The sequence below is a fragment of the Prosthecobacter fluviatilis genome, from assembly GCF_042655725.1.
GTDB classification, from domain to species: Bacteria; Verrucomicrobiota; Verrucomicrobiia; order Verrucomicrobiales; family Verrucomicrobiaceae; genus Prosthecobacter; species Prosthecobacter fluviatilis.
The window spans coordinates 55,350-113,020 of sequence record NZ_JBHSMQ010000014.1; the positions used below are offsets into that span (position 1 = coordinate 55,350).

A 57,671-nucleotide genomic window follows, 5' to 3' on the forward strand; every position below is an offset into this window, starting at 1 on the left:
GGCCCTCCAACGTTGGATGCCTTGCTGGGATTCGCCATGCTTGTTGTGCTGGCTCTGATCGTTGGGCATCCGGTGCAACGCCGACTCTACCGCACCCAAGCGCTTCGCTTGCGCAGCTACCTGGTGCTCAGTGCGGCAGTCTTGTTTGCGATCACAGGCCTCACCGTGAGGATCTTTTGAGCTTCACCAAGCAGCAGATCACACCAGCGGCACCAGCTTGCTCAGCACCAGCGTCACCAGCAGGCCGATGATGGAGTCGGCGGTGAGCTGGAGGCTCCAGGTGCGGAGGGTTTCCTTTTCGGTCATGCCGCTGAGGCGGTTCACCACCCAGAAGCCGCTGTCGTTCATCCAGGAGCAGCACATGGCACCAAAGCCGATGGAGGTGAAGAGATACACCGGGTGGCAGCCCAGAGGCGTGTTGGCCAGCATCGGTGCCATGATGGATGAGGCCGTCAGCATCGCCACCGTGGCGGAGCCCTGCGCCACACGCACCACGGCCGCCACCAGCCAGCCGAGGAAGATCAGATTGAGGCTGTAGCCTTGGGCGAGCGACTGCACCGCATCACCCACACCCGCGCTGCGGAGCGCCAGACCAAAGGCGCCGCCTGCACTGGTGATGAGGATGATCATCCCTGCCGTCTCCAGCGGCGGGCCCACGAGTTCCTCCACCTTTTTCAGGCTCAGGCCACGCTGCTTGGCCAGCACCCAGAGAGCGATGGCCGCGCCGATGAACAGCGCGATGTTCTTGTGCCCGATGAAGTCCACCCAGGCGCGCACGGCGTTGAAGCCGCCCTCACCACCGAGGGCATTCACCATCGCCACACCCCAGCCGGCGCCTGCAGCAGCACCTTTATGCGCCAGCTCAAACACCGTCGTCAGGCTGATCAGAATGATCGGCAGCAGCACCGGCGTCATGCTCCAGAAGAAGCTTGGCAGCTCGCTCTCCGGCTTGGTGCTGGCACCCTTCATGTCTTCCAGGGAGACACCGCCCGTGGCACGCAGCGGCACATCGGTGCGGCGGTTCAGCCACTGGCTCACGAAAAAGCCAAACACGCAGGTGATCGCGCCGATGAGCATGCCGCCGATGATGGACTCTCCCACATTCAGGTGCAGGTCATCCACCACCGCCACCGGGCCCGGATGCGGCACCGTCATGGAGTGCGTCACCGTGCCGCCGCAGCACACGGCCATGATGTAGAGCGTGTAGTCCTTGCCCGTGCGCATGCGCAGCGCCATGGCCAGCGGCACCATGAGCATGAACATGGTGTCAAAGAAGATCGGCGCACTCAGGATGAAGGTGCTCCACAGCAGCGCCCAGCCCGCGCGCTTCTCCCCAAAGAAAGCCAGAAAGCGGCGCACCACCTTGTCAGCACCGCCGCTCTCCATCAGGCACATGCCAATGATGGCCGCCAGCGCGATGGACACCGCGATGTCCCGTGCGGTGTCTCCCAGCCCTTTGGAGACCATCTCCACGACTCCGACCATGGAGGACATCGCCTTCACCTTGCCATCCTTCTGCACGATGTCCCATGAGTCCTTGTTGGCCAGCAGCCCCGCCAGCAGCGCTGCCAGGATCAGCGCCACAAAGGCATGCATGCGCAGCTTGCTGATGCCGATGATGATGAAAGCAACGCTGACAGCGAGAACGACGAAGGGCCAGTAGCTGGCCGAGGTGGCGGCAAGAAGAAACATGGCCGCGATGCTGGCGGGAGGGAGTGAACACGTCAAGACATTCGACAGTGGACTTCCCGGCTGGCTCCGCTTCTTTCAGCCGCTCATGAAATCCGCCTCGCTTCGCCTGTTCTTCGTACTGCTCGTCATCATGGCGGGAGCATTCGGCGTTTCGCGGCTGGATTTCGACGTCGATCCCCTCAGCCTGCTGCCGCAGGAGCTGCCAGGGCTGCAGGGCACACGCCTGCTGAGGGAGCAAAAGCGCAACCTGCTCCTCATCGCCGTGCAGGCAGAGGATCCGGCGCTCGTTGAAGTCACTGCAGATGCTCTGGCAGAGCATCTGGCTGCCAGGCCAGAGCTGTGCGCCAGCGTGCGCAGCAAATCCCTGCTGCAGTCAGATCCTGCAATCATCGCGGAGGTCGTCGCCTATCTCTGGCTCAATGCGCCGCAGCAGCAGGTGTCCAGACTCATTGCCTCACTCGATCCCGCATCGGTCCCCGCTCTGCTCGCCAAATCCAGAGAGGCCGCAGGTGCTTCGCTGGATTTGCAAAACGCCACGCTCACCGGCTACGATCCGCTCGGCCTCGCACGTGGAGCCCTGGCTCTCCTGAGCGACGGTGGCGACATGAGCAGCCTCATGAGCGATGAATTCAGCAGCGCCGACGGCACACTGCGCCTGCTGTTTGTCACGCCACCCGGAAAGGCGCTCGCAGACTATCGTGCTGCCAACACCTGGCTCACACAGATCAAAGCCGAGGTGCGGGAAAAATGGCTGCCAGAGCAGGGCGAGCTCACAGGTGTCAAAATAGGCTTTACCGGAGATCCGGCGTTTCAGGCGGAAATCGCCACCGGCATGGAAGGTGACATGCGGCAGTCCATCGGCGCCGTCACGTTCATCGTCGGCTTCCTCTTCTGGCTGCTGCACCGCAGTGTGAAGCCGCTGCTCTGGCTGCTGCTCGCCATTCTGTGCGCCAATCTGCTCACACTTGGTACGGCAGGCGTGATCTACGGCTCGCTCAATGTGATGTCGATGGGCTTCGCCGCGATCCTGACGGGCTTGATCGAAGACTTCGGCGTCTTCGGCCTGCATGTGGCACGCGAGCACCCAGGAGAGCGCTTTGGCAGCATCTGCCGCCGCGCGCTGCCCAGTGTAGCCTGGTCCGCAGTCAGCATCGCCGGCATCTTTGCCATGCTGGGTCTCAGCCAGCTTCCCGGAGTCGCCCAGCTCGGCGTGCTCTCCGCGCTCGGGGTGCTGATCGGCGCAGCGGTCATGATCTTTGGCTTTCTGCCGCTGGGCATGACCACAGGCAAACTCGAGGAACACCATGGCACGCTTCGTCTGGCCATGCGCATGCAGGGGGTGATGGTGTGGCTTGTCATGATTGCCCTCATGGCCGCCACCGCCGTGATTGGCTGGAAGGGCCTGCCGAAGATGGACTTTGGCTCCGCCGTGTTGCGCCCTGAAAAAAGCGAGGCCTTCGACGTCTTCGACAGCGTCGAGCAAAGCATGCTGAAAAGCAGCACCGAACCAGGGCGCAACGTCCCCCTCGTCTTCGCGGCACACAGCACCGCCGCCTTGCGCCAGAGCATCATCGCTGCCCGGAAGATGTTGAACAGCCCTGAAGTCGAAGCCCGGCTGCTGCCGCTTGCACTCGTGCCTGATGCAGAAGCGCAAAAGGCAAACCTCGCCGCTTTGCAGACCCTTTCCGCACATGAAGATGCGCTCAGGCAGGCAGTCGATGCCGCCGGCTTCACAGACGTCGCCTACGCCCTGACTCAAAAGGTACTCAAGCAATGGCAGGACTGGGCGGCTGCCAAGACAGCATTGCCTCTGTGGCCCAAGCCCGTCGTGCTCGAAAACCTCGGCGGCATTGTCTCCCAGCATGACAAACACGGGTTCATGGCCATCGGCTCCGCCCGCCTGGCCCAGGGGCACAGCATGGAAAACGCCCCCGTGCTGCACGAGCTGGAAAAAACTCCCGGGGCCCATGCTGCCGGCTGGGCCTTTCTCCGCACCTCGCTGGAGCCATTGCTGAAGAATGAGATCCTGCGTGTCTGCGTCCCCACCGTTGTCATCGCTGGCATCCTGTTTTTGCTGGTGTTCCATGGCTGGCGTGAGCGCGTCTTTGCCTTCCTCACCATGGCAGCCAGCGGTTGGATTCTCCTCGGCGGCATGTCAGCGTGGGGTCTCACCTGGAATCTTATGAGCGTCGCTGCCGTCCCTCTCTGCCTCGGTCTGGGCCTGGATTTCACCATCCATGTGATGCACTCCCTGCGCGAGCCAGGCATGACCCGTGAGCGCGTCGCCTCCCTCGGCCGCTCACTTGCCTACTGCGGTCTTAGCACCGGCCTGGGTTTCGGTGCCCTGGCTGCGGGCAGCAATCGTGGCCTCATCACCCTGGGTATGACAGCCATGATCGGCGTGCTTACCGTGCTGATCGCCGCCGCATTCGCCCTTCCCAGGGTCTGGTTTTGGCGGCGCAAATGACAGCCCAGCCCCAGCAGCGCGAGCCCTCTCTCAACTTCCCCCCCATTTTTTCGCTGGCATATCCGTCCCGAACGTCTAATATCCTCCCCTCCTAGCGAGAGATGGTGACCGTAGTTCAACGGTAGAGCCCCAGATTGTGATTCTGGTTGTTGCGGGTTCGAATCCCGTCGGTCACCCCACTTTTTTCATGGAGTGGCACCGTACTTCCGGTTAGAAAAGAAGCATACATGGAACCGCTGGAACACGTCATTGGCCATACCTTTCGCGATCCCGCATTGCTGCAGCAAGCCCTCACTCACGGCAGCGTCGGCTACGAAAACCAACGCGCTCAATCCGACAATCAACGCCTGGAATTTCTCGGAGATGCCGTTCTGCAGCTTGCCCTCTCCCATATGCTTTTTCAGCGCCTCCCACAGGCCGATGAAGGTGTGATGACCCAGGCACGCGCCCAGCTTGTCTCCACCAAGGCGCTGGCACGCATCGCACGGCGCATCGGACTGGGCACCTATCTGCACCTGGGGCGTGGCGAAGAAGCCAACGGCGGCCGCAACCGTGAGTCCACACTGGCAGACGCCCTCGAAGCCGTCGCAGGCGCCATTCACCTTGATGCCGGAACCGATGCCGCTCATCAATTTGCCGCACGGCTGTTTGCCGAGGAGCTTGAAGCCCTGAACCGCGGCCCCCTGGACTCCAATCCCAAAGGACAGCTTCAGGAGCTCATCCAGTCCGTGGGAGTGGAGCCACCGCTCTACGAAATCGTCGGAGCCGAAGGGCCGGATCACGCCAAAAACTTCATCGCCGTCGTTTCCTGGCAGGGTACACAGCTCGGGCGTGGCACAGGCCGCAGCAAAAAAGACGCCGAGGTGGAGGCGGCACAGGCCGCGCTCGGCAATCCCGCCCTCCGTGAACTGCTGCGAACAAGTCGTGAACAACCACACGAACAAAACCGCAGGTCATGAGAGCAACCCTGAACACCCGGGGTTGTTCCACTCCGCTCACAATTCCTGCCGGATCCTTTCACACGCCGAGTCCCCGTGGAACCCTTGTAAATCCAAGGCGGAACCCACTTGTTGAAGTTGTTCGCAGTACTTACGGATATGAGGATTCAAACAACCTCGTTCACCCCAATCATAAGAGCTGGGAACAAGTTCGTTTGAGATGAATTGGATCGTCTCTCAGCCAGAAATTTTTCGCGTCTCAGACCTCCCATGCGCATCAGCCTGAAGCCGTTTCTCTCTGGCACAGTCTTGGGGGCGCTCCTTCTTCTTTCATTTGGAGGAGGCTCTTTGCGCATCAACCGCTCCTTGCTTGTGAAGCGGCCCACAACGGATCTCCACGTCGTTCTTGTGCCTGTGCCAGTGGATTCGCTGGTTCCTGCGGATCACTGGATCAGGCATTATGATGCTTATGTGTCACGCATCCCCTGGCGCAATGAGGATTCAAATTATCTGACCCTGCATTTCATCCCCCGGGGCAAGCCTCCCCACATCGAACTAAGCAGAAATGATTCTCTGGAATTTGAAGGCGCGCTTAGCCAACGAACTGCAAAGCCATTCTGCCCCACGCAGGCAGACATGGATTCAGCCCTGCCCTTCGTCCTTTATCTTGATTACATCAGCAGCGATCTCACGGGAACAGGAGTCGATCATGCCAGGATTCGTCTGCCGCATTGAGAGTTGCGGATCATGGCCCGCTCACTCCGCTACTTCAGCGGCCAGAACACCGGCACCGTAGCCAGGATGACGATCAGCATCACCAGTGTCAAACCCCCGCCCACTTTGATGAAATCTGAGAAGCGGTATTTCCCCGGGCCATAGACGAGAATGCAGCTGGGCTCAAACGGCGTGAGCATGGATGCGGAGGCGCTGAGCATGATCCCAATGGCAAAGCTGCGTGGATTGGCCCCCATGGTGGCGGCCGCCTGCAATGCCACGGGGAGCACCACCAGTGCGGCAGCAGCATTCGACATCGGCTGGGTGAGCAGGATCGTCAGCAGGCAGAAGCCGGCGAAAACCGCAAAGACCCCCATGGGCTGCAGCCAGCCGGTGATGAAGTTTGCGATCATGCTCGATGCACCGGATGTCTGCATCGCTTCCCCGAAGGCCATCATGCCACCGATCAGGATGAGCAGACGCCAGTCAATGTTGGAATAGGCGTTCTCCAGCTTGATGCAGCGCATGAAGACGGCCAGCATGGCCACCATCACAAAGGCGATTGCGTCAGGCACCCAGCCCACACTGCTGGCGATCACGGCCATCACAAAAGCGCCCAGCAGCACAAAGCCGCGACGCCTTGTCTCAGCGCTGAACTGATACTGCGTGATGACAATCATGTCATTGCCCTCCTCAAAGGCGCGGAAGCGGTCGCTTGGCCCCTGGAGCAGCAGCACGTCTCCGGCACGCAGCTTTTCAGCCGCCATGTGGTGCATCAGCGAACGGTCGCCGCGCATCAAAGCCAGCACTGAAAGCCCCGTGCGCTGACGAAAGTTGTTTTCACGCAGGGAGCGCCCCACAAAGGCGGAGCGCGGCGTGAGCACGACTTCCGCAACCTGCGCATCGCTCATATCGATGCCGGAGCTGCGAAGCGTGACATCTTCAAGAATGTCGATGCCTTCGATTTTCTTCACCCGGATCAGGTTTTCCACCTTGCCGGCCACGAGCACCACATCGCCCTCCTGAAAGCGCACCTTTGGCGTGGCATCAAAGGTCTGGTCAGACCGGCGGATCTTCATGACCTGGAACTCCATGGCGGAAAAATCCGAGTCAAAGGCTGCCTGCCCCACAAGGGGTGAGTTAGGCAGCACCATGACCTCGGCGAAGTAGTCACGCATGGCATCACCTGCCAAAGCCGAAGCCTTGTCACGTTCAGGTACCAGGCGTGAGCCGATGAAAACCATGTATAGGATGCCAGTCAGCATCAGCACGAGACCGATGCCGGTGAATTCAAACATGCGCAGCGGCTCCAAACCCAGCTTGGAGATCGCCCCGCTCACGGCGACGTTGGTGGAGGTGCCGATCAGCGTGCAGGTGCCTCCCATCAGCGAGGCGAAGGCCAGAGGCATCAGCAGGCGGGAGGGCGGGATGCGCAGCTTGCGCGCGAGGCCCATCACCGGGCCCACAAACACCGCTGTCACAGTCGTGTTGTTCATGAAGGCGGAGACGCCGCCTACCACGGCCATCATGAAGCCCATCAGCCGCTTGGGATGTGTGCCAAAGGTCTGGGCCAGAAAACCGCCCATCATGTCCAGCACTCCCGTCTCCCGCAGCGCGGCACCAATGACAAAAATCGCCGCCAGCAGAATGATGACGCGGTCGCCAAATCCCGCAAAGGCCCGGTCAGCCTTGAGAATGCCGCACATCACCAGCACGCAGAGCAGTGACAGCGTGACGAGATCCACCGAGATTTTCTCCGTGGCAAAGGCGATGACGGCGACGATGAGCAGTCCGATGACGATCCAAGCTTCCATTTCAGCACACCTTTGCAGCAGGGACATTCGCTGCTCAAGGAACAAGCCGGTCAAAGGATGCCTAAAGCCTGCGTTTATGGAGACGCCACTTTCTGGAGAAGTGAAAAAACAGGCATTTTCACCTCCGGTGCTTTCCACTCTTGCCATCCAGCGTCTGTCTCCATACTCTCGCGCCCGATTATGAGCCAAAAAACACCTGTGAACTGGGAAAAGCTGGAGGAGAAGCCGGAATTCCGCACTTTGATGGCGCGGAAAAAGGCCTTCATCATTCCCGCCACGATCTTCTTCCTCATCTACTACCTCGCGCTTCCCGTGCTGGTGGGCTACTGCCCGGACCTCATGAAGCAGAAGGTCTGGGGAGAGGTGAACATCGCCTACGTCTTTGCGCTCTCCCAGTTCTTCATGGCCTGGATCATGGCCTTCATCTACGTGCGCGTCGCGGCCAAGTGGGACAAGGCGGCCGCTGAGGTGATCGACGGACACCATTGAGAAAGATGAAGGATAAAAACTAAAAAATAAAACACCACCGGGGCTTTCTATGACGGACCTGCCAGTTCGCACCAAGACTTTCGCCTCACGAATCATCAACATGCACCTCGCGCTGCCGAAGAACGACCTGACAAAGGTATTTGGTCCCCAGGTACTGCGCTCTGCCACTTCTGTTGCAGCCCAGACTCGGGAAGGCAAGAGGCCAAAGTCGCCCAAGGACTTCATCAGCAAAATCGAAGGAGCCATCCAAGAACTCGAAGAAACCACGCTTTGGCTTGAACTTATCCAGGATCACAAGCTGCTTAAACCCGCCAGACTGAAAGATCTTTTTCAGGAGGCATCCGAACTCAATGCAATCATGACCACCGTTGTCATTCAGGCGAAGCGAAAGCTTTGATTCATCTTTCATCTTTAATTTTTTATCTTTTCTATATGACCATCGCGCAGATCATGTTCTTGGCCTTCGTCGGCCTGACACTCCTCATCACTTTTTACGCCGCTAAAAAGAACACCGGCGCCAGCGCCTACTTCGCAGCAGGCCGCAGCATCACTGGCTGGCAGAACGGCCTCGCTGTGGCTGGCGACTACATGAGCGCCGCCTCCTTCCTTGGAATCTCGGGCATGATCTGCTTTGCCGGCTATGACGGTTTCATGTACTCCGTGGGCTTCCTGGTGGCCTACATCACGGTGCTGCTCATCGTGGCCGAGCCGCTGCGCAACGCGGGCAAGTACACCATGGCCGACCTCCTGGCCTACCGCCTCAAGCCGCGCCCGGTGCGCGCGCTGGCCTCCCTCAGCACGCTGACGGTTTCCACCATCTACATGATCGCGCAGATGGTGGGCGCAGGCGGCATCATCGAGCGTCTGATCAATATCGAGTTCGCACCGGCCGTGATCGGCGTGGGCATTCTCATGCTGGTGTATGTGGTCTTCGGCGGCATGCTGGCCACCACCTGGGTGCAGATCATCAAGGCCCTGCTGCTCATTGCAGGCGCCATGCTGCTGAGCTACCTCGTGCTCAAGCATCACAGCTTCAGCTTCGCCAAGTTCTTTGAGGCCGTCTCTCATGCCGACTACGGCGGCAGTGACACCCCGAAAAATCTGATGGAGCCCGGTCTGAAATACGGCGTGGCCAAGGCCGGCCCATGGGGCCCGCTGGACCTCATCTCCCTCTGCCTCGGCCTCGTGCTGGGTACCGCAGGCCTGCCGCACATCCTGGTGCGCTTTTACACCGTGCCGGACGCCAAGACCGCACGCTCCAGCGTGGTGTGGGCCATGGCCATCATCGGCCTCTTCTACATCATGACGACCTTCTTCGGCTTTGGCGCCGCCACCATCCTCAAGAAGGAGCTCATCACCATCGCCGGCAAACCGGACACCAACATGGTCGCCCCCATCCTGGCCAAGTTCCTCGGTGGCGAGCTGTTTTTCGCCTTCATCAGCGCCGTGGCCTTTGCCACCATCCTTGCCGTTGTCGCCGGTCTGACCATGAGCGCCAGCGCCAGCTTTGCGCATGACTTCTACTCCAACGTGATCCATCACGGCAAGGAGAACCGCCCGGGCGCGGAAGTGAAAGTGGCACGCATCACCGCCTTCTGCGTGGGTGCCGTCAGCATCAGCATCGCCATCTTTCTGGGCCCCAGCGTGAACACCGCTTTCCTCGTCGGTCTCGCCTTCGCAGTGGCCGCCAGCGCCAACCTGCCCGTCATCATCTTCAGCGTGTTCTGGAAGCGCTTCAACACCGCTGGAGCCGTGGCCGGTCTCAGTGTCGGCCTGCTCTCCTCCATCCTCCTCATCCTGCTGAGCCCGAACGGCATCTTCGGCAAGGCTGGCGCCATCTTCCCGCTGGAAAACCCCGGCATCGTCAGCATCCCCGTCGGCTTCCTCGCCGCCTGGCTCGGCACCATCCTCACTCCGCGCGATCTCGAGGCTGAGGCCAAGTATGCCGAACTCACCGTCCGCGCCCACACCGGCCTCGGTGCCGAGAAGGCCACGGCGCACTGATCAGCATCAGGACCACTGGAGCTGCGTTGAGCCGTCTTCGCTCAGCGTCACCGTGATGGTGCCGCTTTGACGCTGCGGATGTTCGAGACGCCACTTGGCCAGTGGCGTCACCACCATTCTTTCCAGTGCCCGCTGCAGCGGGCGCGCGCCGAAGCGGTGGTCGTAACCGTCTTGCACAAGCCTGGCCAGCAGCGCGTCGCTCCACGCCAGCTGCAGTCCTGCGGCAGAGAGGCCCTCACGGGTGGAAAGTTCCTGCAGCTCCTTCAGTGCAATCTCCCGCACATGCTCTTTCGCCAGCGGGTCAAAGGTCACCACGGCATCCAGGCGGTTGAAAAACTCGGGCCGGAAAAATTTCTTCACGGCGCTTTCAAAGCCAGGTGTGGCATTTTCGGAGCCAAAACCCATGGCTCCTTTGGAGCTGGCGCCAAGGTTGGAGGTCATCACGATGATCGCGCTGCGAAAGTCCGTCACCCGGCCAAAGCGATCTGTGAGGCGGCCCTCATCCAGCAGGCCCAGCAGCACGTCATAGGCTTCTGCGGCGGCCTTTTCCACTTCATCAAAAAGCAGCACGCTGAAGGGCTGGCGGCGCAGTTTCTGAATCCATGAGGCAGCATCTCCCTCCGGGGAGTGCAGCAGGCGGTTGGCGGCGCCCCAGCCGCTGTACTCGCTCATGTCCAGACGGACCAGCCGCTCCTTTTCCGCACCTGCGCCAAAGCAAAACTCCGCCATCGCCCGCGCGAGCGCCGTCTTGCCCACTCCGGTGGGACCGCAGAAAAGCAGCACGCCCTGAGGTCGCGCAGGATCTGTCATGCCCGCCTTGATGCTGGTGATGACACGCGCCGCAGCGTCCACTGCAGCGGACTGGCCGATGATCTGCCGCGCCAGAGCCGCCTGCACGTCTTCCAGAGGCAGCGGCACTTCATCGCGCAGCAGCAGCTCCGGCAGGCCGGTTTGCTGGATGAAGAGCGCCATCACATCGTCTGCCGAAACACTGCGCTCTTCCAAGGGCTGGCGTGCCGCCTGTTCGGCCAGTTTGCGAATGAATGCCGCAGCGGGGCCTGGAAATGCTGCATAGGGCTGGAAGCGCCGGAAGAGGCGGTGCACCAGGCCCACGCAGCCCGCTTCAAATTCCAGCCTTCCGGAGCTTGCGCAGGCATGCGCCACGCGCTCCAGCACCGAGCGGGCCCCGCCGTCGTCAAAGGGCGGTACATGAACGATCTGAAACACGTCCAGCAAACCTGGCATGAGGCGGCGGCAGGCATCCACCTCCGCCGGCGTGGCCTCGGCCACCATGTGCAGCTCACGGCGCTGCAGATATGGCAGAAGGAATGCGCCCACGCTGTCATTGGCCTCGGCGCCACCCACACGCAGCAGCTCCAGCAGATTCTCCACGCAGAAAATGCCTTCGATCTCGCTCAGCCGCCGGATGAAATCTTCGCAGCGTTCCTCCCACTGGCCGAGATACTTCATGCCCGCGATCATGCGTGCGCCGCTTCCGCGCCAGCAGCGCCAGGTGCGCATGGATTTGTCGTCTTCTTCATCCGTGCTCAGCCGCGCCATGCGCCGTGCTGCATCGTGCAGGATGGTGCTCTTGCCGCAGCCGGGTTCGCCCACGAGCAGCACATGGGCGCGCTCGTGCTGCAGCTTGTTCATCAGTGCCATCACCAGCCCCTCCCGGCCATAGGCCGCAGACTGGTGGCCGCGCTCATGCAGCAGCGCATCCGCCACGGTGAAAAGCACCTTCATGTCCTCGCGTTCGCGCATGGGTGTCTGGCGGGCGGAGCTTTGCAGGTCGCGCACGCTCACCTTGTCCAGCCACACTCCGCGCGGCGGCAGTTTCAGGGTCAGCGCCGCGGGTGTTGTGCCGGTGAGGTGGTCTTTCACGTAGTGCCGCACCAGGTCCTTGAGCTGCGCCTCATTATGAAAATGAAAGCGCAGGTCCAGCACCGGCACCTCGCATACTGCCAGGCCGTTCTCCGCCTTTCCTGTCACGCATGGCACGCGCAGAGTGATGGTCTCAGGGCTCGGGATCAGGCGATGCTCCGTCTCGTCCTTGTATTGCGCCCGCACATCCACCTTCACCTCCCGCAGCTGTGGCTCCACCAGCTCCGGGCCGATGCTCCATGACTCATGCTCCGCACGCCAGTCCAGGGCATCACCCAGCTGTCGCAGCACTTCCTGCGGAGTGCCGGCATAGGCGGTGGCGCTGCGGTAATCCCCGACAAGCACGCCCGTGACTCCGCCGCCGGCATCACGCCAGAGCAGGACAGGATAAACATGTGTGGCCATGGGCGGGGGTTCAGGTTTGGGGTTGCAGCAGTCCCAGCAGCTCCGCAGGCAGCGGCAGTGCGGGCAGATGAAACGCACGGAAGGCCTCTGCATCGGCATCCTCCGCCAGCAGCAGGCCGGTGCGGTGGCAGAGCAGGCGGCGGTCGCGCATCAGGGTCATCACCAGCGGCACCTCCTGCGCCGCTGCCTCCTCCGGTGCATTTGGCTCCATGCCCACCGTCAGGATGTGCAGCGTGCCTTCAGCGTCATTCAGCAGCCAGGTTCCGGTGAGCGGCTGCAGCAGGTGTGCGACGTTGAGCCCGGCGGCTTCAAGGCCGATTTGAAAAGGTTCGTGCGATTCGCTGCTGTCGGGCAGCAGCTTCACGGCTGTGCCCCAGTGGCTGCTCAGCAGCGTCTGCACCTGTTTCCGAAACTCCAGCGCCATGAGCAGCGACTGCACGCCCTGCCCGCGAATCACCCAGGACACGGCTTCATCCTGATAGGGCTCTGAGGCCATCAGCTCCAGCAGCGAAAGCTCGCGCAATGCTGCAAATAGCGGCGTCTCGATGATGTCATGCTCTCCGGCCTCGATTTCTGCGAGCTGGCTCTCATGCAGCTCCGCGTCTCTCTCGCGGTCAAAGCGCGGGTTGCCGCTGAAATACTGGCGCACCAGAATCTTGACCGGCCTTGCCCGTGAGACGGACATCGCGCGGCTCTGCCTGGAGGGTTTGGCATTCATGGAAGCCTCTGCGGCGCTGAGCAGGCGCTCCACTTTCTTCACCTGCTCGCGGCAGTGGTAATAGCGTTCCTGCGCGGCGGTGAGGGCGCTGAGTTCCACCGTGCCCTTGGGCGCATGCAGCTCGATCTGGTCGCTCAGACGGTCCAGAGCGTCATGGGCGGCATCCAGCACGGTGTTTTTGTCCACATCCTCGCGGGACAGACGCTCGGGCCAGTACACCTGGCGCGGCACCGGCTGCAGTGTCTGCGTGTGCAGGGAGAACCGGCCGCCTGCACAGCGCAGCTCCATGCGCAGCGGCATGCCGGGCATGCGCGCCGCCAGCTCTGCCGCCAGCGGCTGCGCGACCTCGCGCTCGATGACGCGCTTCAAAGCACGCGCGCCCAGCTGCGGGTGGTGCCCCAGCTCCGCCAGCCTCTCTGCGGCTGCGCTTGTGAAGCTGAACAAACACTGCCGCTGGCGCAGGCCGTCGCGCTTAAGCACCTCGGCAAGCAGGCGGCTGGTGATGGCGGAGAGATGCTCGCGCGTCAGCTCGCGGAAAGGCAGCACACGGTCCAGGCGGTTGAAGAATTCCGGCCTGAAGAACCGCTCTGCGGCCTTGATGTAGGATGCCTCCAGCTCCGTCTCCTGGGCGTCGCCGCTGAAGCCGATGCGTGAGCCCGCCTCCTTTACACCAAGGTTTGAAGTGAGCAGGATCACGCTGCTCGTGAAGTCCGCCACGCGGCCCAGCGCATCGCTCAGCCGGCCTTCGTCCAGGACGCCGAGCAGCATGTCGAAGACCTCCGGTGCCGCTTTTTCAATCTCATCCAGCAGCACGACAGAAAAGGGCTGGCGGCGTATCGCGCCTGTCAGCAGGCCGTCCGGCTTGGCGGGAGTGCCCGTGAGACGCAGCACCGCGCTGGCGTCCACCATTTCGTTCATGTCAAAGCGCAGCAGCCGGTCCTCATGGCCAAACAGATGCTGCGCCAAGGCTTTCGCGCATTGGGTCTTGCCCACGCCGGTGGGGCCCAGCAGGAGAAAAGCCGCCAGCGGTCGCCGCGGGTCATTCAGCCGCGCTTTCAGCTGCAGCAGCACATCGGCAAACGCATGCAGCACCGGGTCCTGTCCGGACACCTGCTTTTGCAGCGCCTGCACAATGCTGTCGCGGTCCAGCGCCTGGCTGTTGTCGAGCATGGAAAGCTGCAGGCCGCTGCGTTCGCGGAATTCCTCCAGCACCGCACTGCGGTCGCAGGGCTTGCCGGCGTGCTTCACCGCCAGCCTGTGCATGAAGCTCGCGGCCTTGCCCGGAAAAGCCGCGTCTCCGGCAAAGCGGCGGTGCAGTTCATAGCTCGTCGGCACCACATCCAGCGCAAAGGAGCAGTCATGCTCGCGCTCCAGCTCGCGCGCCACGCTCACCAGAATGCGCAGCGTGTCCGCCTCTGCCGGTTCCGGCACAGGCAGCACATGAAACAGGTCGGCCAGGGCGCGGTCCCGCTCCTGCAGCACGCGCCAGGATTCCGGCGTGATCTCAGCCAGCACGCGCATGGAGCGCTTTTCCAGCCGCAGCTTGAGAAGCTGCGCCACGTTCATGTCGCTGTTTGCGCTTTTGCCGGCGGTGAAGAGGCTGGGCAGGTCCTCAAGACAAAGCACGGCGTCGCTGCGCTCCACATGGTCGCAGATGGCCTGCACACGCTTCTGCCACTGGCCCACGTGGCTCATGCCGCTGATCAGGCGCATGGGAGATACCCGCCAGACATTGCGCCGGCGTGTCCACTCTTTGTCCGCCATCATGCGCCAGACAAACTCCTGCACCACGGCTGTCTTGCCCACCTGGCGCGGACCCACCAGCAGGATCGCGCGTTTGTCCGGCAGGCGCAGCCAGCGCGCCAGATCGGCCACCACCGCATCGCGCCCGACCGCCCTCGGCAGATCATCCGGATAGAGCGTGTTCAGCAGGCGGCCTGTTTTGCGCAGTTCGGCTTCGCCATCCAGCCTGGCATCATCGCCGCCAAAGATGGAGCTCCGTTCAGACGTCTTTTTCTTCAGCGCATTCAGCACAGGCTTCACCTTCACCTCGATCAGGGTCAGGCGCGCTTTGCCCGGGGTGGGCAGCGCATGGTCATCCAGATCCACGGCGTCGCCGTTCTTTTCCAGCTCACGAAAATGATGCGTCAGCACTTCGGCGGCGCGTTCGTTCAGGCGCTGGTCCTTGAGCACTTCAAAGTGCAGCCCCGGCAGCTTGGGGGTGAACCACAGCCTGCGGCCCAGCCCCTCATACCCCACCATGAAAAAGCGCCGGTGGTGGGAGCCGCTTTTCAGCTCGATTCGCAGGTCCAGCGTAGTGCTCTCATACTCCGGCAGCAGGCACCAGCGAGCCAGTTCGTCGTGGCGGGTTTCACGGGACATCTCCAGCAGCCTGGCATGCAGGTCCGTCTGCAGCTGCGTCAGCGCGCGCTGCAGTTTTTCGGATTTCCTCACCGGCTCATCTTGCTGCAGCGGGCGTACCACAAACAAAGGGGCCTCGCCGCTGCCGCGCGGGTGCTCCTCCACATAAATGGGCAGTGTGATGGTCATGCCATGTCCTCCACGGCTTGCGTCAGGCGTGCTTCGATGAGGCGGCGCATGGCCGCTTCCGGCTCAGGCCGTGGCCAGGCCGACTCACCCATCATGCTGTCGGTGATCTTCTGCTCATCCACATTGAAAAGGCGCTGCGGTTTGACGCCTTTGTCTGTGATGAACCCGGCGCGGTGAATCCCTGTCGGCGTCACGTAGTCGGAGAGGCTGGTGGCAGCGGCCTCGACAAGGCAGAGCCGCCGCACTCCTTTGCTCACGAGCTCGTGCAGACCTGTCTCCTGCTTGAAGCGCGGGTGAAACAGATCCCCGCGCAGGTGCATGATCGCTCCTACCCAACCGCCGGGCGGCTTTGCCATCGGTTCTTCAGTTTTTTTCGCCGGCTCGCGCCGGGTCTGGGCATCCGGCGCATCACGTCCGGCAGGAGGCAGCACAAACTCAAACCCTGCCAGCCTGCCACCCAGCGCGGTGGCATGATCCAGATAGATGCTGATGAGCTGCTGCATCCAGTCGCGGTGCTCGCTGTAGATGGCGACCACGATCTCGTCCGGCTGAGGGAAGCTGAAGCGGAAAAAATCCCGCTGCAGCCGCAGCCTGTCGTGCTGGATTTCAGACTGGCTCTGCTGCAGCGTGGTGGCGTCAAAACCACCCGCCAGGTGAAAAGTGCCAAGCGTCTCGGTTTCCAGGGCGTCCATGCGCTGCACCAGCGTCTCCAGCTCTGCGAGCGCGCGACGCAGATGCCCCAGCCGTACGAGGCGTGTCTGCTCCTCCGGGCTGAGCCAGCCGCGTTTGGCTCCGCGACGTTCGAGCAGGGCCAGCAGCGGCACTTCATTCTCCAGCGCCGACACCGTGCTGCTGCGCGCCAGTTTGGACAGACGCCGGCGGGCAGCCAGCACGTCATCCGCCAGCTCCACTGCACGCCGGGTGGCTGCGGCATCTTCGGCTGCCTGACGCTGCCGGACCTCGATGACCAGCCGGCCCCTGTTCAGATTGACGGTGGCCACCAGCGGCTGGCGGTGGCGCACTTCGTTCAGCACCTCCGCCAGCGGCACCATCAGCGTGCGCTCCAGCACACGCTTCAGCGGCCTGGCGCCGTATTTGGGGTCATGCCCCAGGGCCGCCAGATGCTCCTCCACACCGGGGCCCAGACGCAGATCGACATCGCGCAGGCGTATGCCATCGCGCTGCCGCAGGAGGTCCAGATGCCGGCGCGTGACACGCAGCATGAGGTCCCGGCTCAGCGCGCGGAAGCGCAGGATGCCTCCGAGGCGGTTGTAAATCTCCGGTCGCAGAAACTGCCGTGCAGCTTCGTCGAAGTGAGCGCCGCCATCATCACCCTGCCCATCGGAGGCAAAGCCCATGGAGCCACGCTGAAACTCACGCGCGCCCAGATTGGAGGTCATGATGATGACCGTGTTGCAAAAGTCCGCCGTGCGGCCTGCGGCGTCCGTGAGACGCCCGTCTCCAAGCATCTGCAGCAGCAGGTCAAAGAACGCCGGGTCCGCCTTCTCAAATTCATCCAGCAGCAGCACGCTGAAAGGCTGCTCGCGAATGCGCGCGGTCAGCAGGCCTTCTGTCTGGCCCATGCCGCCGATCAGGCGCTGCACCGAGACCGCATCGCTGAATTCGCTGAGGTCAAACCGCGCCAGGCGGCTGGCGCTGCCAAACAGGAACTCCGCCAGCGACTTCGCCAGCTCCGTCTTGCCGGTGCCGGTGGGGCCCACAAACAGGAAGGAGCCCAGCGGCTGTCTGGGGCGGTTCAGCCGCGCCTTGATCGTGGCCAGCAGATCCAGCACCGCCTCCACCGCCTCTGGCTGCCCGATGACGCGCTGCGTGAACCATGTGCGTGTGGTGTCCAGGTCCAGGGGCAGCTCATCCCTGAGCAGCACCTCCGGCAGACCCGTCTCCCGCATGAAGGCGGCGGTCACCTGCTCCGGCGTCAGCCGCGTTTTCTGGTCTGAGGGCTGCTCTGTGACCAGCGTGGTCAGAAAGCGGATGGGACGCCCCGGATTGGCGGAATAGGTGGCGTAGCGCCGGTGCAGGCGGTGCAGCCAGTCCAGCGCGGCTGCGGACTGCGCGTGGTCGCTGTCCTTTCGTGCCAGATGGTGGAAGACGCTTCCCAAAATCCTGCGCGTCACCTCCGGTGCAGGTTCGGACACACGGACGTGAATGAAGGCGCCTGCGAGGTGCGGATCCCGCCGCTCGATCACCGCCAGCTGCTCCGGTGTGCATTCGGCGACGGCCAGCAGCTCACCGCGCGCGATCCACGGCCGCAGAAAGCTGGCGATGCTCTGCGCATTGGCGCTGTGCTGCCCCACTTCCATCAGTTCCAGAAGACTGCCAAGGTGCAGCACGGCCTTGGTGGCTGCAGCTTCACGGCACAGCTCCCGGCAGCGCTCCTGCCACTGCCCAAAGCCAGACTGGCCCGCGATGAGCTGGGCCCCGCTGGTGCTCCACACATTTCTCTCGCTGGTGCGTGCCAGCTCCCTCACCGCAGCCGTTTTTCCCACACCGGCAGGACCGATCAGCAGCACGCTGGCCGGCTGCCGCGCATCCAGGGACTCGCGCAGCAGGTGCAGCGTGGCCTCCAGTTCAAACCCGGGCGCGGTGTGGTGCCGTGTGAACTTCAGCGCCACCTCTTTGAGCATCGACTTGGTCTGCTTCTCGCCTTCTTTTTCCATCTCCAGCTGTCGTGGAGTGGGGATGGCCGCCGTGACGCTCAGGGCATCCACATGCAGGGTTTTCACACACTGCGAGACCACCAGCCTCTGCAGGGTGACCTTCTTCACCCGGTCCACCAGCGTCAGCCGCACATGCGCTTCCACACGCGCAGGGATCTGCTCCGGCTTGGCGGCCATGACCTGCACGCCCAGCACAGGCACAAAGGCCAGGTGCAGATCCTCCGCTTCGGTCCACGAGATGTAGTCAAAGCGCAGCTCCACCGGCTCTTTCCAGTCGGCGCGCTTTTTGGCCGGCTCAAGCCTGAGCGTGAGCTGCTCCACCCGTGCGTCTTTGCCCGTCATGCGGCGGTGCAGCGAGGCCGCAGGCACCGCTTCGGCATCTGCCAGCAGCGTGGCGATCTTGGTGCGCAATCCCACGGCGGCACGTCCGGGCCTGTCTCCCAGGCTCGACACCTCGGGAAAGCCATGGCACTCCAGCAGCTCCAGGTCATCGCCTAGGCCGAGTGTGACAGCATGGACATGGAATGTCTGTTCAGACATCGTCAATCGTCATAAGAAGCCGCCTATGCTCCAGAGCACATAGCACATGGCAAGTCCCATCACGTGCAGCACGGGCAAGGCTGCACAAAATGTCCCGGCGCGATCTCCTTGAGCGTGAGGTCCATGCTCACGCTCTGCTGCCAGTTCGGGTGCTTCATGCGGTGGCCAAAGGCACAGCCGGCGGGCGGATTGATCGGAGAGGGCACGTCGCCGCGCAGGAGCTGGCGCGTGCGGCGCTGCGCGGGATCCGCCACCGGGATGGCATCCAGCAGCGCCTTGGTGTAGGCATGGCGTGGGTTCTGATAAAGCTCAGCGGCAGGAGCCAGCTCCACGATCTTGCCCAGATACATCACTGCCACGCGGTCGCTCATGTGCTTCACGATGCTCAGATCGTGGGCGATGAAGAGGTAGGCCAGGCCAAAGTCGCGCTGCAGCTCCAGCAGCAGGTTGAGCACCTGCGCCTGCACCGAGACATCCAGCGCGGAGACGGGTTCGTCACAGACAATGAGCTTGGGCTTCAAAGCCAGTGCGCGGGCGATGCCAATGCGCTGACGCTGGCCGCCGCTGAATTCGAAGGGGTAGCGATGCGCCGCATCTGCCGGCAGGCCCACACGCTGGAGCAGCTCAGCAACCCACTCGCCGCGCTCCGCGCGGGTGCCCATCTTTTGAATCACGAAAGGCTCCTCCAAAATCTGGCCGATCGTGTGGCGTGGATTAAGAGACTCCGCAGGGTCCTGGAAGACCATCTGCATCTCGCGGCGCACAGAACGCAATGCGTTCTGCGAGAGTGTGGAGATGTCCGTGCCATTGAAATTCACGCCGCCGGAGGTCGGCTTCAGCAGGCGCACCACAGAGCGCGCCACAGTGCTCTTGCCGCAGCCGCTTTCGCCCACAAGGCCAAGTGTCTCGCCCGGATTCAGCTCGAAGCTCACGCCATCCACGGCCTTGCATGTTGCCTTCGTCGTGTAAAACACGCCACCGCGCACCGGGAAGTGCATCTTGAGGTTTTGTACGGAGAGAAGGCTCATGACGCAGAGAGTTGGGAGGCAAAGCAGGCGCAGGCTTCCACGCCGTGGCCGCCGCCGCATTCCTTCCAGGGCTGGCGGGCGGAGGTGACGTCGCTGCTGTGCTTGTTGGGGCAGCGCGAGGCAAAGCGGCAGCCAACGGGCATCTCGCTCAGGCTGGGCACCATGCCAGGGATCACCGGCAGCGCGGTTTTCGGCGGGTGATCCAGCTTGGGCAGGCAGCGGATGAGGCCCTGCGTGTAGGGGTGCAGCGGACGCGCAAAGATGTCCTGCACCGCTCCGCGCTCCACGATGCGTCCGGCGTACATCACGGCCACATCGTCGCAGGTCTCGGCGATCACGCCGAGGTCGTGGGTGATAAGGATGACCGCCATGCCTGTTTCCTTCTGCAAGCGTTTGAGGAGGTCCAGAATCTGAGCCTGCACGGTCACATCCAGCGCTGTGGTGGGCTCGTCGGCGATGAGCACCTTCGGGTGGCAGGAGAGGGCCATGGCGATCATCACACGCTGGCGCATGCCACCGCTGAGCTGGTGCGGGTATTCGTTCACGCGCTGCTCCGGCGCGGGGATGCCCACCCACTCCATCAGCTCCACGGCGCGTTTCAACGCCTTGTCCGGCGTGGTGGGCTCGTGCAGCTGGATCGCCTCGATGATTTGTTTGCCCACACGCTCCACGGGGTTCAGCGCGGTCATTGGCTCCTGGAAGATCATGGCGATGTCGTTGCCACGGATCTTGCGCATATCCTCGATCGGCAGCGTGGCCAGGTCCCTCCCCTCCAGCAGCACCTGACCATTCAGGATGCGCCCCGCCGGTTGGGGCAGCAGGCGCATCAGGCTCATGGAGGTCACGCTTTTGCCACAGCCGCTTTCGCCCACAAGGCCAAGCGTCTTGCCAGCTTCCAGGCTGAAGCTGACGTCATCCACGGCGGTGAGCAGGCCGTTGTCGGTCTGGAAGCCGACGCGCAGATTGCGTACGTCTAGGATCGGGGCCGGCATCACTTCGCTCCTCCTGCTTTGAGGTTTTGGTCAAAGACCAGGTCGGTTTCCGGGAAGGACTTGCCGCTGCGCATGGCGGCCTCGGTTTCGCGTTTCACATCTTCGTCGATCCAGTGCACGTGGTTGGACATCGGCAGCTCGCTCACGGCCACGTTGAAGGTCTTCTCCGGCCACTTCACCCAGCGCCAGTAGGCGCAGCGGTAGTAGTTCTGCTCGTAGGCCGGGATCCAGGGCGCTTCGTCGTAGATGATCTGGTCCGCGCCCCAGGAAGCCTTGCGGATCTCCTCGATCGTCGTCGCGTGGCGTTCATCCTCGCAGAACTTGTCCATGCGCGGATCGGCAAAGCAGGAGAGGTTGTTGGTGTTGGGCTTGGGCGTCTTGCCATCCTCCATCAGCGCGTCCTTCGAGTGCCAGGCCTGGTAATGGTCGGGGATCGGCGGAGTCACGCTGAAGGCCACAGAGGCTATTTGATGCTTTTTCTGCGTGGCTTTCTGGAAGTAGGCCGTGCTTTCCAGGCCTTCCAGCTTGTACTCCACGCCAGCCTTCAGCGCCTCTTCCTTCAGGCGCTGCATCACACGCTGAACGATCTCCACCTTGCGGTGCAGGATGGTCAGCGAAAGGCGCTCCCCCTTGTCGTTCATCAGCACGCCGTCGTTGCCCAGCTTGGTGTATCCGGCCTTGGCGAAATGCTCGCGTGCCTTTTCCACATCAAAGGGGCGGGCGGTGATGGGCGGGTCGCCGATGAGCGGGAATCCTTTGCTGAAGCAGGTCAGGCGCTGGAAGTCGCCGCGCAGGTCAAAGTCGATGACCTTCTGGTAGTTCGTGGCGTAGCTCAGGCCCAGACGCACATCCTTGTTGTTCAGCGGCGGCATGGCGCAGTTCAGCCACAGCCCTGCGTGGGAGCCCGGCCAGACATTGTAAAATTTCGTCTTCTGGATGTAGCCCTTGTGCACCTCGGGGATCTCCATCCGCTCATACCAGTATTCCGGGATGCCCATCATGAGCTCCTCCACGTCGATCTCGCCCTGCCGGAAGAGCTCCATCACCTTCTCCTGCAGCCTCACCACGCGGTACACGATGTGATCGATATTGAACCGGTAACGCGAGAATTTTTTGTCCCGCGCCCACCAGTCTTTCACGCGGGTCAGGGTGATGTCTCTGCCGAAATGAATGTCCTCCTCGCGGATGACATAGGGTCCCGAGGTGGGCCGGCAGCGCCACTGGTAGCGCTGCTCAAAGTCCGGCCCAAACTCCGAGTAGAACCGCCGGGACATCGGCGAAGTGTTCACGTAGTAGGCCGCCAGCGGCTTGGGCTCCGTGAGCGAGATGGAAAGCGTGCGAGCATCGTAGCGGGTGATGTTGGCGTAGTTCTCCGAGTACCATTGGTTGCCGAAGGGATTCTTCGGGTACTCGCTCAGCTGCATGTAGAACTGGTTGAAGAAGTCGTCCGCCTCGATCGGCGTGCCGTCGGAGAAGGTCGCGTCCGGGTCGATCCGGAAGTACACCGTCCGGTTGTCCGGTGCCACAGCCCATTCCTTGGCGATGGCGGGGATCACGCGACCGGTCTCCGGGTGCAGGCTGATCAGCCCCATCTCCACATCGTCGTACTGATAGCCGCGGAAGGAGCTGTTGCTGTTCTCTCCCAGCACGCGCAGCGTGGGCGGAAAGGAGAGGATGTACAGGCGCATGGTGCCACCTTTTTTGGCATGCGAGTCGCCGATCTCCGGCTCGTCCATGCCGTTCTCCCATTTCAGATCTGCCGGCACGTCCTCCGGCTTGGCAAAGGTGAAGTACTCCGGTTTTTTCAGGCGCTCGCGCACGCTGGCCAGCTGGGTCTCCAGTTCGGCCTTTTTGGCGGTGTCGGTTTCCTTGGCAATCAGGCCTGGCAGGTCCTTCTCCTGGCCTTGGAGATCGGCGAGCACCTTCTTGTTGTAAAAGCTCCAGAAGGCCTCGCGCTCCTTGGTGCCGTCATAGGGCGGGAAGTCTGCGGCATGCAGCGCGCCGCCGAGCAGCAGCGCGGCGGAGAGGGCCAGCAGAGAACGTGGTGCGGCAGGCATCATTGATAGGTGGTGAACTTCTTCGGGTCAAAAGCCTCGCGCAGCGCCTCGCCTACAAAGGTGACGAGCAGGAGGATGAAGACCATGGCGGTGAACATCGAGAGCGAGATCCACACGGCGGAGAGATGGCTGGTGCCGTCGTCAAACAGCCAGCCCCATTGCGGATAAGTCTCAGGCAGGCCAAAGCCCAGGAAGGCCAGCGCGGTGAGGGAGGAGATGATGGCGGCCACGCTGAAGGGGATCTTCGTCACGATGGTGGCCAGCATGTTGGGCAGCAGGTAGCGCGTGAGGATGCGCCAGGTGCTCGCCCCTTGCAGGCGCGCGGCGGAGACGTAGTCGCGTTCTTTTTCCTTGTAGGCCAGGGCGCGCAGGGAATAGGTCAGGCTCGTCCAGGAGAAAAAGCAGATCACCCCCAGCAGCACCAGCAGGTTCATGTTCGCCACGCCGATGATGCTGATGAGGATCATCACGATGTAGAGGAAGGGCAGCTCATCCAGGATCTCAATGCAGCGCTGCATGGCGATGTCGAACACCCCGCCCAGATAGCCCATGAGCAGGCCGATGAGGGTACCCACTCCATAGGTGAAGAGAATGTAGAGCAGGATCGCCTTCAGGTTCAGCTGCCAGCCGCCGTAGATCTGCGCCAGCACGTCCCAGCCGCGGCTGTCCGTACCCAGGTAGTGTCCCGCCTTCCACAGCGGCGGAATGGCCGGATAAACGATCATCTGGTAGGACGTGGTCGCTGCTTTCTCAAACTCCTCCTGCGGCATCTCACCGGTCCACCTTTCGCGTTCCTTGGCTCCCGCCTTGTGGAAGGCGGAGACGGCCAGCGCGCCAGTGCGTGTGTAGCCGAGGGATTCACCATCCGGCACGCCGTGGCGGAAACGGCTGTCCATGTGCTTCTGCGCCGGCGTGTCGGTGTAGAATGTTTGGGCGCGTCCGGAGTAGGGCTCGGCATCGCCGGGTTTGTACCATTTCCCATCCCGCTGCTCCAGGGCGATGGACTGCAGCGAGTCGGTGTCCAGCACGGGATCCCACGGCACCAGCGGCATCAGCACAAAGCCACGCTTCTCCTTTGCGAGGCGTTCCTTCAGCTCGCGGTAGTTGGCCTCCTGCTCTCCGCTCATGCCAAAGTCCTGCGACTGATAGCGCTTTTGCACAAAGGCGGGGAAATACGTTTTGCCATCGCAGCGCACCATCAGCGCGCGCCTGCCCACCAGCGCCTGATCCAGCAGCGCCAGCGCGATGAGCACCAGCAGAATGCGGAAGGACCACCAGCCGCGGCCGATGCTGCGGAAACGGCGGAAGCGCTGCAACGTCACCGGCGTCCAGCGGATCTCACGCGGTAAAAACCGCAGGCCGAGAATGCCTCCTGCGATGAGCAGCACAGAACTGGCCCAGCCAAACTTTGGGCCGACGCCAAAGAACCAGGAAACGGTGGGAAGCAGCAGCCCGCACAGCTCGCCGAGAATGGCGAGCGCACCGACGATGATGGCAGCGATGGAGAGTTTGCGGTTCATCACTCAAAACGAATGCGGGGGTCCAGCCGCGCGGTGATCATGTCGGAGAGCACGTTGCCCAGCATGAGCAGCAGCCCGCTGACCGTGACGGTGGCCATGACGATGGGGTAATCTTTCTCCAGCAGGGCGTTGAAGCCCATGAGGCCGAAGCCGTCGATGTCAAAGATGCGCTCCACCAGGAAGCTGCCCGCCACCAGCACCGTGAGTGCCTGGCCCATCGTGGCACCCACGGGGATGAAGGAGTTGCGCAGCGCATGGCCGATCACGGCACGCTTGTACTCCACGCCCTTGGCCACGGCGGTGCGCACATAGTCGCTGGCCAGCTGGTCCAGCAGGTTGTTTTTCACCAGCATCGTCAGGCCGGCAAAGCTGCCCACCATGTAGCAGCACAGCGGCAGAAAGGCGTGGTGGAAGAGGTCATAAACTTTGCCGAAGAACCCCAGCTCCGAAAAATTGGAGCTCACAAAGCCCTCCAGCGGAAACCAGCGCAGGCGCGCGGCAAAGATCACCATCAGAAACACGCCCAGTACAAACTCCGGGATGGCATAGCCAAAGAAGATCAGCACTGAAGTGGCGGTGTCCGTGGGCGTGCGGTGCTTGATGGCCTTCAACACACCCAGCGGAATGCACACCAGGTAGGTCAGCAGGATGGAGACGATGCCGTAGAAGAGGGAGATGGGAAAGCGGCGCTTCATCATGGTCCAGACCGGCTCGCTGTAGCGGGTGGAGTCGCCCAGGTTGCCCTCCAGCACGCCGGCAAACTTAGGCTGGTAGATCAGCGCCACGTAGGGCTGCGGCTTGTCCAGCTTCTGGCCGGGATTGGCCTTCTCCCATTCCACCTTCTGCTGTTCCGGGGTGATGATGCGCGCACGCCAGGAGGAGAGATCCAGGTCTTTGTCAGGCAGGATTTCCGCGCTGTTGTCACTGCTGCGTTTCACCTTCGCCACGCTGGCGGTGCCGGGGATTTTCACCTCGGTCTCCGTCTTGCCTTCCGCAAAGTCTGCGCGGGAGCGGTTCGTTTCCTTGGGCCAGGCACCCAGCCATGCGGCGTAGGCGATGAGGAAAGGCTTGTCGTGGCCGTACTGCTCCTGGAGTTTCAGCAGCTGGGCGGGCGTCAGGCCGCTGGACTGCTGACGACCGGCACCGCCGCGCTGGCCTTCGGTCTTCATGCGCGCCTCCAGCAGCGCCTGCTCCATGGGACCGCCGGGCGTGAAGCGGATGATGAGGAACACCACCAGCGTCATGCCGATGAGCGTCGGCGGGATGAGCAGAAGGCGGCGGATCAGATAGGCGGTCATTCAGATCAGGAGAGAATGGAAGGAACTGAAAAAACGAAAGTCTCCGACAGTACGACGCACGGCACAAGAATTTGTGTGCGATTTGAACGAATCATCGTCTCATTTTACAGAACGGAGGGATCTGTGCGCATGGATTGGCGCGAACATCCCGCCCCGCTGCATGAAAACGTTGCCCGTTCTCTGGATCGTGTGTTTGCTGCCGTCCTGCATGCTGCCGTACCCGCCGGTGATGCCGCAGGGGCCCGTAGCGGACGTGGCGGTGCCGATGCAGCTGCGTGCAGGGACGCCGCATGTCATGGCCAGCATCAACGGCCTGCCCCCCATCCCTCTGCTGCTGGACACTGGCGCCACGCTGAGTGTTTTTGAGCCTGACGTGGCCACCGGCTGTGGTCTCCTGCCCTCCGGCGGCCGCAGGCTCCAGATCCGAGGCGTGCATGGCACTGCCGGGGCCAGCCAGGCGGTGATGAGCACGATGGACCTCGGCCTATGGCACACCACGGACGTGCCTTGTCTGGTGCGTGGTATTTCCGGCTTCAGGCCCGGCGGTATCGGCAGCGCTATTCTGGGCATGGATCACCTGCGCAGGCATTGCAGCTTCATGACTCTTGATTATCAACGCAACAGCGTGGAGCTGGGATTTTCACGGCCTTTCCAGCCCACCCGCAGCATGGCGACTCGTACCCCGCTGCGCTGGGTGAACGGCATGCCCGTCATTCGTGTCAGCTCTGGCCGAGTCTCCTGGGATGCGGTGGTGGATTCGGGCTCGACCTGGGGCATCGTGATCGATCAAAGCACCGCCGCCCGTCTGGGCCATGCGCACGATGGCATGAGCATGGGCGAAGGTTTGATCCTGAGCGGTGTGGGCGGCAGTGTCCGGGCGGACCAAGTGGGAGCGCGCACAATCCAAGTGCCTGCGACGACGCTGTGCGGAGAAACCTACCCTGGGGCCACCCTGTATGTCATGCCAGGGCCCAAGCGCATCGGTTCACGCTTCTGGCAGGGCACGCGCCTGACCGTGGATTTTCGGCGCAGTGCTCTCTGGTTGGAGCGTTGAACGCAACTCTTGTGAGCGCAGCTGGTTGACACCAGCCATACACGCTGAAAGACTTGCCTAATATGAATTCATTGCTTTTCACCTCCATCCCGAGGATGGCACTGACGGTCGCTGCAATGACAGTTCTCACAGGTTGTGCCGACTCGTTTGCCGTGAAAAATGAGGCCGTGCCGGCGGAGTTGCAAAATCAGCTGCATGCCCAGGCGATTTCAGCCTCCGAGATCAAGATGACTGCAAAGGGTGGCATGAGCATCCGCACCCACAGCGTCCCGCCTCCGGAAGGGGTGCTCAAGGTTCCGATGCATTATGAGCGCGGTGTTCCCTACCTCAAAGTGAGCCTCAATGGCCACAAACCCAAAAAGTTCATGCTCGACACCGGGGCGGCCAACAGCGTTTTCGATGCCGAGCAGGCGGTGGAATACGGTCTGCGCACCGTGCCGCAGGTACGCCCCACCATGTCAGGTGTGCTGGGAAAAGAGCCGGGCATGGCGGCGCTGATCCCGTCATTGCAGATCGGCACATGGCGTCTGGAGAACCTGCCTTGCATCATCCGCATGCAGCGCACCGCCGTGGGCAGCGGCATCTTGAAGGAGCATCTGGGCATTTCCCTGCTCGGCGTGAATCTGGTCTCCAGGCACTGCAAGTACCTCACGCTCGACTTTTTGGAAGATGAGGTGGAGTTCGGGTTCACCCGCAGCTTTCCAGGGCCCGTGCGCAAGCACATGCACAAAGCGGGCCTCAGCATGAAGCACGGCGTGCCCACAACGCTCCTGAAATATGGCAAGCTTTCCTGGGAGGCCGTTGTTGACTCGGGCTCCGTCTTTGGTGTGCAGCTGGACCGCCGCGTCGCTGAAGTGCTCGGCTACCGAAACGGCGGCTGGAATGTGGGTGGAAACTACCTGATCACGGGCGTCGGTGGCGCGCAGACACCTAAGGATGCGAATGTCCGGGTGCTGGAGTTCAATGCGCTCGGTTTGTTTGGCTCCTACTACCCTTTCGCCCAGGTGGATGTCATGCCCGGCCCGTCACGTCTGGGCACCTATCTTTTGGAGGACTATCGCGTCACCCTGGATTTTGAGCACAATTTGCTCTGGGTGGAGTGGGGTTGAGGGCCGGAAAGGAGAAAGCGCGCTCGAAACGGCATTTTTTTGCGACAGAATCGCAATAAACAAGCTTTGCGCATAAAAGTTCAAAAAAAACAAGATGACGGTTGCAAACATGCTCACGTCTCCCTATTCTGAATCTCCTTGTGAAATTTTTCACAAGCTCATCTGCCGACACATTCTATGGGTAACTTTTTTCCGCGTTGGACCAACTGGCTGCCGCTCAAGCTCGCCATTGCCGTCGTGTTCATTGCCTTCGGCGTGAGTGTCGGCGTCGCCTACTACTTCACACCGAAATACACTCGCGTAGGCTATGAACCGACGCAGCCGGTGCCGTTCTCACACAAAATCCATGCTGGACAGCTTGCGCTAGACTGCCGCTACTGCCACAGCTTCGCTGAGACCTCCAGCCACTCGAACGTGCCTACGAATCAGACCTGCTTCAACTGCCATGGTCCGGGCAAAGGCAACATCCGCAGCAGCTCTCCGAAGCTGGAGATGGTCATCAAGGCCAACGAAACCGGCAGCTCCATCCCCTGGGTCAAGGTTCACAAGGCGCCTGACTACGTCTACTTCAACCACAGCGCCCATCTCAACCGCGGTATCTCCTGTGTGTCCTGCCACGGCAAGATCAATGAAATGGAAGTCGTCCGTCATGATCAGCCGCAGTCCATGGGCTGGTGCCTTGACTGCCACCGCAACCCTGAGAAGAACCTCCGTCCGCTGGAGTTCGTCACCAAACTGGACTACCAGGCGAGCGACCTGAAGCGTGGCGAATTCTACCAGACCCTTCTCGACAAGAAGGTTCCGGCTGCCGAAATCGCATCCACCATCGCTGGCGAAGGCGCCAAGGCGGACAGCCTCGAGCAGATCGTCGCTCTCGCGGAAAAAACTTACGGTAAGACTGTGACCCAGACTGAAGTGGGCACCCAGATCAAGAAGCACTGGCAGATTCAGCCGCCGGAATCCTGCACCACCTGCCATCGCTAACCCCCGCGCCCCTTTTTCTGACACATGAAACGCATTTGGAAGCATCCTGAGGAGCCGCAGAACGCCAAGCGCTACTGGCGCAGTGTCGCCGAACTGGATCGTCGCGAAGATTTCTTGAAAAACCTGGGCCGTGAATTCCCCGAGGGGGACACGCTCAATGAAGAAGAGCGCGAGAACAGCCGCCGCGAATTTTTGAAGATCATGGGTGCCAGCGTGGGCATGATGGGTCTGGCCAGCTGCCGCCGTCCCCTCGTCAACATCCTGCCCTACACCCAGCACGTTGAGTGGATGGTGCCGGGCAAGTCGCTGCTTTACGCCACCAGCATGCCGCTGAACGGCGTTGCGGTGCCTCTCGTGGTCACCACGCATGAAGGTCGTCCGACCCATCTCGCTGGCAATCCTTTGCACCCCCTTGGCGGCGGCATCAGCAGCTTTGCTCAGGCTTCCGTGCTGGACCTCTATGATCCGGAGCGCTCCCAGAAGCCCATGGGCTCTGGCAAGGAGCTCCCCTGGGCCAAGGCAAACGAGCTGCTCTCCGCAGCCGTTGCTGAAGCGAAAAAATCCTCAGGTGCCAGCCTTGGCATCGTGGTGGGCTCCTCCTCCTCCCCGACCGACCAGCGTCTGCTGGGCGAAGTGAAGGCCGCCTTCCCTCAGGTCAAACTGTTCCAGTACGAAGCCGTGGGTGGCGAAGGCCAGGCTGCTGCCAGCAAGGAAGTGCTGGGCGCGGGCGTGAAGCCCTTCCTGAAGCTCGGCTCCGCGATGCGCATTCTCTCTTTGGATTGCGACTTCATCGGTGTCGATCCTGTGGCCGGCGAGCCAATCTCTGCCTTCACCAAGAAGCGCGCTACGGACACCAAGACGCCAGAGCGGGACATGAACCGCCTCTACGTTCTGGAAAACCGCTACACCCTGACCGGCGGCATGGCCGACCACCGCAAGGCGCTCCCTGCCAGCCTCATCCCCGTGGCTGCCGCCCTCATCGCTTCCCAGCTCGGAGACACCTCCGCCAAGGCGCTGGCCGATACTGCGCCCGCCAGCCTCAAGGACTGGATCGTCCCTGCGGTGAATGATTTGATCGACAACAAAGGCAAGGCTGTGGTGCTTGCCGGTTCCCGCTACGGCGCTGAAGTGCATGCGCTCGTCGCCTCGATCAACAATGCCCTTGGCGCCTATGGCTCGACCATCGAGCTGCTCCAGGCCCCTGCCTCCCCTGAACTCGGCACCTTCGCCGACCTGCAGGCCGCCATCAGCGGTGGTCAGGTCAAGACGCTCCTTTCCCTCACTCCGTCCAGCCTCTACTACGATGCTCCGGATGCTGCAGCACTGGCCAAGCTGGTTGCAGACAAGGGCGTGAAACTGATCCACGTCGGCACGCAGAAAAATGTCACGGCACGTCAGGCTGCCCTGCACATTCCGGCGGCTCACTACCTCGAAACCTGGGGAGACGTGCGTGCAGCTGATGGCACCTACTCCATCGTCCAGCCAATGATCGCACCGTTGTATGATGGTGCCAGCGGCGTGGAAGTCCTTCTGGCGCTTCTCGGTCGCAAAAAGCTTGGCCCTGCCGAAGCTGCAGCGCCTGCCGCCGCCGGTGCAGCCCCTGCTGCTCCGGCCGAAGACGCCGCCTACACCGCTGTGCGCGACACCTTCGCAAGCGTTGCTGGCAGCCTCGACGAAAAGAAATGGAATTTCACCCTGCGTGACGGTTTCCTCCAAGGATCCGCCTATGCCAAAGCCACTGCGGCTCCGAACGTCGCTGCCGTTGCGGGCATCGTCGCCAAAGCCACGCCTTTGGCAGCTCCCACGGATGATGCGCCTGAAGTGGTGCTCGTGGCAGACTCCAGCGTCTATGACGGCCGGTATGCCAACAACGCCTGGCTTCAGGAAGCGCCTGATCCAGTGACAAAGCTGACCTGGGAAAATGCGGCCTGGATTGGTTCTGTCACCTTCCGCCGCCTGGGCCTCAAGGAGGGCCAGCACGTCAAGATCACCGTCGGCGACACCGCCATTGAGATCCCTGCCATCGAAGCACCGGGACATGTTTCCAACTCCATCACCCTGCCTCTCGGCTACGGACAGACGGGCGTTGGTGTGGTCGGCAGCGGCCGTGGTGCAAATGCCTACGCCCTGCGCAAGCAGCCCGGCACGTTCGTCCTGAGCGGTGCCAAGATCGAAGTCCTCCCCACCATCGCTGAACTGGCCATCACCCAGGAGCACAATACGATGGAAGGACGCGCGCTGTATCGTGAAGGCACGCTCGACACCTTCAACAAGGACACGGCCTTCGCGCAGAAGACCGGCATGGACAGCCACATCCCGGAAAACATTTCCTTCTACAAGGGCCAGGTCGGTGTGAAGTCCGAGAAAAACCCGGACGGCTTCGATTACGAGAAGCAGCACCAGTGGGGCATGACGATCGACCTCAGCAAGTGCATTGGCTGCACGGCTTGCATCGTTGCCTGCCAGAGCGAAAACAACATCCCCGTCGTTGGTAAAGATCAGGTCCGCAAAGGACGTGTGATGCAGTGGATCCGCATGGACCGCTATTTCGCGGTGCCAAAGTGGGGTTCCCGCAAGAACGAAGACGGCAGCGTTGGCGTTGACCAGGAGACTACCTGGGCCGAAGACAATGCCACGCCCGAGCAGCTGGAAAACGCCGAAATGGTGCACCAGCCGCTGGCCTGCCAGCAGTGCGAGTCCGCCCCGTGCGAAACCGTCTGCCCTGTGAACGCCACCGTCCACACGCCAGATGGCCTCAACGCCATGGCCTACAACCGCTGCATCGGCACCCGCTACTGCGCAAACAACTGCCCTTACACCGCCCGCCGCTTCAACTGGTTCGACTACAACAAGCGCAATCCGCTGATCGAAACCTCCGTGCTCGGCCTCAAAGTCGGCAACCTTTATGCCGGTCCGCTGGGTGAGAAGCGCGAGGACGAAAGCATCCGCCTTCAGCGCAATCCGAACGTCACCGTCCGTATGCGCGGTGTCATCGAGAAGTGCACCTACTGTGTGCAGCGCCTCGAATCCGCCAAGATCCTGCAGAAGCAGGAACAGCGCGACTCCAAAAACTTCCGCGTGCCGACCGACACCGTCAAGACCGCCTGCCAGCAGTCCTGCCCTGCAGATGCGATCATCTTCGGCGACCTGGCCGATCCGAAATCCGCCGTCGTCAAGTCGAAGGCGTCGCCACGCGACTACCAGTTGCTCAAGTACATCGGCACCCGCCCGCGCACGAGCTACCTCGCACGTCTGCGTAATCCGAACAAGAACATGCCCGGCGCCGAAAACATCGCCGTGTGGAGCAACAATCAATACTAACCCGGACACATGGACGCCTCCGCTACAGCATCAAACACCCCGCGTATCCTCGACCGCGAGCCGCTGGTGTTGAACAACCGTTCCTATTCTTGGATCACGAACCGCATCTGCGGCATCGTGGAAAACAAGCAGCCCGCCCTCTGGTGGATCCTGTTTGTTCCTTCCGTGTTGCTCACCGGACTGATGGTTTTCTGCTTCACCTACCTCATTTCCACCGGCGTCGGTGTCTGGGGTCAGAAGCAGCCCGTCGCCTGGGCCTGGGACATCACCAACTTCGTGTTCTGGATCGGTATCGGCCACGCCGGCACCCTGATTTCCGCCATCTTGTTCCTCACCCGTCAGAAGTGGCGTACTTCTGTGAACCGCGCTGCGGAAGCCATGACCATCTTCGCCGTGATGTGCGCCGGTCTCTTCCCCGCCTTCCACGTCGGTCGTGTGTGGATGGTGTGGTTCCTCGCTCCCATCCCGAACGCCAACGCCATCTGGCAGAACTTCAAGTCCCCCCTGCTCTGGGACGTGTTCGCGGTGTCCACCTACTTCTCCGTCTCTGCGGTGTTCTGGTTCCTGGGCCTTGTGCCTGACCTTGCCACGCTGCGCGACCGCTGCCGCCCGGGGCTGAAAAAATTCCTCTACGGTCTGTTCGCCCTCGGCTGGCGCGGTGGCAACCGCCATTGGAGCCACTATGAGACGGCCTACATGTTGCTGGCCGCTCTCTCCACACCGCTGGTGCTTTCCGTGCACTCAGTCGTGTCCTTCGACTTCGCCACCTCTGTCGTTCCCGGCTGGCACACCACCATCTTCCCGCCCTACTTCGTGGCAGGTGCTATCTTCGGCGGTTTCGCCATGGTGCTCACCCTCATGCTTCCGGTGCGCCGCATCTACGGCCTGGACGATCTCATCACCCCCAAGCATGTGGACAACATGGCCAAGATCATCCTGCTCACGGGCACGATCGTCGGCTACGCCTACTGCATGGAGCTCTTCGTGGCCTACTACAGTGCCAACCCGTATGAAGCTGATGCCTTCACCCTTCGCGGCCTCACCGGTCCTTCCACTTGGGCCTACTACTGGATGTTTGGCTGCAACGTGTTTGCTCCTCAGCTCTTCTGGAGCCGCTGGTGCCGTCACAATGTGTGGGTGGTCATGATCGTTTGCATGTTCGTGAACGCCGGCATGTGGTTCGAGCGCTACGTCATCATCGCCACCACGCTTGAGCGTCACATGACTCCGGGCTCCTGGCGCGTCTATGAGGCCACCTGGGTCGATAAGTACACCTTCCTCGGCACCTTCGGCTTCTTCATGATGCTGTTCCTGCTGTTCCTGCGTTTCCTGCCGGTCATCGCCATCGGTGAAGTCAAAGGCGTCCTTCCGCAGTCTGACCCGCACAAGGACGACCATGCTGAGAAAGGCATCCAGGAGGAGGACCTCATGGACTATCCTGACCGTCACGTCGCCAAACCCGCTGCTGCCTAACCTTTCAACCGCACCCCGACTGTGAGCACCACCCTCAAACGAGTCCACGGCTACCTCGCTGAATTCGACAGCGTGAAGGACCTCTACCATGCTGCCGAGCATGTGCGCGATGCAGGTTACCAGCGCTGGGACGTACACTCCCCCTTCCCGATCCACGGGATGGATGACGCGATGGGCAACCCGCGCTCCAAGCTGCCTGTTTTCGTCTTCTGCGGTGGCATCACCGGCACCACGATTGCTTTCACGCTGGAAACCATCACCCAGACCAATTTCTGGAGCCACATCGGCCTCGGCTTTCTCCAGAAGATCGTCGAAACCTACCCAACTGTGGTTCAGGGCAAGCCCACGGACATCTGGACGCTGCCGGCCTTCTTCCCCGTGATGTTTGAGCTGACGATCCTTTTCAGCGCCTTCACCACCCTGTTTGGCCTGCTGGCTCTCATTGGTCTCCCCCGCTGGAACCATCCGCTGTTTGTGTCGAAGAACTTCAGCAAGTTCTCGGACGACGGCTTCTTCGTCTGCATCGAAGCCCGCGACCCCAAATTCTCCCAGGAAGGCACCAAAAGCCTTCTCGAAAAAGCCGGCGGCAAGAACATCGAACTCGTGGAGGACGAAATCTAAGCCTCGCTTACCCGCACCATGAAGTACTTCTTTCTCAGCTATCTGTTTGTCGGCGCGATCATTGTGAGCGCGTTTGGCTTCCGTGGTTCCAAGTCGGAGCTGCCTCCCATTGAAATCCTTCCTGACATGGACCACCAGGCCAAGGTCAAGTATCAGGCCGCCAGCGAGTTCTTCGCCGATGGCCGTGGTGCACGCCTGCCAGTCAAAGGCACGCTGCCCATGGGCTTTGAGATTCCCGCCAAACCGGCGGCGAAAGGTGTCAAGCCTGCCCGTGTCGCCTTCACCAGCGGCCTGGGATATTACGACACTGGCAAGGTCGGTGATTTCTACGGCGACGGACTGCCAGCCGAGATCACAGGCGACAAAAGCGTTTTCAATGCTGAGTTCATCAAGCGTGGTGAGCAGCGCTACAACATCAACTGCGCCATCTGCCACGGCACCTCCGGCAATGGCAAAGGCGTGACCTCCAAATACGGCATCCTCACCGCCTTCAACTTCCAGCAGCCTGGCAATCTGGACCCCGCCAACGCAGCAGCCTATCGTGCGGATGGCGCCATCTTCGACGTCATCACCAACGGCAAAGGCCTCATGGGCGGCTATGGCGGCAACATCACCCTGCGCGACCGCTGGGCCATTGTGGCCTACATCCGCTCTCTGCAACTCGCCGCTAAAGAGTCTGGCGTCACCCTTCCCCTCCAGTAACGGCACGATCACGCGAATCCCGGCATGAGTCACCACGTCAACTTCAACGATCTGCCCCAGGGCGGAGAAAAATTCGAACCAGCCAAGGGCGGCAAGCTCATCGGCACGCTCGGCCTGTTCGGCGGGCTCGGTTTCCTTGCGTCCCTCTGGTTCTTCTTCAAGAACACAGACACCTTTGCCTACTCCTGGCTGTTTGCGGTCTTCTTCTGCTTCACCTTCGTGGTTGGCGGCTGCTTCTGGATCCTGCTCCACAGCGCTTCGAACTCCAGCTGGGGTGTGGCAGTGCGCCGCCTCTGGGAAAATCTGGCAAACATGGTCATCCCGCTGGCCATTCTTTCCTCTCCGCTGCTCCTCCCGGCTGTGCAGACTCCGCTCTATGAGTGGATGAACCATCATCGTGACGCTGCACAGATCGCCAAAGCGGAAAACATTTCCGTCAAGAAGGCGCTGCATCACATGGTGGAGCATGGCGGCGAAGTGGAGCGTGATGGCAAGAAGGTTCACCTTGAGCCCAATCCCCACCTGCACGTGCTGGTCACAAAGTTTGGTTACATGAACCTGAATCCCACCGGATTCTCCTGGTACACCCGCTTCTTCGCCTATTTCCTCGTGCTCTGGTTCATCGCCAGCACCCTTCGTGGCAAGTCCCTCAAACAGGAGCAGGATGGAGACATCAAGCACACGATCTGGTCCCGCCAGTTCTCCTGCATTGTGCTGCTGCCCTTCGCGCTGACCGTCACCTTTGCCGCCTATGACTGGCTCGTGGGCCTGGACTACAGCTGGTTCTCCACCATGTGGGGTGTTTACATCTTCGCGGGCTGCGCCTGGGCCTCCATGGCGGTCTCGATCTTGGTCGTCACCTGGCTGCGCGGTCTGGGCTACCTGCAGAAGGTGGTCACAGATGAGCACTACCATCTCATGGGCAAGCTGCTCTTCGCCTTCACGGTGTTCTGGGCCTACATCGCCTTCAGCCAGTATTTCCTGATCTGGTACGCCAACATCACGGAAGAAACCCGCTTCTACCTCATCCGTAACACGGAAGGATGGCAGGCTGTCTCCATCTTCATCCTCCTGGGTCATTTCATCGTTCCCTTCCTTTTCCTGCTCTCGCAGAAGCGCAAAAAGAACCCGGTGGTCATCAGCCTCGGCTGTCTCTGGATCCTCTTCATGCACCTCGTGGACATCTACTGGAATGTCATCCCTGAGCGTGGTCCTTCCCTTGGAGTCGGTGTCGTGGTTCCTTATGCCTGGATTCAGGATATCGCCGCCTTCTGCGCCGTCTTTGGCATCATGGGCTTCCTTTACCTCCGTGGCCTGGCCAAATACAGCCTGTATCCATGGCGTGACCCGCGCCTCATTGAGTCCGTGAACGTCATCAACTGATCCCCCGTTTTTCCATGTCGCAGCCAGATCAACCCAAAAAAGCCGGCGCCACCTTTGTGTGGGTGCTCGGGGCCTTTGCAGGCTTCGCCGTGCTCTTCATCCTCATCCAGGCCCTCACTGACTCGAAGCAGGGCTTCGATCCGCGTGAGCAGGAACGCCGCAACAACACTGCTGAGATTCTCGCCGCGCAGGCCAAGAATATGACAAGTCTCGGCTTGGATGACGCCGCCAAAAAGAAGGTGGTTTTTGAGAAAACCCTCGCTGCGCTCGGCGCTAAGAAACCCGGAGTGAGCACCCAGGTTGTCCCAGGATCCCCCACCCAGCTCAAACAGGCCGCTGCGGCTTCCGCCCCGGCTCCTGCCGCTCCGGCAGCGCCTGCTTCCGCCCCTGCCGCACCCGCTTCGCCCAAGTAAGTCATGCAGACCACTCCCGCCACTCCTGACACAGACCTTCAGGCCGACAACCTTCGCCGCGCGGCGATCGACAAGTCGGTGAAAGGCCCTGTGCTCTTCCTCTTCACCAACGGAGCCTTCTGGCTCATGCTCTCCACCGTTCTCGGCGTTCTGGCCGCGATCAAGCTGGTGGAGCCTGAGTTCCTCGGAAACTGCCCCTACATCACCTACGGCCGTCTGCAGCCTGCGCACATCAATGCGCTCGTCTATGGCTGGGGCGTTCAGGCAGCCCTTGGCGTGATGCTCTGGGTCATGGCCCGCCGTTCCGGTCAGGAACTCAAAGGCGGCAAAAGCCTCCTCATCACCGCTGGCGTCTTCTGGAACATCACCATCACTTTCGGCATTGTGGCCGTGCTGATGGGAAAGAGCACATCCATCGAGTGGCTCGAAATGCCCAAGTTTGTCTGGCCTGTGCTGCTGGCATGCTTCCTCTGCTATGCCTGGCCCATCGCCCGCATGTTTGGCCGCGCCTTCCGTCCTGAAGGCTTCATGGTCAGCACGTGGTACATCCTTGGCGCCTGCTTCTGGTTCCCATGGATCTTCATCACCGCCAACGTCGCCCTTCATTGCCTGCCTGGCCTGGGTGCCATCGGTGCTGGCATTGATGCCTGGTACATCCACGCAGTGATCCTGCTGTTCTTCGTCCCCGTCGGTGTCGGCGCAGCCTATTATTTCATTCCCAAGATCACCGGACAGCCGATTGCTTCGGCTCAGCTGGCATCCGCCGGTTTCTGGAGCCTCGCAGTTCTGGGCGGCTGGACGGGCATGCAGAAATACATGGGCGGCCCGCTGCCTGCCTGGATGTCTTCCGTCGGTGCCTGCGCCGGGGTCCTTCTCCTCATTCCTGTGGGCCTTGTCGGTCTCAACCACCACCTCACCACCATCGGCAAGCACAGTGCCGTGGCCACCAGCCCCACGCTTCGCTTCATCTTCTTCGGAGCTCTCTTCTATCCTGTCTCAGGCCTCGTTCTTGCCCTGAATTCCGCCTTCTGGACCGGAGCGAATCTGCAGTTCACGCAGTCCTGGTACGCATTCCAGACCGTCAGCGTCTACGGCTTCTTCAGCATGTGCGTCTTTGGTGCCATCTACTACATCGTGCCGCGTCTTTCCGGCTGTGAGTGGCTTAGCGTCCGTCTCATCCGCAACCACTTCTGGTTCTCGGTCTATGGCATCGGCACCATCGTCATCATGAGCCTCGTGGCCGGCTGGCAGCAGGGTGCGGATCTGAACAATCCTGAGCACTGGGACCAGACCTTCATGAATCATGTGATCAATTCCCGCCCCTATGTTGTTTCCCGCGCAGTGGCCTGGGCGCTCATCAGTTTCTCAAACTGCATGTTCCTTCTTCACCTTCTGCTCATGGTTGCAGGTCTTGGCCGCCGCAGTTCGGCACCGACCCTGCTTGAACACGACCACGACGATCACGCCCTTCCTAACGAAGCCCACGCATGACCAACTTCCGCACATTCATTCTCGGTCTCGCCGCCTCTTTTGGCCTGCCTTGGCTGTGTCTCATCGTCCTTCCGGCGATGCAGTATGAGCAGCTCACCCCCGTCGCTTATGACAAGGACAAGGACGGCGTCGAAGGCTATTTCCCTCCCGCACCCGTCAATGGCCAGGGCCAGCTCGTTTACATCCGTGAAGGCTGCAATCAGTGCCACACCCAGATGATTCGTCCGGTTCAGCTCGGCCTCGATGGCTGGTACAAAGGCTGGGGACAGGATCAGGAAGCACGCCCTGCAGCACCCGCACGCCCTAGCGTTCTGCGTGACTACCTCGGTGAGAAATACGCCCTGCTCGGTATCCAGCGTGTCGGTCCGGACCTCGCCAATTTCGGCTGGCGCGCCAAGGACAAGGCCGCCATCTATCAGCATCTCTACTCCCCGCGTTCCGTGCATGACTGGAGCACGATGCCTGCCTACACCGGCCTCTTCAAATTGCAGAAAATCCAGGGCCCTGTTTCAGAGCATGCTGTGAAACTGCCGAAGAAGTTCGCGCCGCCTGCCGGTTATGAAATCGTTCCGACTCCTGAGGCCGAACGCCTTGCCGAATACCTTCTCTCCCTGAAAAAGGATTACCCCGTCCCCGGACAGTCTGCAGCCGTCGCTGCCGCTCCCGCCAAAAAGTAGCCCCTCTTGCGACCCCGCACGCCCCCATGAGCGCACCCGCCCATCCTGACAGCACCGATCTCGACCGCCTTCACAGTGCTGTGAAGCGCGAGAAGGAAGATCTCGCTCCCCAAAGCCAGCCCGCACCCCTGTGGGCCATGTTCCTTCTCATGATCGTCGCCATCATCGCTGGCGGTCAGCTCGGTCCGATGACTGGCGGTTGGAGCTTCAACGTCAGCAATCCCTTCGCTGCTGCCAATGGCGGAGATCCCCGTCCAGGCGGAGCCGGAGCTGGCGATGCGCTGGACCCCTTCGCACTGGCCATGAAAAAAGGCGCCAGCGGCTATTCCGTCTGCGGTGGTTGCCATCAGGGCAACGGCGGCGGCCTTCCCGGCCAGTTCCCTCCCTTGGCCGGATCTGAATACGTCCTGGGCGGCACCGAGCGCCTTGTCCGCATCGTGCAGCATGGCCTTACGGGTCCTGTGACGGTCAAAGGCCAGGGCTTCAACACCCCCGGCGGCATGCAGGCCTTTGGTGCCGCCATGTCCTCCCAAGACCTCGCCAACGTGCTGACCTACATCCGTAATTCCTGGGGCAACGAAGCCACCATGATCACCAAGGAAATGGTGCAAAAGGTGCGTGACGAAGAAAAGCGTGCCTCGCAGTGGACTGCAGCCGAGCTGGAGCCCTTTGCTGAGAAGAACATCCCTGGTGAGATCCCAGCCGGCCCTGGCGCTACTGCTGCCGCACCTGCCGCCAAGTAATTTCAAACTGCAATGACCCGTGTGAAGCAAACCGTCTCCCGCAAGGCACCTTGGGCTGCCTTCGGAGCCGTCATGCTGATCGCGAACGTAAGCTGCGGCAAGGCGCCTGAAGCCGCTGCTGAAGTGAAGCTGGCTCCTGCGGTGGAGATCGCCGAAGTCCCGAGCATCACTGGCAAAGTGATTCTGAAGGGCGCTGATGCCGCGAAACTTCGCAAGGTCATCGACGTCGGTGGCAATCCCTTCTGCACCGGCCATGGAGACATCGTTGATTCCACCTGGAAAGTGGCCGCTGACGGTTCTCTGGCAGATGCGGTGATCACCGTCCGTGGCAGCCAGCGCGCCAGCAACCTGCCTGCCGCGCCTCTGATCGACCAGACAAAGTGCGAGTTCGTGCCACACACGGTATCGATCCAGGCCGGTCAGGAAGTCCGCTTTCACAACAGCGACCTGACTTTTCACAACATCCGCATCGCGCGATACGAAGGGCTTGGCAAAGGCTCCAACATCGACAACTTTGGCCAGCCTTCCCGTGGGGACGAAAACGTGAAGACCTTCAGTTCTCCCGGCATCTACCGCCTCGAGTGTGACGTACATCGCTGGATGAACGCCTGGATCTTTGTGCATGAAGGTGCCCACAGTGCTGTCTCAGGCACCGACGGACGCTTTTCCATCCCGCGCAAGCTCGCTGATGGTGACTATGTCATTGAAGCCTGGCATCCGCAATTTTCGCAAAGCATCACCCACACCGTCACCGTCCGTGACGGCAAGGCCACCGCCGATTTCGAGTTCGACTTCGCGAACGCCCACCCCCTCTGACCCTTTGACACCCAGCCTATGAGCGCCGCCGCCACCACTCACGCCCACGATCACTCGCATGACGATCATGCCCACGGGCATCATGAACAAAGCTTCATCTGGAAGTACATCTTCTCCACCGATCACAAGACCATTGGTCTGCAGTACGGCCTCACCGGCCTGATGTTCCTGCTCTTTGGCTTCTTCCTCATGTTGCTCATGCGCTGGAGCATCGCCTATCCCGGCCTTCCCGTGCCAGCGGTGGATGTCATCCGCCATCTGCCTGTCATCGGTGGCGTCTTTGAGGAAATGTTTGGCCGCTGGCTGAATGCAGACGGTTCGTTGAACGGCGAATTGTACAACATGCTCGGCGCCATGCACGGCACGGTCATGGTGTTCTTCGGCATTGTGCCTCTTGGCTTTGCCGCCTTCGGCAATTTCGTCATGCCTCTCCAGATCGGCACCATCGACATGGCGTTCCCGAAGCTGAACATGATGAGCTACTGGTTCTTCTTCATCAGCGGCGTGCTGATGATGTACAGCTTCTTCGTCGGCACCGGCCCCGTGCAGACCGGCTGGACGATGTATTCGCCTCTGGCCTCCACAGCCAACATCGGCGTCACAAGCATCTGGAGCCACGGTCACACCTGGTGGCTCACCGCGATGGTTTTCAACATCTCCGCCTCCCTTCTGGGTTCCGTCAATTTCATCGCCACCATCATCAACCTGCGCACCAAGGGCCTTTCCTGGATGAAGATGCCCTTCTTCTGCTGGGCCATGTTTGTAACCGCCTTCCTCCTCCTGCTCGCCTTCCCTCCTCTTGAAGTGGCGGCCATCCTGCAGCTTTCCGACCGCGTGTTTGGTTCTTCCTTCTACCTGCCTACCGGCCTGATGGAAGGTGGCAAGCATCTGGACATCTCCGGTGGTGGCAGCCCGCTGCTCTACCAGCATCTGTTCTGGTTCCTGGCGCACCCTGAGGTGTATGTTCTCATCCTTCCGGCCTTCGCCATCCTGACAGACGTCATTCCCTGCAACGCCCGCCGTCCGCTTTGGGGATACAAGTCCATGGTTTACTCCGTGCTCACCCTGGGCTTCCTCAGCTTCCTCGTCTGGGCGCATCACATGTACCTCACCGGCATGGGCACCATGATGTCCACCTACTTCCAGATCACCACGGTGCTCATCTCCGTGCCGTCTGTGGTGCTGCTGACTTGCATGATGGTTTCCCTCTGGGGCGGCTCCATTCGCTTCAACACGCAGATGCTCTTTGCCTCCGCGTTCCTGCCCATGTTCGGCATCGGCGGTCTGACGGGTCTGCCTCTGGCTTTCTCGTTCATCGACCTCGCCATGCACGACACCTACTACGTGATCGGCCACTTCCACTACGTTGTCGCCCCCGGCACCATCTTCGCCCTCTTCGCTGGCGTCTATCATTGGTTCCCGAAATTCACCGGCCGCTTCATGAACGACAAGCTGGGCAAGCTCCACTTCTGGCCTTCGCTCCTCGGCATGAACCTGGTCTTCGCCCCGATGTTTGTGCAGGGCATGGCCGGCTTCCACCGTCGCTGGTATGACGGCGGCAAGTACTTTGAAAACACCAGCGGGATGTCCCACTGGACGACGTCTCTGACCCACAAAGTCGGCGCCTTCTTCGGCCTCGACATCCCGGACAACATGCTGTCCCTCAACATCGTCATGTCCGTCGGGGCTTTCATCCTCGCCCTCGGTCAGGTGCCCTTCATCATCAACTTCTGGTTCAGCCTGAAGGGCGGCAAAAAGTCCAACAGCGACAACCCATGGAACGCCACCACGATGGAGTGGGCCACGCCGACACCGCCTCCGCATGGCAACTTCCTGTTCGACCCAGTCGCCCATCGCGGCCCCTACGAGTACAGCGTTCCTGGCCACTCTTCCGATTTCTACCCGCAGTGGGAGTCCGAGCCCGGCAAACCTGACCCCAAGGCCATCGCTGAAAAAGCACAGGCTCATCACTAAACCGCGAACTTCCAACCGCGCACCGCGACTACTTCAATGGACATCCCCTACACCGTTCACGCCCGTCCAGACACCGGTCTTTACAACGCCAAGATCGGCATCTGGCTCTTCCTTGCCTCGGAAGTCATGCTCTTCGGCGGCCTGTTCTCCGCGTACATCTTCCTCCGCGTCGGTGCCGACTATCCATGGCCGGTGCATGATCTGGACGTGACCCTCGGCTTCATCAACACCGTGGTTCTCATCGCCTCCTCCGTCACGGTGGTCATGGCCTGGGCCATGCTCAAGCTGCGCAAGTTCGGCTGGTACCGCATCAACATGGCCATCACCGTGATTTGTGCAGGTGTCTTCATGTTCAACAAGTCCCTTGAGTACAAGGCCAAGTTTGCCCACTACGCGGTCAAGCTGACCGACGGCACGCTTCTTACTGGGCACCTTCCCCATGGCTACCAGGTGAAGTTTGACGGCGTGAGCGAGTTCAACCTCACCATTCCGCTCAAGACGAGCGCTGTGAACGCCGACCCTGTCTCCCATGTTCTTCCCTTGATTGAAGGCACGGCACCCAAGTTCAAGACTGAAGGCGGTCAGGAAATCAGCCTGGACGAAGCTTCTTTCGAGGCTCTCCGCGCTGAAGCAGTCAAGAAAGCCGCCGCCGCGAACAAGGGCAGCGCATCCATCAAGCTCGTTGCCACCGCTCCGGTCAAAATCACTGCCAAGCCCTCTGAAATCTTTGGCTACACCGACACCACCATCACCTTCCGCGACGGCACCACCGCCACCGGCAAGCTGGCCGATGACAAGATGACCCTCGAAGTCGATGGCGTGGACGCCCGCGGCGTCGCACAGTCGGAAAAGTCCCTCGCCTTTGATCACCGCTATCTGGGTGAAGCCTGGCAGAAAGCCTTCGTGGAGAACCGCGACCACCACATCTCCAAGTTCGAGAAGGACTACCCGACTCGTGACAAGAGCCGCTCCGCCACACTTCAGAAAGATGCGCTTTTCTTCAAGCTGCATTCCGCCACTCCGCCCGCCGCTGGCGAGGCTCACGGTGACAAGCACGGAGCTGAAGCCCACGCTCCTGCCGAAGGTCATGGTGACGCTCATGCGCACCACCCCACCGTGGTTCTGGAAAAAAAAGACATCACTTTCTTCTCCAACTTCACGCCCAAGCTGAACACCTACTACGCCATCTACTTCACGCTCACTGGCCTCCACGGCCTGCACGTCATCGCAGGTGCCCTGGTGCTGCTCTACTTCCTGGCCTTTGACGGCAAGCGCCTCCGCCAGGATCCCGAGCATCTCGCCAACCGCGTCGAAGTCGGCGGCCTCTTCTGGCACTTCGTTGACCTCGTCTGGATCTTCCTCTTCCCGCTGCTTTACCTCCTGTAATCCCCCACCTTTTCACTGCCATGGCCGACAACGTCGAAGCAATTCAGAAATCGATCAAATGGTACCTCATCATCGGGGGCATCCTGATCCTCGCCAGCGGAGCCACCGTGTGGCTCTCCTATGTTGAGCTGCCCACGCACAGCCTGAACATCCTCGTCGGCATGATCTTGGCGACGATCAAGGCCACCCTCGTTGCGCTGATCTTCATGCACCTCAATCACGAGCGCAGCATGATCTACAAGATCCTCGTTTTCACCGTCGTCCTCGCTGTGGTGCTCTTCGCGCTCTTCATCTTCTCCCACGACGACCCGCTTCAGTTCAAGGGCTTCTACGCCCCTGTTGAGCAGCAGTAAAATCCTTCTCTCACACCGGTCATGTCGCTCAAGCACTTCCACATCGTCTTTCTCGTCTTCGCCATCTTGTGCGACGCCGCGTTCTGGCTGTGGATGCATTTCATGCCTGAGGAAGCCGCCGCCGCCGGTGCTGCGCCCCTGAAAAACTATGCGGGCCTGCTCTGCCTGGCCCTCCTGGCCTATGGGGTGTGGTATCTCGTCAGGAAAATGCGCACCATCATCGTCTGAGCCATGATTTTCGCATCACCATCCTCCATCCTCGCCTGCGCCACCTGCATGGCAGACAAGGGCAGCCTCGTTGGCCAGGCCCAGGGCTTCGCCATTCTTTTCATGCTTGGCGTGCTGGCCTTCATGTTCCTCTGCGCGGCCTCCTTTGTTTATTTCTTTGTGCGCCGCCAGCGCTCCCACCCTTCCCTTACCGCCGTCTGATTCTCTTCTCTCGCTTATGTCACTGAAAATCGATTCCATCAACGTCTGGCTGGGCCAGACCGCAAACGCCTCGGAACACGGGGGGTTGGTTGACCACATGCTGGGTTTTGTCCATTGGTTCATGGTCGTGCTCGGCGTGGGCTGGTCCATCTACCTTGCCATCGCTTTCTACCGCTTCCGCCAGAAGAAAACAGCAAAGGCCGACTACCATGGTTTCCGCGGCCACGCGACGACCCACATCGAAATCGGCGTCGTCATCGTTGAAGCCATTCTGCTGCTCGGCTTCGCCTTCCCGCTCTGGTCCCGCCAGGCTGACGAGTACCCCACCTCCCCCGACACCATCCGTATGCGCGCCTTGGGCGAGAAGTTCCTCTGGAATTTTCAATACCCCGGCACCGACATGATGCTCAGCACTTGGGATCTGCGCAACGTGGATGGAGCCACCAATACCATGGGCAAGGACCTGCATGACCCCAATGGCAAGGACGACTTCGTCAACCCCGGCACCATGAAGCTCCCCGTCGGCCGTCCGGTCATCGTGGACGTGGCCAGCAAGGATGTGATTCACAACCTCGCGCTCGTGCCGATGCGTGCCGCTCAGGACGCCACTCCAGGCGTGAAATCCCACATGTGGTTCAAGCCGACCAAGGAAGGCTCATGGGACATCATCTGCGGTCAGCTTTGCGGACCCGGCCATGCCCAGATGAAGGCCATTCTTGAAGTAGTCCCCGCCGCCGAATACGACGCCTGGGCCAAGGAGCAGTCTGAATCCGCCAAAAAGAAGGCCGACGCTGCTGATGCCGCCGCTGCCAAGCCTGCTGCTCATTAATTTCCATCCCTCCGGATGGCAGAACCCAAGGGCAAAATAATGACCTCATTATTTTGCCCTTTTGCTTTCGCCGCGCGTTCCTGATCTGACTGTCATGCCCTCCCGCGCCTTTCATCGTTATGCCCTGTTCACACTCGCCGTCGGCATCGTTCTGATATGGTGGGGGGCTGCGGTGACCACGGAAGACGTCGGCCTTGCGGTGCCTGACTGGCCGTTGTGCTACGGCAAGATCAACCCTGAAGGCTGGTACAAGGTACCCGCATTGCTGCTGGAGCATGGGCACCGCTGGATCGGGATGACGATTGGCTGGCTCGCTCTGGGCATGTACTTCTGGCAGTTCTTCAAAAACAAACCGGCATTGGTCGAGGCTGTGAGCATCATCCTCTGCGGCATCGGCTTTTTCATCCTGATCAAATTGCGGGTCTATTCGGTCGCCGTCCTGATCGCTTTTCTGGGATTCACCTGGCTGACGATGACATGGATCGGGAGAAAATGGGTGCTGCTCCGCGGACTCGCCACTCTGAGCCTCATGCTCGTGATGATTCAGGCCGCTCTCGGGGGGGCTCGCGTCCAGGAAATGTCGGACAAATTCGGCATTGTCCATGGGATGCTGGGGCAGATCTTTTACTGTGTCCTCGTGTTCATTGCTTTTGCCTCGTCGCGCACTTGGACTGAGGGCCGGCTGTTGCTCAGCCTCACAGAAGCCGCACGCGCGCGCTTCTGGTCGCTGGCCTTGTTCCTCTGCGTCTTCGCGCAGCTGGTCCTGGGGGCCAGTCTGCGCCACACGCAGCGCACACATCTGGCTGCGAGCGATATTCTCACCACCAAGGGCCAGTGGCTGCCGTCGTTCCAGCCGCAGGATGTGTTTCTGCTGTTTGCCCACAAGTACTGGGGCTTCACCGTTGCGGTGCTGATCATCTTCGTCGCTGCGCGTGCGCGGCGCTGGCTCGTCACCCTGCCGCAGATGCGCCCCGTCGCCACCCTGCTGCTCTTCATGCCCACGGTGCAGGTGGCGCTGGGCATTTTTGTGATCCTCACCGGCAAAAGCTTCTGGGTCACCAACTTCCATGTGCTCAATGGTCTGGCGCTCCTCGCGCTCAGCAGCCTGCTCGTCGCCACCTTCTGGGGCGACCGGCTGTGTCGTCGTGATGAGGCAGAGGCGTAAACGCAGGCAGCTCAAAAAATTCCGTCGCCTGGCTTGGGCGGTATCAGGGCGGTCCCTTGCTTTCGGCTGTCCATGCAGACAGTGCCGGTCACTTTCAGCGTAAGCTCAGGCTGAGTTTGGGAGCGCCGGAGCCGCCACGGGGCTGATCAAACTCGGCAAGCTTCTGCCGCCATTGAGCTGCCTGGACGGCGTTGCCGGTGGCATCGCTGAACTGGGCCAGCCGCTCGATCGCGCTGCGCAGGCGAAAGCGGTTTTGCGGCGCGAGCATGTCTGCACGTGCATTCAGCCCTTCGTAGCCGGACTGCAGCAGCGGGCCGGCTTCGGCGAATTTTTTCTGCTGCAGCAGAGCCCCGCCCAGCAGGCTCTCGGCGTTGAAGCGCAGCCAATGTTCAGGCTGCTGCTGGACGCACTGTTCCAGGCAGTCCCTGAGAAGCGGTTCCGCCTTGGCAGACAGTCCCTTTTGCAGCCACAGGCTCCCCAGATCAGCCGCAGCTGCGGCCAGGCCGGCGGCGTCTGCAGGGGTGCGCTTGCGCTGGAGGTCCAGCACCTGCTGATACAGCGCCTCGGCCTCTTCCGTTCTGCCGGCGTGGCGGTACGTTTCGGCCAGGCCGGACAAGGTGGCGAGTGTTTCTGCATGCCCGGCACCAAGGACACGCTGCTGGATCTGCAGCAGATCGAGGTAGATCTTTTCAGCCTGGTCATGCTCGCTGCGGCGTTCGTGCATTGCAGCCATGGCATGCATCTGCGCCAGCACATCGGGGTCTCCCGGGCCATAGGCCGTTTTCATGGTTTCGAGCGTTTCGAGCTGCAGCGCGGTGGCCTGTGCGTGCTCCCCTGCGGCATCGAGAGAGGTGGCCAGCCTCTGCATGGAGCGCAGCGTTTGCACATGGCTGAAGCCCAGCACGCGCTGTCTCACCGCCAGCGACTGCTGCCGGAGGCTTGCAGCCTCGGCGTAGCGTCCGTGCGCATCATAGGCCTGTGCGACAGTGTCCATCTGCATGAGGATTTCAGGGTGCTCAGGAGGGAAAGCCGTTTTCAATATCTCCAGCACCTGCTGCTGGGAGGCCTCGGCTTCAGCATGCCTGCCCTGTGTCTCATACTCGTTCGCCAGATGTCTCATTGAGAGCAGGGTCTGCGGGTCCTTCGGGCCTAGCACACGGCGTCTCGCGTCCAGACATTCGTGGTGGAGCCGCAGCGCTTCGGCATGCCGCCCACGTCTTCCCAGCATCTGGGCCACCTGATCTGCCTGCACCAGGGTGTCGGGGTGTTCCACTCCCAGGGACTTGTTCATGATCTCAAGCGCCCCGAAATAAAGCTTCTCCGCCTCCGAGGGCAGGCCCGCCTTTTCACTGGCCTGCGCGGCGATGTTCATCGTCACGAGGGTGCGCGGGTCGCTGGCACCCAGCGCCCGGCGCATTCCTTCCAGCTGTTCGCCACGCCTCTTCACGGCGTCGGCATGCCGGTTCTGCTGGGTGTAGGAGTTCGCCAGCTCACCCAGTGTCGCGAGAGTGTCCAGGTGATCCGCACCGAGCACACGTTTCTGGGCCTGGTAGAGATTGAGAAACAAAGTCTCAGCCTCCACATGCTTCTCCTGTTCGTCGCAGACTGCGGCCAGCACGGAGATCGTCACAAAGGTGTCAGGGTGGTCCGGGCCCAGGGTCTTCTGCTGGGCGGTCAGGGTTTTGCGCAGCAGTGTTTCCGCATCTACAAACCGGCCTTCGGCTTTCATGGCTGTGGCCAGCTGCCGCATGGACCGCAGGGTGTCGCGATGTGCGCCCCCGAGTGCGATTTTGCGCTTCTCCAGCGCCCCCTGGAGCTGCCGCTGCGCGTCCTGCGGCTGTGACAGTGCCAGATAGGTCAGCCCGATCGTCTCCTGCACGCGGGCCCCGGATTCAGGGTTTGCGGCCAGAGAGTCCAGGTGCTCGACACCAGCGTCCAGCATGCGTTTCACCAGCGTGGTGTCCTTTCCCTTCACCGCTTCCGGCGTCAGGAGGGCAAACATCTCCTGCAGAAACCGCGCGGTCATGGAGTAGGACTCGGTCTTCCGCTTGGTGGACACGCGCAGCTCCTCCTGCTTTTCCTTCACCATCAGCCAGCCCATGACTGCCATGGCACACGTCAGCAGCAGCACCATCACGGCCGCGAGTGCGAACCACGCCCGGTGCTCGCTGATGAAAGTGCCAAAGGCAGTGCCCTGGAGCTCCTGTTTCTCTTCCTTGGCTGCCGCTTCCTTGAGGTAGGGCAGGAAGTCATTCTCCATGGCATCCACGGTGACGTAGCGGCTTTCAGGGCGCTTCTCCAGGGCACGCATGACGATCCAGTCGAAATGCTCCTCCAGCAGCTCAGGGTAGGCGGCCGTGCTCTCCTTGCGGTTCAGGGCCAGTCCGGTGAGCTGGGCCTTTGGCAGCGAGCGCATCAGGGCGGATGGCTTTTCCGGGAGTGTCTCGCACACGACCTTCTTCACCTCATTCAGGTGCTCTGCGGCGGCCTTGGGCGCGGGGATGGGCAGTCGGCCGGTGATCAGCTCGTACAGCAGCATGCCCAGCGCGTAGATGTCTGTGCGGGCGTCGATCGATTTTACCGAAACATACTCCGGCGAGAAGTAGGCCACTGGCGCCCGCAGCTGGCCAGTTGGGGCCACGAGGGCATAGTTCATCGCCCTGGCGATGCCAAAGTCCGTCACTTTCACCACCGGCTGCCCTTGGTCCCCCCATCTGACCAGGATGTTGGACGGCTGCAGGTCTGCATGCACTACACCTTTGAGGTGGGCGTGATGGATGGCATCACAGGCCTGGATGAAAAGCCGCACACGCGCGAGGAGCGACAGCTTCTGGTCATCGCAAAACTTCGTGATGGGCGTTCCATGCAGCAGCTCGGTCACGAGATAGGGCCTGCCAGCCGGAGTCATGCCGCAGGCGTGAGGCCGGGCGATGTCAGGGTGGTCCAGCAGCGCCAGCGCATGCTTCTGCGCCTCGTAGCGGATCAGGAAATCATTGGCGGCTGCGGCCACGATCTTGATGGCCACAAACTCCGCCACGCGCTGATTCCGCTCTGCCATCCACAAGGTGCTGCTGGTGCTGTCATCAATGACCTGCAGCAGCCGGTACGGGCCGATCATGTCTCCCGGCTTTTCTCCCAGGTGGCCGCTGGCGGGCGCTTTCGGCACCCGGATCCCGCGCGTCCGGCGCTGCCGGCCACCATCGCCGGAGTGGTTTCGCAGCCGGTCCCAGACCTCATTCCACAATGCCGTGTCTTTCCCACAGGCTGCTGTGAGGAAAACATGGCGTTCAATGTGGTTCGCACGTTCGAGCGCCTCATTGAAGAGCTGCTCGACGCGGGCAGGGTCGTGGCTCATAGAAAAACGGACTGGCTATGAATTCCATAACAGTACGCCTTCCCTTGACCTAGGACATTGAATCAGACTTTAAACGACTCTTAACAGCTGTTCACCGAATACTCAGCGCAGAACAATGTTCGGAACTGATAAATGGCAAGGTACGAGCAGCATTGGTAAAGCATAAGTACTCACCTAACTCGAACTTATCTTAGTCTATTGAGCACTATATACCAAGGAGCGAGACCGCTCATCGCACGAGTTCGCCTACCAGCAGGATCGCCCCAGGGTAGAAGCTGGTTCCGGCGAAGCGCTCCGGTTTGTCGATCTTGTTGCCGTTCTTGGCCAGGATGGCGGCCTTGTCCAGCTCCTTGGAGTCGATCACGATCTTCACCGTGTGCTCCTTGTCTTCCAGATCCGTGCCGATCATGAGCGTGCTCAGGCGGTGGTAGGTGCAGTAGGCGTCGATACGCGGCACAAAGCTCGCCGGCTTGTCATCCAGCGTCACGCTCACCTGCCCGCAGTCCGGGCCCACGATGTCATAGATGGCGCAGCGGGTGCCTTTGAACTTGAAGGTGATCGTGTCTCCGGGCTGGCTGCCTTTGTGCAGTGCCGTCATGCGGTTGGCCCAGCGCTTGCCAAAGTCATCTGTCTTGGAATCGAGCAGCTTAAAACCGGGGGACAGCGTGGCAGCCGTGATCGGCAGCAGCTTGGCCTGTTCATAGTTCGTGGCGATGAAGGGTGCCCCCAGCGTGTGCGGGCCGGTCTTCTTGGAGGCGGCAGTGATGGGCTCCAGCGAGCGCACGATGGCCGCCAGATACAGCTCATGCCCCGTCTCCGGGTGCGGGTGTACGCTGTCCGGGGCAAAGACAAATTTCCCCTCCAGCGCCTTCTTCTCCTCGTCCGTCTTCGGCAGCTTGGCCTTCCACGCCAGCTTGCCCTCCTTGGCCAGCTTTGCCACCTCCATGCCCATGTGGATGGTCGGGATGCCGTAGTGATCCGCGATCTTCTCCATCGCGCTCGCCGAGCGCTGGAATTTGCCCTCCAGCATCGCAGGCACCAGCGCCTCCGTGATCGTGTAGACAAAGCAGATGTCGCAGTCAGGCAGTGCCTTCCATGTCTGGCGCACGATGCCCTCCATGCAGCGGAAGATCTGCTCCGGCGCGGCACCGCCGTCATTCACGGCGAACTCCACAAACATCAGGTCCGGCTTCTGATCCAGCACATCCTGCTTCAGGCGGAAAACCCCCAGGTCTGAGCCCGTGCCGCCGATCGCCGCATTGATCTCGCTGAACTTCGCCTGCGGGTACGCCTTCTGGAAGTGCGCCAGCGTCTTCGGCCGCCAGCCGTTCTGCGCCGTGATGGAGCCGCCCAGGTAGCCGATCTTCACCTCAGCGCCCGGGGTGTTTGCCTTGGCCAGGAAATTTGAAAGGCCGGCGCGCGGGTGGCATTCCTGCGCGGGGACCAGTGGAAACTCGTCCGCAGCTGGAAGAGCAGTGGCGACGGCAAAAAGCGAAAACAGAAGATGGCGCAGCATGGGGAGAGATGAAAGGTTGAGCCGTCAGCATGCGAAGCAAAACAGCATGAACAACTTCGACTTTCGCCCCACGCTCCAGCACGGCATCGCCATCCCTGCGCATCCCCTCGCGCTCACCGCGCAGAGAAAGCTCGACGAGCGCCGCCAGCGCGCACTCGCACGCTACTACATCGCCGCCGGAGTCGGCGGCCTCGCCGTCGGCGTGCACACCACCCAGTTCGCCATCCGCGATCCCAAGTTCGGCCTCTTCAAACCCGTGCTCGAACTGGCCAAGGAAGAGATGGACCGCGCCCCCGGCTACCTCGTGCGCATCGGCGGCATCTGCGGTGCCACACCGCAGGCCGTGGCGGAGGCCGAGCTGCTGCGCGGTCTCGGCTACCACGCCGGACTCCTCAGCCTCGGCGCGCTGCGCACCGCCACCGAGGATGAAATGATCGCCCATTGTCGCGCCGTCACGCAGGTCCTGCCCGTCGTCGGCTTCTACCTGCAGCCCAGCGTCGGCGGGTGCGTGCTGCCCTACTCTTTTTGGCGACGCTTTGCCGAGATCGAAAACATCGTCGCCATCAAGATGGCTCCCTTCAATCGCTACCAGACCCTCGATGTCGTCCGCGCCGTCATCGAAGCCGAACGCGATGACATCGCCCTCTACACCGGCAACGACGACAACATCGTCGCCGACTTCCTCACGCCCTATCGTGTCGGCGGCAAAGAGCGCCGCATCGTCGGCGGCCTCCTCGGCCACTGGTCCGTGTGGACCCAGCGCGCCGTGCAGCTTCTGGAACAGTGCCGCAACGCCGAAGCCACCTCCGCCCTGCTGCGCCTCGGCATCGAAGTCACCGACGCCAACGCCGCCTTCTTCGACTCCGCCAACGCCTTCCACGGCTGCATCGCCGGCCTCCACGAAGTCCTCCGCCGCCAGGGCCTGCTGGAGGGTCTCTGGTGCCTCGACGAACACGAATCCCTCAGCCCCGGCCAGATGGAAGAAATCGACCGCGTCTATGTCGCCTACCCGCATTTGAATGACGATGCTTTCGTGGCGGAGCATCGGGATGAGTGGCTGAGGTGAGAACGTGATATATACGGGCATTCAAATCACGCGTTCTGTAAACTTTTTCGCACAGTCCAATTCAATATCGTACATGCACTCTTTGCCCGGCAAGGTCATCATGTTCTGCGGCACCCATCGAGGTGAAGCATCAGATTGTGTCGAGTGGGCGTTGGAGGCTCTGTGCCAGGGCTACGATTCGCCGTCACTGCGGATTCTCGCGGGTCTTATCCCACCGTTCACTACCTTTGAGGTTCGTGATTATGCCACGAAGGCTCTTCGAGAGTTGGATATATCCATTCCAGTCGGGGCTGCTGCCATTTCCGCCTATGCCAAAGACCTTGTCTTGGACATTGTGGTTCAACCATCATTGATGCAGGGATCTCTTCGACTGCTATGTGATTTGTGCATAGCTGAAGATTATCAGCAAGACATTTACGACTTCTATCTCCTCCGCTGGGCCTACGATGACTTGCAGCAGGAGCCTGTTCAGTGGTATTGGAATGGTGCTGATCGATCCAATATACACCAGATCATTCTTGAAAGATGTCACGCTTGGTTGGTGGAGCACAATGCAAAGGCGACTTAGCTTATGAGGCGCATCACCACTCTCATTTTTCTACTGGCTGCCGGCAGCCTGTTGTTTGCCGATGAGAAGAAGGCAGCACCAGAAAAGCAGCCTGCTCAAGTGCAGGCAAAGAAGGCGGAAATGCCACCTCCAAAGACTCTGGAAGAAGCACATCAGCGGTTGGAAAAATTGCTTCCAAAGGATGAGCTGGCGAAGATTGACGCCATGAAGGCTGAAGATGAAATGATCGAGTACCATTTCGGACTTGGCATGTGGATGCGGAACGAGTGGGGTCTTTGGGGAGGTGGGCCGTTGGCGCAGTACATGAACAAGCTCGGGTTTCATCATCCCGATGACATGTCCGGCGTCATTTTGGAGACCTTTTGGTGCCAGCGGCACAACAAGGATTTCCGCCTGAAAGAGCGGGCTGCTTCTAATGAGGCCTACTGGAAGGCTGCAGCAAACCCTCCTGCAACAGCCAAAGATCCGAAAGACGGTTCGAAAGTGGAATGGAATATGTCATTTGGAGCCGGTGATGACAAAAGCCCTCGACAGATCCATGTCGGCAAAAGCAAGAAGACCGGACGTTGGCTGGCCTACGAGCACGACAAAGGTGTTTACGAACCGGACGCAGCTCTCTTGAAGCGCATCAAAGACAGCGAAAGTTCAGATCCTTTGGGCCCATATGAGAAGCCGATCAGCAAGTAGCCCAGGACGAAAGTGCCTCTCTTCATGAAGCTATCAGTGAACAATGCGGCACACCGTCTAACCGAAACCCGTTCAACTACACTATTATGCCAGCCGGAATGGACCATCCAGAACTCGGGGCAATAGCCTTCGGCGTCACCAAGCTGGTGGGATACTGCATTGCCGCCCACCTGATCTCAAAGTGCTACAAGAAGAATCCATCCCAGTGGTTCGTGATTGGGCTGACGCGGACGATTATTGGAATCGCCTTTGGCTATCCGTACGTGCACATGATCACGCCTGCACTGGGCAGTCCTCTTTTCCTGCTTGGACTGATACCGCTGCGCATGATCGAATGGCTCTTGCTCATCATGCTTTTCTACGACCGGCGGCTGACCAACAAGCGGCGTGCTTTGGCGGTGAGCACTACTTGGATGATCTGGTCATTTCTGCTCGATATACCCGCAATCGCCGGTTGGTTTGTCATCGGTGGGTTCTGGATTTGTTGAAGGCAGCAAATGATCTTTGGCATGAAGCGCATTTTCCAAGAAATCGATATTCATATCCTTTACATCCAATGCTTCCTTTTGCTTGGGGTGGCTGTTCTCCCGCATCGGACATGGGCCTTGCTCATTCTGGCCATTATTCCGCAGGGGCTAATTCTCACGCGGGCTTTCATCGACTACCCGGCTTTCAAACAGCCCGCCGCTGGGTACGTGATCGTAAACGAAGCCGTTGTTGTGGCTTCTGTGGCCACCTGTCTCATGCTCTGGCGGACGATTGGCTGAATTTGAACATGTGAAAGTTCATAAGGTGCCATAACCATCTCTCTCATACATCAAAGCACCTATGGGCTGGGTCAATGAAGCACTCGAACAACTGTCCGCCGGACAGGACGCGCACATTCGCCCTCAAGGCGGCTCCATGCGGGGCCGGATTGAGAGCGGAGATCTGGTCACGCTGTCTCCGGTGGATGCGCGTGAGGTGAAGGTCGATGACGTGGTGCTCGTGCAGTGGCAGCGCAGCTACCTGCTGCATCTGGTGCGGGAGATTCGCGGCGACGAGTTTCTGATCGGCAATAACCTGGGAAAGATCAACGGCTGGGTCAAAGCACAAGCTGTTCGCGGCCGTGTGGTCAGCGTGGTGCATGATGCTTCTGTCTCCCCTGACTCAGACTTTAGCACTGTTTGAAGCTTAGGCATCACCATCCATCTCGTGAACGAAAACCAACAACCTATTCCGCACGGACTCGATATGCTCTCTCGATTAGACGAGACGCGGGTGCACTTCCTCTGGCATTTCGACTGGTGGGATGGTCCATTGCATGGGTTGGCAGAGTATGATGGCCAAAAGGCATGGTTCGTATTCCACGACATGGATGAGCTTGGTCGTCACTACTATTATCGGCTTTACCTCCTCACTGATGCACAGGCTGCTGAAGCGGAGTTGTGGTACGCGACTCGGGGCACGTACGACGCCGCGACGCAGCGCTGGCTTGGCAGGGACGAAGTTCGTCATGATTCCTCATGGGTTGGTCCAGATGTTTCCGCTCGGCAGCCTATTGGCTGGTTTGCTGACGGCTCTAACTCGGACTTTTATGGCATCCAGGTTATTCGTAACTCTCACTGCTGAAAAAACCTTCTCACCGAACTCACCGCGCGGTCCACTCTCTGCTCGAAGGCACTCTTCGGCGGAGCCCCAGGTGTGCGACGGCGGGTGGTTGAGGTCGCCACCGTGGTGCTGCGTTTCTTGGTCGTCGCAGCTTTGGGTTTGGAGGTGGTGGAGGTCTTGGCGGGAGCGTCGGCCTTGCTCTCTACGACGGCAGTTTTCTTCGCCGTAGATTCCAGCGGTGTGTCGGTGGTGACGGCCACAGCCTTGCGCACTTCTTCCTTGGGCTCAGCCGGTTCTTTGGTCGCAGCGACTGGCGAGTCCTTCGGTGCAGACGTCTTCGGAGTCACAGATGCAACCACTTTTGGGGGCGATGCTTCTTTGACCACGGCAGTCTCTTTCACCACCGGCATCTCCTTGGTCACAGCCGCTGGTGTCACTGCCGCGATCACCGGCCGCTCAGGCTCGATGGGCTTGGGCTCAGGCGGCAGCAGTCCCGGAGACGGCCCGTAGGCGTAGAAGTGCTTGGTGCTGCCGGGTTGGGGCAGGCTGAAGTCAAAGACGCTCACGCCGCTGCGGCGCTCGCCCATGTAGCTGCGGCCGTCGCTGGAGCCGAAGACAATGCGCTTGCCGGTCTTCTTGAGCTTGCCCAGATACACCATCACGTGGGTCACAGGCAGCTTGCGCGTGGTCTCGGTGGGGCTGGTCCAGAAAAGCAGGTCGCCGGGCTTGAGCGCGGCGAACTCCTCGTTGTCAAAACTGGTGGCCGTGGGCGTGAGGTGGAGCTGCGATTTTTTGTCCACCCAGTTGCACATCTCATCAGACTGTCGCGGCACGTCCTTCAGTCCCTGGAAGTGCAGCACATGATAAATGGTGCCGGAGCAGTCCATGCCGCCCTTGCTCGGCTCATGAGAGCCGTAGAGGTAGCCCAGCTCCAAATGCGTGAGAGCGAGGCAGCTCTGCACCAGGCTCTGGATCTGTTTCGGATATTGTTCAAAGCCGCGGATGTCCTCGATGCTGAGCGTGGAGACCAGCGCATGCGTCGGCGTGGCGGCGGCTTCGTCATCATCCGCCTTGGCTTTGGCGGCATCCTTGTCCTTGGCGTCGGTTTTCGCCGCAGTGGACTTCGCGGGAGTGGCATCGCTCTCCGTCCCCGACTTCTTTGCAGCAGTGCTCTGCCCGGCAGTGGCTTGCTTTTTCTTGGTGCCGGACGTGGTGGCCGCAATCAGCGGAGTGCCTGTCCAGACTGCCAGCCACACGACCAGCAGAAGGCGCAGTGACGTTTGCATGAGATTCAGGGGGTTTGAGGGTGAACAACGGCAATTTAGACACAACCCGGCGCAAAAGTGATCAAATCATTTCCGAAGGCTGCCTTGGAGCGGAATGAAAGTAGCCTTGTTGCTTGCAACAAGGGAGCGCTCCGCAGCATTCATATCGCGCAAATTTTCAAAGCGTTGGTGTTTGCAACAACTTCCCCGTTCCGCAGGAACTGGGCTACTTTTGCATCCGCGAGATCACCGCACAAATCACCCCCGCCATCATCAGCAGCGCGGCCACGACACGGATGCCGTAGGCTTTGCCAGACTCATGCCGCTCGCGATTTCCCAGCAGCGGCCCCAGCACGGCCACCACCGCCAGGCTCCACATGCCACGCGTGGCATACACCACGTTCACACCCACGGCGTCATTGAAATACGCCAGCGAGAGACCCAGCGTCATCGACTGCGCGGCGATCAGCGCGCTGCCGCCGAGCGACCACTGCGTGGCGCGGTTCCAGGGAATCGGCGGGCGTTTGGGCAGCAGCGTCATCGACAGCAGCGAGAGCACCCCGGTCGTGCCGGACATGAGGGCAAGAAAAGTCTTCGGACCAAAAGTGGGGGCCCATTTTTGCAGAAACACATCCGCAAAGGCGTAGAGCGCCGCGCTGATCAGCGCCATCACCACCGGCCCCGCGAGGCGCGCGCCCTTCGGCGTTTTGAAATCCGTGGCGCTCATGAGAAAGATGCCGCCCGTGGTGATGATGGCCGCCACCCACATCAGCGGCTTCATGCTGCCCGCGATGAAGAGGCTGGCTCCCAGCGCCACAAACACCACCTTGGACCCCAGCACCGGCGTCACCAGCGACACATCCCCGCGCTGCATTGCGATGAAGGTAAACCACCCGCCCGTGAAAAACAGCAC

The 57,671-nt window shown here is 61.0% G+C and carries 48 protein-coding genes and 1 tRNA gene (2 of these 49 cut by a window edge); 35 read left to right on the top strand and 14 right to left on the bottom strand.

Annotated features, from left to right (window positions below):
* Positions 1-180, top strand: the 3' end of a protein-coding gene (locus ACFQDI_RS23895; RefSeq protein WP_377171778.1) for a hypothetical protein. 465 nt of this gene lie to the left of the window's left edge; 180 of the gene's 645 nt are visible here — the last part of the coding sequence; the start codon falls outside the window, past its left edge; it ends in the stop codon at positions 178-180.
* Positions 181-198: 18 nt separating this feature from the next.
* On the opposite strand, the gene ACFQDI_RS23900 is transcribed toward ACFQDI_RS23895, so the two are convergent.
* Positions 199-1,692 (bottom strand): GntP family permease, encoded by a 1,494-nt coding sequence (locus tag ACFQDI_RS23900; RefSeq protein ID WP_377171780.1) that lies wholly within the window; start codon positions 1,690-1,692, stop codon positions 199-201.
* Positions 1,693-1,777: 85 nt separating this feature from the next.
* Between ACFQDI_RS23900 and ACFQDI_RS23905 the strand changes: the two genes are divergently transcribed.
* The 4 genes from ACFQDI_RS23905 (at position 1,778) to ACFQDI_RS23920 (ending at position 5,832) form a co-directional block, all read left to right on the top strand.
* Entirely contained in the window at positions 1,778-4,159 is a 2,382-nt protein-coding gene (locus ACFQDI_RS23905; RefSeq protein WP_377171782.1) for an MMPL family transporter, read from the top strand.
* Positions 4,160-4,263: 104 nt separating this feature from the next.
* Positions 4,264-4,338, top strand: a tRNA-His gene (locus ACFQDI_RS23910).
* A 48-nt stretch (positions 4,339-4,386) separates the two neighbouring features.
* On the top strand, positions 4,387-5,118 hold the full coding sequence (gene rnc / locus ACFQDI_RS23915) for a ribonuclease III (protein ID WP_377171784.1): 732 nt from the start codon (positions 4,387-4,389) through the stop codon (positions 5,116-5,118).
* Between the two features lie 249 nt (positions 5,119-5,367).
* Positions 5,368-5,832, top strand: a complete 465-nt coding sequence (locus tag ACFQDI_RS23920) for a hypothetical protein (protein ID WP_377171786.1) — start codon at positions 5,368-5,370, stop codon at positions 5,830-5,832.
* Between the two features lie 29 nt (positions 5,833-5,861).
* On the opposite strand, the gene ACFQDI_RS23925 is transcribed toward ACFQDI_RS23920, so the two are convergent.
* Positions 5,862-7,652 carry an SLC13 family permease gene (locus ACFQDI_RS23925; protein WP_377171788.1) on the bottom strand — a complete coding sequence of 597 codons (1,791 nt, stop codon included), beginning with the start codon at positions 7,650-7,652 and terminating at the stop codon, positions 5,862-5,864.
* Between the two features lie 153 nt (positions 7,653-7,805).
* Between ACFQDI_RS23925 and ACFQDI_RS23930 the strand changes: the two genes are divergently transcribed.
* Genes ACFQDI_RS23930 through ACFQDI_RS23940 form a run of 3 tightly spaced genes read left to right on the top strand, consistent with a single transcriptional unit; the run spans position 7,806 to position 10,118 of the window.
* Entirely contained in the window at positions 7,806-8,114 is a 309-nt protein-coding gene (locus tag ACFQDI_RS23930) for a DUF485 domain-containing protein (protein ID WP_377171790.1), read from the top strand.
* Positions 8,115-8,163: 49 nt separating this feature from the next.
* Positions 8,164-8,511 (top strand): four helix bundle protein, encoded by a 348-nt coding sequence (locus ACFQDI_RS23935; protein ID WP_377171792.1) that lies wholly within the window; start codon positions 8,164-8,166, stop codon positions 8,509-8,511.
* 35 nt (positions 8,512-8,546) lie between these two features.
* On the top strand, positions 8,547-10,118 hold the full coding sequence (locus tag ACFQDI_RS23940) for a solute symporter family protein (RefSeq protein WP_377171794.1): 1,572 nt from the start codon (positions 8,547-8,549) through the stop codon (positions 10,116-10,118).
* 6 nt (positions 10,119-10,124) lie between these two features.
* On the opposite strand, the gene ACFQDI_RS23945 is transcribed toward ACFQDI_RS23940, so the two are convergent.
* From ACFQDI_RS23945 to ACFQDI_RS23980, 8 genes are read right to left on the bottom strand one after another with little or no spacing between them, the layout of a single operon-like run.
* Complete coding sequence (locus ACFQDI_RS23945) at positions 10,125-12,407, bottom strand: AAA family ATPase (RefSeq protein WP_377171796.1); 2,283 nt, start codon at positions 12,405-12,407, stop codon at positions 10,125-10,127.
* 10 nt (positions 12,408-12,417) lie between these two features.
* Positions 12,418-15,675, bottom strand: coding sequence for an AAA family ATPase (locus tag ACFQDI_RS23950; protein WP_377171798.1), 3,258 nt, complete (start codon positions 15,673-15,675; stop codon positions 12,418-12,420).
* Positions 15,672-18,893 carry an AAA family ATPase gene (locus ACFQDI_RS23955; protein WP_377171800.1) on the bottom strand — a complete coding sequence of 1,074 codons (3,222 nt, stop codon included), beginning with the start codon at positions 18,891-18,893 and terminating at the stop codon, positions 15,672-15,674. The genes ACFQDI_RS23950 and ACFQDI_RS23955 overlap by 4 nt, the downstream gene beginning before the upstream one ends.
* A gap of 59 nt (positions 18,894-18,952) precedes the next feature.
* On the bottom strand, positions 18,953-19,921 hold the full coding sequence (locus ACFQDI_RS23960) for an ABC transporter ATP-binding protein (RefSeq protein ID WP_377171802.1): 969 nt from the start codon (positions 19,919-19,921) through the stop codon (positions 18,953-18,955).
* Positions 19,918-20,913 (bottom strand): ABC transporter ATP-binding protein, encoded by a 996-nt coding sequence (locus ACFQDI_RS23965; RefSeq protein WP_377171804.1) that lies wholly within the window; start codon positions 20,911-20,913, stop codon positions 19,918-19,920. The genes ACFQDI_RS23960 and ACFQDI_RS23965 overlap by 4 nt, the downstream gene beginning before the upstream one ends.
* The gene (locus ACFQDI_RS23970; RefSeq protein WP_377171806.1) at positions 20,913-22,970 is read right to left on the bottom strand and encodes an extracellular solute-binding protein; all 2,058 of its coding nucleotides are present in this window, start codon (positions 22,968-22,970) and stop codon (positions 20,913-20,915) included. Before ACFQDI_RS23970 ends, ACFQDI_RS23965 begins: the two co-directional genes overlap by 1 nt.
* Positions 22,970-24,490, bottom strand: coding sequence for an ABC transporter permease subunit (locus tag ACFQDI_RS23975; RefSeq protein WP_377171808.1), 1,521 nt, complete (start codon positions 24,488-24,490; stop codon positions 22,970-22,972). Before ACFQDI_RS23975 ends, ACFQDI_RS23970 begins: the two co-directional genes overlap by 1 nt.
* Positions 24,490-25,788 (bottom strand): ABC transporter permease subunit, encoded by a 1,299-nt coding sequence (locus tag ACFQDI_RS23980; RefSeq protein WP_377171810.1) that lies wholly within the window; start codon positions 25,786-25,788, stop codon positions 24,490-24,492. The genes ACFQDI_RS23975 and ACFQDI_RS23980 overlap by 1 nt, the downstream gene beginning before the upstream one ends.
* 160 nt (positions 25,789-25,948) lie before the next feature.
* On the opposite strand from ACFQDI_RS23980, the gene ACFQDI_RS23985 reads away from it, so the two are divergent.
* The 20 genes from ACFQDI_RS23985 to ACFQDI_RS24080 all read left to right on the top strand — a co-directional run bounded on the left by ACFQDI_RS23985 (position 25,949) and on the right by ACFQDI_RS24080 (position 46,711).
* Positions 25,949-26,842, top strand: a complete 894-nt coding sequence (locus ACFQDI_RS23985; protein WP_377171812.1) for an aspartyl protease family protein — start codon at positions 25,949-25,951, stop codon at positions 26,840-26,842.
* A gap of 62 nt (positions 26,843-26,904) precedes the next feature.
* Entirely contained in the window at positions 26,905-27,951 is a 1,047-nt protein-coding gene (locus ACFQDI_RS23990) for a retropepsin-like aspartic protease (protein WP_377171814.1), read from the top strand.
* Positions 27,952-28,128: 177 nt separating this feature from the next.
* Positions 28,129-28,935, top strand: coding sequence for a cytochrome c3 family protein (locus ACFQDI_RS23995; RefSeq protein ID WP_377171816.1), 807 nt, complete (start codon positions 28,129-28,131; stop codon positions 28,933-28,935).
* 24 nt (positions 28,936-28,959) lie between these two features.
* Positions 28,960-32,256: a TAT-variant-translocated molybdopterin oxidoreductase gene (locus ACFQDI_RS24000; RefSeq protein ID WP_377171818.1), complete on the top strand. Its 3,297-nt coding sequence runs from the start codon at positions 28,960-28,962 to the stop codon at positions 32,254-32,256.
* Between the two features lie 9 nt (positions 32,257-32,265).
* A complete protein-coding gene (nrfD, locus tag ACFQDI_RS24005; RefSeq protein WP_377171820.1) occupies positions 32,266-33,729 on the top strand; it encodes an NrfD/PsrC family molybdoenzyme membrane anchor subunit in 1,464 nt (487 codons plus the stop codon).
* A gap of 21 nt (positions 33,730-33,750) precedes the next feature.
* Positions 33,751-34,350 (top strand): DUF3341 domain-containing protein, encoded by a 600-nt coding sequence (locus ACFQDI_RS24010; protein WP_377171822.1) that lies wholly within the window; start codon positions 33,751-33,753, stop codon positions 34,348-34,350.
* Positions 34,351-34,368: 18 nt separating this feature from the next.
* On the top strand, positions 34,369-35,052 hold the full coding sequence (locus ACFQDI_RS24015) for a c-type cytochrome (RefSeq protein ID WP_377171824.1): 684 nt from the start codon (positions 34,369-34,371) through the stop codon (positions 35,050-35,052).
* 24 nt (positions 35,053-35,076) lie between these two features.
* The gene (locus ACFQDI_RS24020; RefSeq protein ID WP_377171826.1) at positions 35,077-36,435 is read left to right on the top strand and encodes a hypothetical protein; all 1,359 of its coding nucleotides are present in this window, start codon (positions 35,077-35,079) and stop codon (positions 36,433-36,435) included.
* Between the two features lie 14 nt (positions 36,436-36,449).
* Positions 36,450-36,848 carry a hypothetical protein gene (locus ACFQDI_RS24025; RefSeq protein WP_377171828.1) on the top strand — a complete coding sequence of 133 codons (399 nt, stop codon included), beginning with the start codon at positions 36,450-36,452 and terminating at the stop codon, positions 36,846-36,848.
* 3 nt (positions 36,849-36,851) lie between these two features.
* Entirely contained in the window at positions 36,852-38,339 is a 1,488-nt protein-coding gene (locus tag ACFQDI_RS24030; RefSeq protein WP_377171830.1) for a cbb3-type cytochrome c oxidase subunit I, read from the top strand.
* Positions 38,336-39,016, top strand: coding sequence for a cbb3-type cytochrome c oxidase subunit II (locus tag ACFQDI_RS24035; RefSeq protein WP_377171832.1), 681 nt, complete (start codon positions 38,336-38,338; stop codon positions 39,014-39,016). Before ACFQDI_RS24030 ends, ACFQDI_RS24035 begins: the two co-directional genes overlap by 4 nt.
* Positions 39,017-39,042: 26 nt before the next feature.
* A complete protein-coding gene (locus ACFQDI_RS24040; RefSeq protein ID WP_377171834.1) occupies positions 39,043-39,759 on the top strand; it encodes a c-type cytochrome in 717 nt (238 codons plus the stop codon).
* Between the two features lie 12 nt (positions 39,760-39,771).
* Positions 39,772-40,575 (top strand): carboxypeptidase regulatory-like domain-containing protein, encoded by an 804-nt coding sequence (locus ACFQDI_RS24045; protein ID WP_377171836.1) that lies wholly within the window; start codon positions 39,772-39,774, stop codon positions 40,573-40,575.
* 18 nt (positions 40,576-40,593) lie between these two features.
* Positions 40,594-42,549 carry a cytochrome c oxidase subunit I gene (locus tag ACFQDI_RS24050; protein WP_377171838.1) on the top strand — a complete coding sequence of 652 codons (1,956 nt, stop codon included), beginning with the start codon at positions 40,594-40,596 and terminating at the stop codon, positions 42,547-42,549.
* A 36-nt stretch (positions 42,550-42,585) separates the two neighbouring features.
* Positions 42,586-43,935: a cytochrome c oxidase subunit 3 gene (locus ACFQDI_RS24055; RefSeq protein ID WP_377171840.1), complete on the top strand. Its 1,350-nt coding sequence runs from the start codon at positions 42,586-42,588 to the stop codon at positions 43,933-43,935.
* A 20-nt stretch (positions 43,936-43,955) separates the two neighbouring features.
* Positions 43,956-44,288: a cytochrome C oxidase subunit IV family protein gene (locus tag ACFQDI_RS24060; RefSeq protein WP_377171842.1), complete on the top strand. Its 333-nt coding sequence runs from the start codon at positions 43,956-43,958 to the stop codon at positions 44,286-44,288.
* Positions 44,289-44,309: 21 nt separating this feature from the next.
* Positions 44,310-44,516, top strand: coding sequence for a hypothetical protein (locus tag ACFQDI_RS24065; RefSeq protein ID WP_377171844.1), 207 nt, complete (start codon positions 44,310-44,312; stop codon positions 44,514-44,516).
* A 3-nt stretch (positions 44,517-44,519) separates the two neighbouring features.
* A complete protein-coding gene (locus ACFQDI_RS24070; protein ID WP_377171846.1) occupies positions 44,520-44,717 on the top strand; it encodes a hypothetical protein in 198 nt (65 codons plus the stop codon).
* A 16-nt stretch (positions 44,718-44,733) separates the two neighbouring features.
* Positions 44,734-45,546, top strand: coding sequence for a cytochrome c oxidase subunit II (locus ACFQDI_RS24075; protein WP_377171848.1), 813 nt, complete (start codon positions 44,734-44,736; stop codon positions 45,544-45,546).
* A 94-nt stretch (positions 45,547-45,640) separates the two neighbouring features.
* Positions 45,641-46,711: a COX15/CtaA family protein gene (locus tag ACFQDI_RS24080; protein WP_377171850.1), complete on the top strand. Its 1,071-nt coding sequence runs from the start codon at positions 45,641-45,643 to the stop codon at positions 46,709-46,711.
* A gap of 94 nt (positions 46,712-46,805) precedes the next feature.
* On the opposite strand, the gene ACFQDI_RS24085 is transcribed toward ACFQDI_RS24080, so the two are convergent.
* Together ACFQDI_RS24085 and ACFQDI_RS24090 are read right to left on the bottom strand one after the other, a co-directional pair.
* Entirely contained in the window at positions 46,806-50,066 is a 3,261-nt protein-coding gene (locus ACFQDI_RS24085) for a tetratricopeptide repeat protein (RefSeq protein ID WP_377171852.1), read from the bottom strand.
* A gap of 229 nt (positions 50,067-50,295) precedes the next feature.
* A complete protein-coding gene (locus tag ACFQDI_RS24090; protein WP_377171854.1) occupies positions 50,296-51,582 on the bottom strand; it encodes a GDSL-type esterase/lipase family protein in 1,287 nt (428 codons plus the stop codon).
* A 46-nt stretch (positions 51,583-51,628) separates the two neighbouring features.
* Between ACFQDI_RS24090 and ACFQDI_RS24095 the strand changes: the two genes are divergently transcribed.
* From ACFQDI_RS24095 to ACFQDI_RS24125, 7 genes are all read left to right on the top strand, one after another.
* Positions 51,629-52,648, top strand: coding sequence for a dihydrodipicolinate synthase family protein (locus tag ACFQDI_RS24095; RefSeq protein WP_377171856.1), 1,020 nt, complete (start codon positions 51,629-51,631; stop codon positions 52,646-52,648).
* A gap of 73 nt (positions 52,649-52,721) precedes the next feature.
* Entirely contained in the window at positions 52,722-53,216 is a 495-nt protein-coding gene (locus ACFQDI_RS24100) for a hypothetical protein (protein ID WP_377171858.1), read from the top strand.
* A gap of 3 nt (positions 53,217-53,219) precedes the next feature.
* Positions 53,220-53,903, top strand: a complete 684-nt coding sequence (locus ACFQDI_RS24105) for a DUF6794 domain-containing protein (RefSeq protein ID WP_377171860.1) — start codon at positions 53,220-53,222, stop codon at positions 53,901-53,903.
* A gap of 86 nt (positions 53,904-53,989) precedes the next feature.
* Positions 53,990-54,391 carry a zinc ribbon domain-containing protein gene (locus ACFQDI_RS24110; protein WP_377171862.1) on the top strand — a complete coding sequence of 134 codons (402 nt, stop codon included), beginning with the start codon at positions 53,990-53,992 and terminating at the stop codon, positions 54,389-54,391.
* A 21-nt stretch (positions 54,392-54,412) separates the two neighbouring features.
* The gene (locus ACFQDI_RS24115; protein WP_377171864.1) at positions 54,413-54,670 is read left to right on the top strand and encodes a hypothetical protein; all 258 of its coding nucleotides are present in this window, start codon (positions 54,413-54,415) and stop codon (positions 54,668-54,670) included.
* Positions 54,671-54,731: 61 nt separating this feature from the next.
* Complete coding sequence (locus tag ACFQDI_RS24120; RefSeq protein WP_184342434.1) at positions 54,732-55,073, top strand: S24/S26 family peptidase; 342 nt, start codon at positions 54,732-54,734, stop codon at positions 55,071-55,073.
* Positions 55,074-55,097: 24 nt separating this feature from the next.
* On the top strand, positions 55,098-55,514 hold the full coding sequence (locus ACFQDI_RS24125) for a hypothetical protein (RefSeq protein ID WP_184342432.1): 417 nt from the start codon (positions 55,098-55,100) through the stop codon (positions 55,512-55,514).
* Here the strand turns inward: ACFQDI_RS24125 and ACFQDI_RS24130 are convergent.
* Complete coding sequence (locus ACFQDI_RS24130; RefSeq protein WP_377171866.1) at positions 55,505-56,779, bottom strand: NlpC/P60 family protein; 1,275 nt, start codon at positions 56,777-56,779, stop codon at positions 55,505-55,507. The genes ACFQDI_RS24125 and ACFQDI_RS24130 overlap by 10 nt on opposite strands.
* A 205-nt stretch (positions 56,780-56,984) precedes the next feature.
* Positions 56,985-57,671 carry the 3' portion of an EamA family transporter gene (locus ACFQDI_RS24135; protein ID WP_377171867.1) on the bottom strand. 216 nt of this gene lie beyond the right edge of the window, so only the last 687 of its 903 coding nucleotides appear in the window; its start codon lies off the right edge, out of view; its stop codon occupies positions 56,985-56,987.

Bases quoted from the DNA above. Each gene is read 5' to 3' on its own strand.
- ACFQDI_RS23900 (WP_377171780.1), bottom strand. From the start codon at position 1,692: ATGTTTCTTCTTGCCGCCACCTCGGCCAGCTACTGGCCCTTCGTCGTT.
- ACFQDI_RS23905 (WP_377171782.1), top strand. From the start codon at position 1,778: ATGAAATCCGCCTCGCTTCGCCTGTTCTTCGTACTGCTCGTCATCATG.
- rnc (WP_377171784.1), top strand. From the start codon at position 4,387: ATGGAACCGCTGGAACACGTCATTGGCCATACCTTTCGCGATCCCGCA.
- ACFQDI_RS23920 (WP_377171786.1), top strand. From the start codon at position 5,368: ATGCGCATCAGCCTGAAGCCGTTTCTCTCTGGCACAGTCTTGGGGGCG.
- ACFQDI_RS23925 (WP_377171788.1), bottom strand. From the start codon at position 7,652: ATGTCCCTGCTGCAAAGGTGTGCTGAAATGGAAGCTTGGATCGTCATC.
- ACFQDI_RS23930 (WP_377171790.1), top strand. From the start codon at position 7,806: ATGAGCCAAAAAACACCTGTGAACTGGGAAAAGCTGGAGGAGAAGCCG.
- ACFQDI_RS23935 (WP_377171792.1), top strand. From the start codon at position 8,164: ATGACGGACCTGCCAGTTCGCACCAAGACTTTCGCCTCACGAATCATC.
- ACFQDI_RS23940 (WP_377171794.1), top strand. From the start codon at position 8,547: ATGACCATCGCGCAGATCATGTTCTTGGCCTTCGTCGGCCTGACACTC.
- ACFQDI_RS23945 (WP_377171796.1), bottom strand. From the start codon at position 12,407: ATGGCCACACATGTTTATCCTGTCCTGCTCTGGCGTGATGCCGGCGGC.
- ACFQDI_RS23950 (WP_377171798.1), bottom strand. From the start codon at position 15,675: ATGACCATCACACTGCCCATTTATGTGGAGGAGCACCCGCGCGGCAGC.
- ACFQDI_RS23955 (WP_377171800.1), bottom strand. From the start codon at position 18,893: ATGTCTGAACAGACATTCCATGTCCATGCTGTCACACTCGGCCTAGGC.
- ACFQDI_RS23960 (WP_377171802.1), bottom strand. From the start codon at position 19,921: ATGAGCCTTCTCTCCGTACAAAACCTCAAGATGCACTTCCCGGTGCGC.
- ACFQDI_RS23965 (WP_377171804.1), bottom strand. From the start codon at position 20,913: ATGCCGGCCCCGATCCTAGACGTACGCAATCTGCGCGTCGGCTTCCAG.
- ACFQDI_RS23970 (WP_377171806.1), bottom strand. From the start codon at position 22,970: ATGCCTGCCGCACCACGTTCTCTGCTGGCCCTCTCCGCCGCGCTGCTG.
- ACFQDI_RS23975 (WP_377171808.1), bottom strand. From the start codon at position 24,490: ATGAACCGCAAACTCTCCATCGCTGCCATCATCGTCGGTGCGCTCGCC.
- ACFQDI_RS23980 (WP_377171810.1), bottom strand. From the start codon at position 25,788: ATGACCGCCTATCTGATCCGCCGCCTTCTGCTCATCCCGCCGACGCTC.
- ACFQDI_RS23985 (WP_377171812.1), top strand. From the start codon at position 25,949: ATGAAAACGTTGCCCGTTCTCTGGATCGTGTGTTTGCTGCCGTCCTGC.
- ACFQDI_RS23990 (WP_377171814.1), top strand. From the start codon at position 26,905: ATGAATTCATTGCTTTTCACCTCCATCCCGAGGATGGCACTGACGGTC.
- ACFQDI_RS23995 (WP_377171816.1), top strand. From the start codon at position 28,129: ATGGGTAACTTTTTTCCGCGTTGGACCAACTGGCTGCCGCTCAAGCTC.
- ACFQDI_RS24000 (WP_377171818.1), top strand. From the start codon at position 28,960: ATGAAACGCATTTGGAAGCATCCTGAGGAGCCGCAGAACGCCAAGCGC.
- nrfD (WP_377171820.1), top strand. From the start codon at position 32,266: ATGGACGCCTCCGCTACAGCATCAAACACCCCGCGTATCCTCGACCGC.
- ACFQDI_RS24015 (WP_377171824.1), top strand. From the start codon at position 34,369: ATGAAGTACTTCTTTCTCAGCTATCTGTTTGTCGGCGCGATCATTGTG.
- ACFQDI_RS24020 (WP_377171826.1), top strand. From the start codon at position 35,077: ATGAGTCACCACGTCAACTTCAACGATCTGCCCCAGGGCGGAGAAAAA.
- ACFQDI_RS24025 (WP_377171828.1), top strand. From the start codon at position 36,450: ATGTCGCAGCCAGATCAACCCAAAAAAGCCGGCGCCACCTTTGTGTGG.
- ACFQDI_RS24030 (WP_377171830.1), top strand. From the start codon at position 36,852: ATGCAGACCACTCCCGCCACTCCTGACACAGACCTTCAGGCCGACAAC.
- ACFQDI_RS24035 (WP_377171832.1), top strand. From the start codon at position 38,336: ATGACCAACTTCCGCACATTCATTCTCGGTCTCGCCGCCTCTTTTGGC.
- ACFQDI_RS24040 (WP_377171834.1), top strand. From the start codon at position 39,043: ATGAGCGCACCCGCCCATCCTGACAGCACCGATCTCGACCGCCTTCAC.
- ACFQDI_RS24045 (WP_377171836.1), top strand. From the start codon at position 39,772: ATGACCCGTGTGAAGCAAACCGTCTCCCGCAAGGCACCTTGGGCTGCC.
- ACFQDI_RS24050 (WP_377171838.1), top strand. From the start codon at position 40,594: ATGAGCGCCGCCGCCACCACTCACGCCCACGATCACTCGCATGACGAT.
- ACFQDI_RS24055 (WP_377171840.1), top strand. From the start codon at position 42,586: ATGGACATCCCCTACACCGTTCACGCCCGTCCAGACACCGGTCTTTAC.
- ACFQDI_RS24060 (WP_377171842.1), top strand. From the start codon at position 43,956: ATGGCCGACAACGTCGAAGCAATTCAGAAATCGATCAAATGGTACCTC.
- ACFQDI_RS24065 (WP_377171844.1), top strand. From the start codon at position 44,310: ATGTCGCTCAAGCACTTCCACATCGTCTTTCTCGTCTTCGCCATCTTG.
- ACFQDI_RS24070 (WP_377171846.1), top strand. From the start codon at position 44,520: ATGATTTTCGCATCACCATCCTCCATCCTCGCCTGCGCCACCTGCATG.
- ACFQDI_RS24075 (WP_377171848.1), top strand. From the start codon at position 44,734: ATGTCACTGAAAATCGATTCCATCAACGTCTGGCTGGGCCAGACCGCA.
- ACFQDI_RS24080 (WP_377171850.1), top strand. From the start codon at position 45,641: ATGCCCTCCCGCGCCTTTCATCGTTATGCCCTGTTCACACTCGCCGTC.
- ACFQDI_RS24085 (WP_377171852.1), bottom strand. From the start codon at position 50,066: ATGAGCCACGACCCTGCCCGCGTCGAGCAGCTCTTCAATGAGGCGCTC.
- ACFQDI_RS24090 (WP_377171854.1), bottom strand. From the start codon at position 51,582: ATGCTGCGCCATCTTCTGTTTTCGCTTTTTGCCGTCGCCACTGCTCTT.
- ACFQDI_RS24095 (WP_377171856.1), top strand. From the start codon at position 51,629: ATGAACAACTTCGACTTTCGCCCCACGCTCCAGCACGGCATCGCCATC.
- ACFQDI_RS24100 (WP_377171858.1), top strand. From the start codon at position 52,722: ATGCACTCTTTGCCCGGCAAGGTCATCATGTTCTGCGGCACCCATCGA.
- ACFQDI_RS24105 (WP_377171860.1), top strand. From the start codon at position 53,220: ATGAGGCGCATCACCACTCTCATTTTTCTACTGGCTGCCGGCAGCCTG.
- ACFQDI_RS24110 (WP_377171862.1), top strand. From the start codon at position 53,990: ATGCCAGCCGGAATGGACCATCCAGAACTCGGGGCAATAGCCTTCGGC.
- ACFQDI_RS24115 (WP_377171864.1), top strand. From the start codon at position 54,413: ATGAAGCGCATTTTCCAAGAAATCGATATTCATATCCTTTACATCCAA.
- ACFQDI_RS24120 (WP_184342434.1), top strand. From the start codon at position 54,732: ATGGGCTGGGTCAATGAAGCACTCGAACAACTGTCCGCCGGACAGGAC.
- ACFQDI_RS24130 (WP_377171866.1), bottom strand. From the start codon at position 56,779: ATGCAAACGTCACTGCGCCTTCTGCTGGTCGTGTGGCTGGCAGTCTGG.